Below are 53,734 nucleotides of genomic sequence, written 5' to 3'. Positions count from 1 at the left end.
CTCCGGTGGTCCTTCGTCTTGCCATCCGCATGTTCATGCGCCCGACCTTCGGGGGGAGAGAGGCCTGCGGTCCATGGACTGACGCGGAGAATGGTTGGACGAATGATCGGAGGTCAGGCCCGAAAAGAATCAGGCGACTTCGGAGGCGGCGGTCGGGCCACGGAAGGTGTGGCGGTAGGCATTCGGAGTGTTTCCCAGGGACTTGACGAACTGATGGCGCAGCGCCGCATTTCCGAAACCGGTACGTCCGGCGATCGTGTCCATTGTTTCATCGGAGGTCTCCAGGAGGTGCTGTGCCAGCAGGACCCGTTGGCGCAGCAACCAGCGGTACGGGGTGGTGCCCGTCTCCTGCTGGAAGCGGCGCCGAACTCCCGGCGGCGGTGCCCGCCGACGTGATGATCTGTCCCTCGTCCACATACAGCACGCCCGGCTCGACGACGGCCCGCGGGAAACGGCGCGCCAGTGCGGCCGTGTTGCGCCAGTGGGTGGTGCAGCGCCGCCCCGCATCGACCGTCGGCTGCGCGAGGCGGAACGGGATCGACGGGCCGCACCGCCGGAAACCGCGGACGCCGCACAGCCGGGGAAGGCTGTGCGGCGTACGGACCTCCGGATCGGGGTGCGAGCCTAGTGCCCCTCCCGGCAAGCTTTGCCCCGTCGCGCCGCCCAGCACGCCCGCTCGCCGCGTTGGCCATAAGCCCTGGTAGCTCTGCTACAAGGACTTCCGGCCGCCTTGCGACCGCACGCACTGGACGACGCTCCTCACGGGGCAAACATTGCCGGTCACGGCACTAGAAGTCGTCGTCGAAGGCGACCGAGCCCTCCACCGCCACCTGGTACGCGGACGGCCGGCGCTCGAAGAAGTTCGTGAGCTCCTGGACACCCTGCAGCTCCATGAACGAGAACGGGTTCTCGGAGCCGTACACGGCCGGGAAGCCGAGCCGGGTGAGCCGCTGGTCGGCGACGCACTGCAGGTACTCGCGCATCGACTCGGTGTTCATGCCCGGCAGACCGTCGCCGCACAGGTCGCGGCCGAACTGCAGTTCCGCGTCGACGGCCTCCTTCAGCATGTCGGTGACCTGCTGCTGGAGGGCGTCGTCGAAGAGCTCGGGCTCCTCCTTGCGAACGGTGTCCACGACCTCGAACGCGAAGTTCATATGCATCGTTTCGTCACGGAAGACCCAGTTGGTTCCCGTGGCGAGGCCGTGCAGCAGACCGCGCGAGCGGAACCAGTAGACGTACGCGAACGCGCCGTAGAAGAAGAGCCCTTCGATGCACGCCGCGAAGCAGATCAGGTTCAGCAGGAAGCGACGGCGGTCGGCCTGCGTCTCCAGCCGCTCGATCTTCTCGACCGAGTCCATCCACTTGAAGCAGAACTGCGCCTTCTCGCGGATGGAGGGGATCTCCTCGACCGCGTCGAACGCGGCCGCACGGTCGTCAGGGTCGGGCAGATAGGTGTCGAGCAACGTCAGATAGAACTGGACGTGCACGGCCTCCTCGAAGAGCTGACGCGACAGGTACAGCCGCGCTTCCGGGGAGTTGATGTGCTTGTACAGGGTCAGCACGAGGTTGTTGGAGACGATCGAGTCACCGGTCGCGAAGAACGCGACGAGCCGGCCGATCATGTGCTGCTCGGCGGGTGTCAGCTTGGCGAGATCGGCGACGTCGGAGTGGAGGTCGACCTCCTCGACCGTCCAGGTGTTCTTGATCGCGTCGCGGTAGCGCTCGTAGAAGTCCGGGTAGCGCATGGGCCGCAGGGTCAGTTCGAAGCCCGGGTCGAGCAGGTTCTTGTCGGTCGAGCTCATTACTGGCAGGCCTCGCAGGACTCGGGGTTTTCGAGGGAGCAGGCGATCGCGTCCGCGTCGGGAGCCGAAGCCTGCTGTACGGGAAGGGCGGCCGCGGCCTGGCCGGATGCAGCCCGGGCGATCCGGGTGGCCGGGCGTGAGCGCAGGTAGTACGTCGTCTTCAGCCCCTGCTTCCAGGCGTACGCGTACATCGAGGAGAGCTTGCCGATCGTCGGCGTCTCCAGGAACAGGTTCAGCGACTGACTCTGGTCCAGGAACGGCGTACGCGCCGCCGCCATGTCGATCAGACCGCGCTGCGGGATCTCCCACGCCGTGCGGTAGAGCGCCCGTACGTCCTCCGGGATCCAGGCGAAGCCCTGTACCGAGCCGCTCGCCTCGCGCAGCGCCTCGCGGGTCCGCGCGTCCCACACGCCAAGCTGCTTCAGCTCGTTCACCAGATAGGCGTTGACCTGGAGGAACTCACCGCTGAGCGTTTCGCGCTTGAAGAGGTTGGAGACCTGCGGCTCGATGCACTCGTACACCCCGGCGATCGAGGCGATCGTGGCGGTCGGAGCGATGGCGAGCAGCAGCGAGTTGCGCATGCCGGTCTTCGCGATCCGGGCGCGCAGCGCGTCCCAGCGCTCCGGCCAGCTCAGCTCGGTGTCGTAGTGGTCGGGGTGCAGCACGCCGCGGGCGGCGCGTGTCTCGGACCAGGCGGGCAGCGGCCCGGACCGCTCGGCGAGGTCGCAGGACGCCTCGTACGCGGCGAGCATGATCCGCTCGGAGATCTTCGTGGAGAGCGCGCGGGCCTCGGGGGAGTCGAACGGCAGCCGCAGCCGGAAGAAGACGTCCTGGAGCCCCATCGCGCCCAGCCCCACCGGACGCCAGCGGGCGTTGGAGCGGCCGGCCTGCTCGGTCGGGTAGAAGTTGATGTCGACGACCCGGTCGAGGAACGTCACGGCGGTACGGACGGTGGAGTCCAGCCGCTCCCAGTCGATGCCGCCGTCGGCCACGAACGAACCGAGGTTGACCGAACCGAGGTTGCAGACGGCGGTCTCGCCGTCGTCGGTGACTTCGAGGATCTCGGTGCACAGGTTCGACGAGTGGACGACGCGGCCCGGCTCGGCGGTCTGGTTGGCCGTCCGGTTGGAGGCGTCCTTGAACGTCATCCAGCCCTGGCCGGTCTGGGCGAGCGTCCGCATCATCCGGCCGTACAGCTCACGCGCGGGCATCGACTTGCGGGCCAGGCCCTTGGCCTCGGCGGCCCGGTAGGCGGCGTCGAACTCGTCGCCCCACAGATCGACCAGCTCCGGCACGTCGGCGGGGGAGAACAGCGACCAGTCGCCGTCCGCGTCGACCCGGCGCATGAACTCGTCCGGGATCCAGTGCGCCAGGTTGAGGTTGTGCGTACGCCGCTGATCCTCGCCCGTGTTGTCGCGCAGCTCCAGGAATTCCTCGATGTCGGCGTGCCACGTCTCCAGGTAGACGGCGGCGGCACCCTTGCGGCGGCCGCCCTGGTTCACTGCGGCGACCGAAGCGTCGAGCGTCTTCAGGAACGGCACGATGCCGTTGGAGTGCCCGTTGGTGCCGCGGATCAGCGAACCGCGGGCGCGGATCCGGGAGTACGAGAGGCCGATGCCGCCCGCGTGCTTGGAGAGCCGCGCCACCTGGTGGTAGCGGTCGTAGATGGAGTCGAGCTCGTCCAGCGGTGAGTCCAGCAGATAGCAGGAGGACATCTGCGGGTGCCGGGTGCCGGAGTTGAAGAGTGTGGGGGAGGAGGGGAGGTAGTCGAGGCGGCTCATCAGACCGTACAGCGCGGCGACCTCGTCCAGTGCGCGCACCGACTCGTCCTCGGCGAGGCCGGCGGCGACACGCAGCATGAAGTGCTGCGGCGTCTCGATGACCTGGCGGGTGAGCGGGTGGCGCAGCAGATAGCGGCTGTGCAGTGTCCGCAGCCCGAAGTAGCCGAACCGGTCGTCGGCGCCGTCGGCGAGGGACTGCTCGACCAGCGCGTCGAGCCGGGCCGCGTGGAGCGCCACGAACGCGGCCGTACGGTCCGCGATCAGACCCTCGCGGTGGCCGACGGCGACCGAGGCGGAGAACGACAGCGCGCCCTGACCGGCTGCCTCGTCCGCGATGGTGCGGGTCAGGAGGCGGGCGGCGAGCCGGGAGTACGCGGGGTCCTCGGCGATCAGACCCGCGGCGGCCTCGGTGGCCAGCGTGCGCAACTCCGACTCGTCCGACGCGGCGTTGCGTCCGCGCAGCGCGGCGGCGGCGACGCGGCCGGGGTCGGTGTCGGGCAGATCGGCAGTGAGGTCGGTCAGGGTCCGCAGCAGTGCGGTCCCAGGTCCGTCGTTCGTGGTTCCCGCGGACTCGGCGACTGAAGCCGGATCGGCTGGCGCGATGGTCACGTGGTGCTCTCCCTCGCTCGGCTCGGGGCCGGCGGGTGAGCGGGGCAGCCACACGGAGGCATGCCCGAAGAAGGAGGGCAGCACTGCGTGCGGCGTCCACCGGCCCATCCGCGAGGCCCGGACGTCTGGGCGTCCGGATCGGTCGAGCCGGACGCGCTGTCGGCAGGTCCTCGGACTTTCAGGGTGCGCAAAAGGGACCCGAATATACCGTTGCGGGACAGTTCCGGATTCGCACCGGATTTCCCTGCAGCGACAGCGAGCATGAGCATACATGTGGGGGCCGCCCGATGAGGCGGCCCCCACATGTTGTGTCGTACGGGTTCAGCATGATCGTACAAGGAGCCCCGATGCTTGGGCCCGGGAGGAATTGTTTCCCGTGGCTCGTAGGTGCGGAGTGCTGGAACAGTTTCGAAGGTCAGGTGGGTCGTTTCTGTTGCTCGATGTACTCCTTGATGAGGGACAGGGGTGCCCCGCCGCAGGACGGGGCGAAGCGGGACGGTGACCAGACAGAAGTGCTGGCCCCACAGGTGCTTGTGGGTGGGGTCGGGCGAGTCCTGTCGGAGGTGGCGATTGGAGGCGTCCTTGAGGCAGCCGGCGAGTTCGGAGAGCGCGACTTTGGGCGGGTAGTGGACCAGGAGATGAACGTGCTTGGTCCTGTTTGCCGTTGAACTCGACCAGCGTGGTACCGAAGTCCGCTTACGTCCCCCCATGACCTGCGCGCAGCGCATCAGGATCTCGTCGGTGAACACGCCCCGCCATATGTGGGGATGAAGACCAAGTGGGCGTGCAGGGTGTGAATGATCATTCTTCCTCCGTGTATATCGGTGTGTAGTGCCTAATCTCAGGACGTGGGTCAATCTTGGGCGTTAGTCTGGCCGGGTGAAGCTGGTGGTGCAGGTCAAGCTCTTACCGACGTCCGTGCAGGCGGCGGCACTTGAGGCGACCCTGCGTGCCTGCAACGAGGCAGCCTCGTGGGCGAGTGAGGTTGCGTTCGAGAGGGCAACGTTCCGGAACTTCGCGCTGCGCGAGCACACCTACGCCGAGGTGAAGGAGCGGTGGGGGCTGGGAGCGCAGGCCGCCCAGCACGTGATCAAGAAGACCTGCGACGCGTACACCACGCTGCAGGCGAACCTGCGGGCGGGGAACCTCGGCAGGCCCGGCACGAAGCGCCACCGCCAGACCACCGGCAAGCCGGTCTCCTTCCGGTCTCATGCGGCCCAGCCCTATGACGACCGGATGCTGTCCTGGCAGATGGACACGCGCACCGTCTCGATCTGGACGACTGCCGGGCGGGTCAAGGGAGTCGCGTTCACCGGCAGTACGGAGCAGCTGGCCACCCTCGCCCGCTATCGCAAGGGTGAGTCGGATCTGGTGTGCCGGGACGGCTGCTGGTACCTGGTCGCGACCTGCGAGGTGCCCGAAGCGGAACTGAATACCGATCCGGTGGATTTCCTTGGGGTTGATCTGGGGATCGTGAACATCGCCACCACTTCGGACGGCCGCATCATGGCCGGACGGCAGTTAAACCGCATGCGGCTCCGCGACCGGAAGCTGCGCACCAAGCTGCAGAAGAAGAACACCAAGTCCGCCATGCGCCGCGCCGTACGGCGGCGCCGCAAGGACGCGCGGCGGGCCCGGGACATCAACCACAAGATCGCGAAACATATCGTGGCCGAGGCTGAACGCACCTCGCGCGGAATCGCCCTGGAAGACCTCACGGGCATCCGGGCGAGGGTACGGCTTCGCAAGCCCCAACGGGCCACGCTCCACACCGGGGCCTTCGCCCAGCTGGGAGAGTTCATCGTGTACAAGGCCCGCCGGGCAGGAGTGCCGGTGGTGTACGTCGACCCGGCGTACACCTCCCGCACCTGCGCCCAGTGCGGGCACATCGACAAGGCGAACCGGGTCTCCCAGGCCCGGTTCGTGTGCCGGTCGTGCGGATTCGTTGATCACGCCGACCGGAACGGCTCCCGCAACATCCGCGCCCGCGCGTGGACGTTGTGGCGACGCGGGGCCCCGTCAACGGCCCCTGCCGTCCCGCCTCCACGGCGGACGGCTGAACGCGGACAACGCATCACCGCCAGTGATGTCGCGTAACGCAAGCCCATCGCCTCAGCGACGGGTAGTTGACAGGCTCAGGCTGTACGTGAGCAGCGGGAGACCTGGAATGGGATCCCAGTCGCGCTCCGGAGTCCGTACGAAGCCCAGGCGGCGGTAGCCCCGGTGGGCCGCGAGCATGGCCGGCGTCGTCGACAGGACGAGCCGCGCGATGCCTTCCGTGCCGGGAGCCCGGTCGATACGGGCCTGTACGAGCGCCTCGCCGGCGCCAAGGCCGCGCGTCTCCCGTGCGACGGCGAGCATTGCTGGAGCGGCTCACCGACTTCGACCCCCGACGCGTGCTCTTCGCACACGACTGCTCGGTCTGGGAGCCGCCCCGTCGGAGCGGCTGAGAACATCCACCCCAGGCGATACCCGGTTACCCAGGACAGGACTGGACCCTTCGACAAGATTTTCAGCAGTCTTCTAGCCGGCGGATGGGCTCGCGTCGGGTGACGGGCTCGACTCGGGCCTGGCCGAGGGGAGTTCCACCTGGACGCCCGGGTCGCCCGCGTCCGCCGTGTAGTCCGCCGGGGAGGTCTCGTCGACGCCCGCCGGGGCCTTCACTGCGTTCAGGACGAAGGTCAGTACCAGGGTCACCACACCGTTCAGCACGAACGCCGTCAGACCGATGTAGCCGATCTCGCCGATCCCCGGGATTTCCTTCGAGGAGCCGCCGAAGTGCGCCTGGGTCGGGATCGCCACTCCGTACGCGGCGAGCGTGCCGTACGCCATGCCGACCGCCCAGCCCGCGAGCAGCGCCCAGCGGTGGAACCACCGGGTGAACAGGCCGCCGACCAGCGCCGGGAACGTCTGCAGGATCCAGATCCCGCCGAGCAGCTGGAAATTGATCGCGACCGTCTTGTCCATGGTGAGGACGAAGGCGAGCGCGCCGACCTTCACCAGCAGCGACACCAGCTTGGAGACCTTGGTCTCCTGCTCCGGGGTCGCGTCGGGCTTCAGGAAGTCCTTGTAGATGTTCCGGGTGAAGAGGTTCGCCGCGGCGATCGACATGATCGCGGCGGGCACCAGCGCGCCGATGCCGATGGCGGCGAACGCGACACCCGCGAACCAGTCCGGGAACATGTTCTCGAACAGCTGCGGGATGGCCAACTGGCCGTTATCGACCTGGATCCCGGCGGCGATCGCCATGAAGCCGAGCAGCGCCAGCAGGCCCAGCATCAGCGAGTACAGCGGCAGGATCGTGGTGTTGCGCCGGATCACATTGCGGCTGCGGCTGGAGAGCGTCGCCGTGATCGAGTGCGGATACATGAACAGTGCCAGCGCCGAGCCCAACGCCAGAGTGGCGTAGGTCCATTGTTTGGCCTCGGCGGGAGCCAGCGCGCCGGTCGGTTTCCCTCCGGGCGGGCCCGCGAACTTCTCCTGCGCGGCGGCGAAGATGTCGTGGAATCCGCCCAGCTTGATCGGGATGTAGATGATCGCCACAGCGATGACCAGGTAGATCAGCCCGTCCTTGACGAACGCGATCAGCGCGGGGGCGCGCAGCCCGGAGGAGTACGTGTAGGCGGCGAGCACCGCGAACGCGATCAGCAACGGCAGGTCCTTGACGAACCAGTTGGTGTTCTCGCCGCCGCCGACGCCCATCACGTCCAGCACCGCCTGGATGCCGACGAGCTGGAGCGCGATGTACGGCATCGTGGCGAGGATGCCGGTGACGGCGACCGCCAGCGACAGACCCTTCGATCCGAAGCGACCTCGGACGAAGTCCGAGGTGGTGACGTACCCGTGCCGGTGCGAGACCGACCACAGGCGCGGCAGGAAGGTGAAGATCAGCGGGTACACCAGGATGGTGTACGGGACCGCGAAGAAGCCGGCCGCTCCTGTTGCGTAGACCGCGGCGGGTACGGCGACGAAGGTGTACGCGGTGTAGAGGTCGCCGCCGAGGAGGAACCAGGTGACCCAGGTGCCGAACGACCTGCCGCCCAGGCCCCATTCGTCCAGGCTGGCCTCGTTCTCGGCCTTGCGCCAGCGCGCGGCCATGAAGCCGATGACCGTGACGGCCAGGAAGAAGAAGATGAAGACGCCGAGCGCGACGCCGTTCACGCCGTCCTTCATGCCGACGCACCCCCCTTGCGGGCGCGCTGGTCACGCTGCCAGAGCTTGTACGCGACCATCGTGAGCGCCGTGGAGATCAGCACCCAGACCAACTGGTACCAGTAGAAGAACGGGATGCCGATGAAGGTGGGGTCCACCTTCGCGTACGAACCCACCCAGAGCATCGCCACGAACGGGGCGGCGAGACAGAGGGCGATGAGCACTCTCACCGGTGTGACTGTCGGTGGCTTCGCGTCTGTTTCCTCGGGCATGTGGTGCCTCCGTCCCCTCGCTGATCACCTGTCGTCATGCGCAGGAAATCTAGGGGAGTCCTCCGGTCACCGTCACCCCCCTGTCCAGCAAAAGGGTGACGGAGCCGCTGGAGGGGATTCTGCCCGGCGGACCGACTCCTGATGCTCTGTCCGGGGCCGACAGTTGTCCGGTCAGGAGCTGGTCCGCGGTCCTGGACCGACCGGCACATGGGAGGCGGCGTCGCCATGTGCCGGTCGGTCTCAGTCGGTCGGCCGCTTCAGACGCGCCACGAACTTGTAACGGTCGCCGCGGTACACAGACCGCACCCACTCGACCGGTTCGCCGCGTCCGTCCAGGGAGTGACGGGACAGCATGAGCATCGGCAGGCCCACGTCCGTACCGAGCAGGCCGGCTTCGCGCGGGGTGGCGAGCGAGGTCTCGATCGTCTCCTCGGCCTCGGCGAGCCGTACGTCGTACACCTCGGCCAGCGCCGTGTAGAGCGAGGCGTACTTCACCAGCGAACGACGCAACGCGGGAAAACGTTTGGCCGAAAGGTGCGTGGTCTCGATGGCCATCGGTTCACCGCTGGCCAGGCGGAGTCGCTCGATCCGCAGCACCCGGCCGCCGGTTGTGATGTCCAGCAGCCCGGCGAGGGTGTCGTCGGCCGTGACATATCCGATGTCCAGGAGTTGAGAGGTCGGTTCCAGACCCTGGGCGCGCATGTCCTCGGTGTACGAGGTGAGCTGCAGGGCCTGTGAGACCTTCGGCTTGGCCACGAATGTGCCCTTGCCCTGGATGCGCTCCAGCCGGCCCTCCACGACCAACTCCTGGAGCGCCTGGCGCACGGTGGTGCGCGAGGTGTCGAACTCGGCGGCCAGAGTCCGCTCCGGTGGCACCGGGGTGCCGGGCGGCATGGTGTCCGTCATGTCGAGGAGGTGGCGCTTCAGCCGGTAGTACTTCGGGACCCGCGCGGTGCGCGTGCCCGCGCCCGTCTCGTTCTCCGTACTGCCCCCGCCGGCACCCATGGCCCGCCTTCCCGACTGCTGCGTTGCTGCCGTCACCTGCTCCTCCGTCTGTTGCGGCTCACATGGTGGCACGGTCCGGTCACGGCTCGTCGCCCTCCCTCAGGTGTCGGTCCTATAACGGGCGCGATTGCACTTCTTATACACCCTTGACACCCCTAAAGGTCTAGGCCAAGCTCCGAGTGCTGGTCTAAACCATTAAAGACCAGGTCCCAGCCCCACGGGCAGTACCCGTCGCATGCAATTGTGCGACGGACGGCGATCTCGGGTGGTGGGGGGAATTCTCTTGCATCCCTGAGGAGGGTGTCGTGAAGCGCGGACTCATCGCGGCCATCGGTGTGGTGGCTCTCTTGGCCGGTGCCACTGCCTGTGGCTCGGACGACAAGACCGACAGCAGCAAGAAGTCCGGGCCCGACAGCTACAAGGGGCAGACGCTGACCGTCTGGGCCATGGACGGCTCCACGCCTCCCGGCTGGACCAAGGACCTCACCGCCGCCTTCAAGAAGAAGACCGGCGCCACGCTGAAGTTCCAGACCCAGAAGTGGGACGGCATTCAGCAGAAGATCACGACGGCTCTCTCCGAGTCGACCCCGCCGGACGTCATCGAGGTCGGCAACACCCAGACCCCGGCCTACGCGGCCACCGGTGGCCTCGCCGACCTGAGCGACCTCAAGCAGGAGATCGGCGGCGACTGGGTCGACGCGCTCAACAAGTCCTCCGTCTTCGACGGCAAGCAGTACGCCGCCCCGTGGTACTTCGCCAACCGCGTCGTCATCTACAACAAGAAGGTCTGGGCCGACGCCGGCATCACGGACACCCCGAAGACGCGCGACGAGTTCTTCAAGGACCTCGACGCCATCAAGGAGAAGGGCAAGGCCGAGCCGATCTACATGCCCGGCCAGAACTGGTACTTCTTCGACGGCCTGACCATCGGCCAGGGCGCGGACCTAGTGAAGAAGGAAGGCGACACGTACGTCTCCAACCTCTCCGACCCCAAGGTCGCCGCGGCCATGGAGCTCTACAAGAAGTACCAGTCCTACTCCAAGGCCCCCAAGGACAAGGACGAGGCCACCCCGCAGCAGGCCGAGGTCTTCGCCAAGGGCAAGGTCGGTGCCTTCATCGGCATGGGCTGGGAGGCCGGCACGGCCATCGCGGCCAACAAGAAGATCGAGAGCGACATCGGCTACTTCACCATCCCGGGTGAGACCGCCGACAAGCCCGAGGGCGTCTTCCTCGGTGGCTCCAACTTCGCGGTAGCCGCGGGCAGCAAGAAGCAGGACCTCGCCAAGGAGTTCCTGAAGCTCGCCCTGTCCGACCAGTTCGAGGGCCAGCTGGCCAAGGAGAACGGCGTCATCCCGAACAAGGAGTCGCTCAACTCCAACCTGACCGGCAACGGCGCCGCCGAGGCCGCGGCCCCGGCCGCCGCCGGCGGTGGCACCACCCCGCTCATCCCCGAATGGGCCGCTGTCGAGAACGCGCCGAACCCGATCAAGAGCTACATGACCGCGGTCCTGAACGGTAAGTCCCCGGCCGACGCCGCCAAGGCGGTCGAGGCGGAGATCAACAAGCGTCTCTCGCAGAAGAGCTGACCGCGCGCGCCGGGGGGCGGGCACCTGCCGCCCCCCGGCGCTCCCGCGTGACTCGACCGTACGGCCCAAGAAGAGATGGCGAGCATGTCAGTGCAGACCGAAACAGTGGACTCGGTCCCGGCAGCCGGCGTCCGCAAGGATGACGCCCCTCCGGGCGGCCCTGCCGCATCGAGCACGGAGCGGGCCGGCGGATCCGCCCCCTACCTCCTCCTCCTGCCCGCACTGCTCGCCACAGTGGTGCTCCTGGGCTACCCGCTGGTCAAGAACGGCATGCTGTCGTTCCAGAACCTCAACCCGCGCCAGCTGATCCTCCACCTGACCGAGTGGAACGGCGTCGACAACTACAAGGAAATCCTCGGCAGCTCGGACTTCTGGAAGGTCGTCGAGCGGTCGGTCCTCTTCACCGCGGCCAACGTCGTCCTGATCATGCTGCTGGGGACGCTGGTCGGCCTGCTGCTCGCGCGGCTGGGCAAGAAGATGCGACTGCTGCTCATGCTGGGCCTGGTGCTCGCCTGGGCCATGCCGATGATCGCGGCGACCACGGTCTACCAGTGGCTGTTCGCCCAGCGGTTCGGTGTCGTCAACTACGTCCTCGACAGTCTCGGCTGGCACTCGATGGCCGACTTCAACTGGACGAGCAGTCAGTTCTCCACCTTCTCGCTGGTCACCCTGGTGATCGTCTGGCAGTCCATCCCGTTCGTGGCGATCAACCTGTACGCCGCGTCGACGACGATCCCCAAGGAGCTGTACGAGGCCGCCTCGCTCGACGGCGCCGGATCGTGGAAGAGCTTCACCTCGGTGACGCTCCCGTTCCTCAAGCCGTTCCTGCTGGCCACGACGTTCCTCGAAGTCATCTGGGTCTTCAAGTCCTTCGCCCAGCTCTTCGCGATCAACGGCGGCGGCCCGGACCGGCTCACCGAGACCCTGCCCGTCTACGCGTTCGTCGAAGGCGTCGGCAACCAGCACTTCGGCATGGGCGCGGCCATCTCGTTCCTGACGATCATCGTTCTGCTGGCGATGACCGGTTACTACCTGCGCACCGTACTCAAGCAAGAGGAGGACGAGCTGTGAGGCGCTCACTGTTCGGCCGGATCTGGCCCAACCTGACGGCTGTCGTCCTCTTCATAGGCTTCGCCTTCCCCGTCTACTGGATGTTCAGCACGGCGTTCAAGCCGACCGGCGACATCATCACCGACACCCCGGTGTGGTTCCCCACCGACATCACCCTCGGGCACTTCAAGAAGGCCGTCGAGGCCGACCACTTCTGGACCCTGGTCGGCAACTCGTTCACGGTGACGATCCTCTCCGTGGCCGCCTCGCTGGTGATCGCGCTGCTGGCGTCCTTCGCGATGGCGCGCATGCGCTTCAAGGGACGTCGTGGCATCCTGCTGACGTTCATGATCGCGCAGATGGCGCCGTGGGAGGTCATGGTCATCGCGATCTACATGCTGGTCCGCGACGCCGACATGCTGAACAGCCTGGTCCCGCTGACGGTCTTCTACATGATGATGGTCCTGCCCTTCGCCGTCCTGACCCTGCGCGGCTATGTCGCCGCGGTGCCCAAAGAGCTGGAGGAGTCCGCCATGGTCGACGGCTGTACCCGCCCGCAGGCGTTCAGGAAGGTGATCCTGCCGCTGCTCGGCCCCGGTCTGATGGCGACCTCGCTCTTCGGATTCATCACTGCCTGGAACGAGTTCCCGCTCGTCCTCATCCTCAACAAGGACATCGAGTCCCAGACCCTGCCGCTCTGGCTCTCGCAGTTCCAGACGGCGTTCGGTGACGACTGGGGGGCGACCATGGCTGCCTCCTCGCTCTTCGCGATCCCGATCCTGATCCTCTTCATCTACTTGCAGCGCAAGGCCGTCAGCGGTCTTACCGACGGCGCCGTGAAGGGATAACGCCGCTCCATGACCACACTCACCTCCACCACGGACACCGTCACGCGCGACGCCCTCGCCGTCCTGCAGCCGGGGTTCGCCGGGACCACCGCGCCGGACTGGCTGCTGCGCCGAGTCGGCGAGGGACTCTCCTCCGTCGGTCTGTTCGGCCGCAACATCGAGACGCCGGAGCAGCTCTCCGCACTCACCGCCCAACTCCGGGCCGAGCGGGACGACGTACTCGTCGCGATCGACGAGGAGGGCGGTGACGTCACCCGGCTCGAGGTGCGTCAGGGCTCGTCCTTCCCCGGCAACCTCGCGCTCGGCGCCGTCGACGACCTGGGGCTGACCCGTGCGGTCGCCCAGGAGCTCGGCCGCCGGCTCGCCGAGTGCGGCGTCAACCTCAACTGGGCGCCGTCCGCCGACGTCAACTCGAACCCGGGCAACCCGGTCATCGGCGTTCGGTCCTTCGGAGCCGACCCGCACCTGGTCGCCCGGCACACCGCCGCGTACGTCGAGGGACTCCAGGCCGCCGGGGTCGCTGCCTGCACCAAGCACTTCCCGGGGCACGGCGACACCGCGGTCGACTCGCACCACGCGCTGCCCCGCATCGATGTGGACCTCGACACCCTGCACGCCCGTGAGCTGGTGCCTTTCCGGGCGGCGATCGCAGCGGGTTCCAAATCCGTGATGAGCGCGCATATTCTGCTTCCCGCGCTCGACCCCGACCGCCCGGCGACGCTGAGCCCGCAGATCCTCACCGGTCTGCTGCGCGAGGAACTGGGTTACGACGGGTTGATCGTCACCGACGGCATGGAGATGCAGGCCATCTCCTCGACGTACGGGATCGAGCGCGGTTCCGTCCTCGCGATCGCCGCGGGCGCCGACGCGATCTGTGTCGGCGGCGGGCTGGACGACGAGGCCACCGTGCTGCGGCTGCGTGACGCGCTGGTCGCGGCGGTACGGACCGGCGAACTGCCCGAGGAGCGGCTGGCCGACGCGGCGGCACGGGTACGTGCCCTCGCGTCCTGGACGCAGCGGGCGCGGGGGGCCGTCCCGGCGCCGGACGCGGCGACGCAGGAGGGGACCGCGCCCAACACCGGTGTCGCCTCCGACATCGGCCTGGTGGCCGCCCGCCGTGCGGTGCGGGTGACCGGCACGGCCGAACCGCTGACCGAGCCGGCGTACGTCGCCGCGTTCACCCCGGTCGCGAACATCGCGGTCGGCGACGAGACCCCGTGGGGCATCGCGGCCGAACTGGCCCGGATCCTGCCGGGCACCGGCACCGACACCTGCAACAGTGAGACCGAGGCGCCCGTGACAGCGGTCCTGGGCGCCGCGGGGGACCGCCGCATTGTCGCGGTCGTCCGCGATGCCCACCGCCACCCGTGGATGACGGACGCCGTGGACGCGCTGATTGCCGAGCGTCCCGACACGGTGGTGGTCGAAATGGGCGTTCCCCAGGAGTCCCCGAGAGGCGCCCTGTACGTAGCCACCCACGGCGCAGCCCGAGTCTGCGGCCAGGCAGCCGCAGAGGCCATCACGGGATCGTCCGGCCCGTCCGGAGCCTGACCCGGGAACGGTCCACACGCCGTCAGGGGTTCCGACTCCGGTCCGGCGTTCGAGGACGACGCGCAAGCCGGTCGTGCATCCGGCACACTCCGGCAGACGAAAGGGCCGGGACACCCCGCACGGTGCCCCGGCCCTTTCGGAACCTGCCCTGGATCCCCTAGATCCCCTGCCACCGCGGCTTCGCCGCATACGTGGCCCGGAAGTAGTCCGCCAGCTTCAGCTTCGACGCCGCGGCCTCGTCCACGACCACCGTCGCGTGCGGATGCAGCTGCAGGGCCGACGCCGGTACGAACGACGCCACCGGCCCCTCCACCGTCAGAGCCACCGCCTCGGCCTTGCCCTCGCCCGTCGCCAGCAGGATCGGGTGGCGGGACTCCAGGATCGTGCCGATGCCCTGCGTGATGACGTGGTGCGGCACCTGGCTGATGTCGTTGTCGAAGAAGCGCGCGTTGTCGACCCGGGTCTGCTCGGTCAGCGTCTTGATCCGGGTACGGGACGCCAGCGAGGAGCACGGCTCGTTGAAGCCGATGTGCCCGTCCGTGCCGATCCCGAGCAACTGGAGGTCCACTCCGCCCGCCTCGGCGAGCGCCTTGTCGTAGGCCTCGCAGGCGGCCTGGACGTCCTCGGCGGAGCCGTCCGGGCCCATGAAGGACTCCTCGGACAGTCCGAGCGGCTCGACGACCTCGCGCAGCACCACCGAACGGTACGACTCGGGGTGGCCCGACGGCAGACCGACGTACTCGTCGAGCTGGCAGATGCGCGCACGCGAGGCGTCCACCTCGCCGGAGCGCACCTTGGCCGCCAGGGCCTGGTAGATGGGCAGCGGGGTCGAGCCGGTGGCAACGCCGAGAAGAGCGTCGGGCTTGCGGCTCAGCAGGGCGCCGATGGCTCCCGCGATGAGTTCGCCGCCTGCCTTGGCGTCCGGGACGATGACAACTTCCACGCGGGGCCTGCCGATCTGAAGAGTCTCTATGTGGTATAGACCAATCTAAGGCTAATCTAGCAGAACCTGGCAACCCGAAGGCGACCTCCGGGTTCCCTTCGCGCGCCGGAGGATCTCCTGTACCCCGTGGTCGGACGGAGACGACCTCCATCGCCGCTCTCTCCTGCTCCGGCGCCGATCTGCTGCACGGTCCGCTCGTCATGGTCGACAACATCTCCCCGGCGATCGCCGTCGTCACGGACGGCCGCGGCGCAGACCCCCTGATGACCGGCCCCCAGGCCCAGGTGGAAGCGGCATCCGCGGGATTCGTCCTGCCGGCGGCCGGGGGCGCCGAGGAGGTCCAGTCGATCGTGGAGATCCTGCCGCTGCGGCTGCCGGCGTACGAGGTGACGGTCGCCCGCGACCAGGACCCGGGCGCGCCCCGCGCCCTGGCCGCGGTCACCGAGACCCGCTGACCGTGCCGGTCTCCGGCGGGAGGCCCGCAGAAACACCCGCGGGCCGCGGCGCCAGTACGGGACCCTCAGCCCGTCCGGCACCGCAGCCCGGAGTTGCTCGGCCGGCGGTGTGCGGTGCCCCCGGCCGGGGGAGGTACCGGCGCAGTCAGGGCAGAGAGCGCGGGTACCTCGATCCACTCTCCTGTGCGGGGAGAGCGGAAGCTCTGACTTGAGCATTGTGGACTAGACCATTCTCGTCTGTCCATCCATCGGAGCACGCCAATTTCCGGCCCCTCTCCTCCTGCACGCACGAGCAGGTCGTTCGGTTCGGAACCATCGCGTATCCACAGGTACGCTCGCACACGTGCCCTCCATGAACGACCTCGTCCGCCAGCACACAGCCCTCGGCGACACCGACCTCGAGTGGCTGCATCTGCTGGTCTCGGAGTGGCAGCTGCTCTCCGACCTGTCCTTCGCCGACCTTGTCCTGTGGGTGCCCACCCGTGACGGGACCCGCTACGTGTCCGTCGCCCAGATGCGGCCCAACACGGGACCCACCTCGTACCAGGACGACATGGTCGGCCATCTGGTGCCGCGCGGTCGCCGTCCGCTGCTGGACGCGGCGCTCGACGAGGGCCGGATCGTGCGCGAGGGTGACCCGGAGTGGCGCGAGGAGGTGCCGGTTCGGGTCGAGTCGATCCCCGTACGCCGTGAGGGCCGGGTTCTGGCCGTCATCGCCCGCAACACGAACCTCCTGACCGTCCGCACGCCTTCCCGGCTGGAGCTCACCTATCTGCAGTCGGCCTCCGACCTGGCCCAGATGATCGCCGCCGGGGCCTTCCCGTTCCCGGGTCAGCAGGTCGACATGGATGCCTCGCCGCGCGTCGGTGACGGTCTGATCAGGCTCGATGCCGACGGCGTCGTCCAGTACGCCAGCCCCAACGGCCTGTCCGCGTACCACCGCCTCGGTCTCGCCTCCGACCTCGTCGGACACCACCTCGGCCGGACCACTGCCGAACTCGCCCCCTCCCGCGGCCCGGTGGACGAAGCCCTGGTCAAACTGGCGAGCGGTTACGCGCCCCGTGAGTTCGAGGTCGAATGCGCGGGCGGCGTGATCCAGCTCCGGACGATCCCGCTCAAGCCCAAGGGAGTCCGGATCGGCTCCCTGGTCCTCCTCCGTGACGTCACCGAACTGCGTCGCCGCGAACGTGAGTTGATCACGAAGGACGCCACCATCCGGGAGATCCATCACCGGGTGAAGAACAACCTCCAGACGGTGGCTGCCCTGTTGCGTCTGCAGGCCCGGCGGATGGGGTCCACGCAGGGCCGTGAAGCGCTCAACGAGGCGGTACGGCGCGTCGGTTCGATCGCCATCGTCCATGAGACGCTGTCCCAGAATCTGGACGAGCGGGTCGAGTTCGACGAGATCGCCGACCGGGTCATCGCGATGGTCTCCGAGATCTCCCCGGGCAGGGTCGTCTGCCGGCGTAATGGGCGCTTCGGCATCCTCGATGCGGAAGTGGCCACTCCGCTCGCCATGGTGCTCACCGAGGTGCTGCAGAACGCCCTGGAGCACGCGTTCACCGTCGGCCAGACCGGCACGGTCGAGGTCTCGGCGGTGCGCGGCGGCTTGTCGACCGAGGCGCGATTGCTGATCACCGTCCAGGACGACGGGTGTGGGCTGCCCGAGGGGTTCGACCCGCAGCAGGCCGGCAACCTGGGGCTGCAGATCGTGCGGACGCTGGTGGAGGGCGAGTTGAGCGGATCGTTCGGCATGGTCCCGGCCCCCGAGCGCGGCACCCGGGTGGTCCTCGACATTCCGGTCCGCGCGGAGAAGTGACCGGCCGCCGCCGGGACGCACCCGGCGGACGGCGCGAACGGGAATGCGCAAAGCAGTGGGCCCGGACCGTTGATCACGGTCCGGGCCCACTGCTTCATGCATGCGCTTTTGGGGTGCTGCGCGCTGCGACTCGGGGGGCGGGTTCGTGCGTACGCTCTGTACGCGCCGCCTGACTGAGGCTCGTAGCGGTGGCGTCGAATCAGGCGCTGGCGTTACGCGCCCGGTTGCGAGCGGCGCGGCGCTTCATTGCGCGGCGCTCGTCCTCGCTGAGGCCACCCCAGACGCCGGAGTCCTGGCCGGACTCGAGCGCCCACTGCAGGCACTGCTCCATGACGGGGCAGCGACGGCAGACGGCCTTGGCTTCCTCGATCTGCAGCAGCGCAGGACCGGTGTTGCCGATGGGGAAGAACAGCTCGGGGTCTTCCTCACGACAAACGGCGTTGTGACGCCAGTCCATGGCTGCTACCTCTCCTTGGTATTACACGTTGCTTGTGAATGTGAACGCTTTCACGAATCCCCCCGCAGATGATGGGCCGACGCCCAGATGAACTGGTTGTGGTCCTGTGCAAGTGAGGAGGGGTTCTGGCTCTCAGTGGAGGCCGTTGTTGCGGGCCGTCCCGATCGCCATGTAGAGATTCGCAAACCTCGGCGGCGGATACAACCCCTTCTGGAAACTTTTTTTTGATTCCTCGGTGTCGGCTAGGTCACAGCCGTACTTCCATGGGGTGGAAGCCAGTCCAAACGTTCGAGTTAAAGGACTTTGGGTCCTTCCGCTCACACAATCACACGCAGTGCACGGCGTACGCCTGTGAACGTCACACTCGTACGCAGCCCCAGGTGGTCACCGTCCATCTGGAAGGGCAGCCGGGCCTTTGAATGCAAGGTGAAGTCCGTGAGGTCATGGAGTGAAACCGCGTGCTTGCCGTGCGGGCCCTTCTCGGGGGTCGAGGTGAGCAGCTGGGTGCCGTAGCGGGCGACTGCCGGAGTGGAGAGGCGCTTCAGCCCGAGGACGTCCAGAGCGGTGTCGAACGACGCCTTCGGGGATGCGTACATCGGGCGATTCCCCAGGTAGGTCCAGGGGGCGGTGTTCGAAATTATGGAAAGCGCGAGATCGGTGACCGGGTCGCGGCCGGGGATGTCCAGCGTGATCACCCCGTGCCGCCGGTGCGGCTCCTCCAGGAACTGCCGGACCACCTGGCGCACGTACAGCGCATGCGTGGACCGCTTCCCGAGTTCACGCTTCTGTTCGACGCGGCCGACCACGCCTGCGTCGAATCCGAGACCGGCACAGAATGTGAACCAGCGTTCGGGGACCGACTCGTCCTCGGTGCCCGGCGTGCCGGCCGCAAGTCCCAGGCCGACCGTGCGTTCGGTCCGGTTGGCGAGCGCGTCCAGGATGGCGCCGGTCGCCTCCACCGCGTCGTTCGGCAGGCCGAGGGCGCGCGCGAAGACATTGGTGGAGCCGCCGGGAACCACGGCCAGGCTCGGCAGGCTGTCTATATCGGGACCGCGGTGCAGCAGACCGTTCACGACCTCGTTGACCGTGCCGTCGCCGCCGAGGGCGACGACGAGATCGATGTCGTCCGAGTCCGCGGCCCGCCGTCCCAGGTCGCGGGCGTGCCCTCGGTACTCCGTGGTCACCGCCTCCAGCTTCATCTCGCTGGCGAGCGCGTGAATGAGCACGTCACGGGTGCGCGCACTGGTGGTGGTAGCAGCTGGATTGACCACGAGGAGTGCACGCATGACCGCCAGACTACCTACCGTGCGGTACCGGTCTGAAGCCCCGCCCCCTGCCCTTCACATTCGGTGACGGCCCGGCTGCGAGGGGCTCGGGCACGGCACCCCGGCCCCGACCCCGGCTTCGCTTTCACCGGGACGGGATGTCAACCTGCAAGGGTGAGTACTCAGCAGAACACGCCGTCCTCGTCGCCCATGGCCGAGCCGACGAAGCCGGCCAGGATCACCCTCGTGGCCGGGCTCAACGTCCTCGAAGGGGCGGCGCTCGCCCTCGGCGGGATCTACATGCTGGTCATGGGGCTGCTCGGCCACCCCGAGAGCCCGCAGCAGGCGGAGACGGGCGGGCTCACCCTGATCGCCCTGGGTCTGATCCCGCTGATCGCGGCCCGCGGGCTGATGCGGCGGCGCAGCTGGAGCCGCGGCCCGGCGCTCATCACACAGATCATCGCGCTGCCGGTGGCCTGGACGCTGCTGCGGTCGCACGGCGCGCTGATCCCGGCCGGGATCGTCCTCGCCGCGGTTTCGCTGACGGCGCTTTTCCAGCTGGCCAGGCCGACGACCCGGGAAGCGCTCGGCATCCGGGGACCGGGCGCGACGCTCTGAGGGCTGTCCCGTAAATCCTGGCGGGCGCACGACGACGGCTATGGCACCTCGCCGCGTTGTCGGAACGCCCGAATGCACCCGTATGAGGACGCCCCTCCGCCTTGTGGTGCACCACATCTGACACCGCGCGATCTGACGCCGTGTGCTGATCCACCAGGGATGACGGGACAGCCCTGGGGCGCGGAGGCGCACCGTGCGGCTGCTGAACCACAGTGCCCGCAGCCCGTCCGGCTACTCCTCGACGAGCAGCCGTTCGCGCAGCTGCGCCAACGTGCGTGCCAGCAGACGCGAGACATGCATCTGCGAGATGCCGACCTCCTGCGCGATCTGCGACTGGGTCATGTTGCCGAAGAACCGGAGCAGCAGGATGCGCTTCTCCCGGGGCGGCAGATCCTCCAGGAGCGGCTTCAGTGACTCCCGGTACTCGACGCCCTCCAGCGCCTCGTCCTCCGAGCCCAGCGTGTCCGCCACCGCCGGGGACTCGTCGTCCGTGTCCGGTACGTCGAGCGACAGCGTGCTGTACGCATTGGCCGATTCCAGGCCCTCCAGGACCTCTTCCTCGGAGATGCCCAGCCGCTCCGCCAGCTCGTGCACCGTGGGCGACCGGCCGTGCTGCTGGGAGAGCTCGGCGGTGGCCGTGGTGAGCGAGAGGCGCAGCTCCTGCAGCCGGCGCGGCACCCGGACCGCCCAGCCCTTGTCGCGGAAGTGGCGCTTGATCTCGCCGACGACGGTCGGCGTGGCGTATGTCGAGAACTCGACGCCCCGGTCCGGGTCGAACCGGTCCACCGACTTGATCAGGCCGATGGTGGCGACCTGGGTCAGATCGTCGAGCGGCTCGCCGCGGTTGCGGAACCGGCGGGCCAGATGCTCCACGAGCGGCAGATGCATCCGCACCAGCCGGTTGCGCAGCTCGGCCTTCTCCGGCGAGCCGTCGGGGAGTTCCCGGAGCTCGTAGAAGAGCGCCCGCGCCCCGCTGCGGTCATGTGGATCGTGGTGCCCGTGCTCGCTCATCTGGCCTGCCCGCTCCGCCTGCGACTGCTCCACCGCGACCGTACGGACCACAGGCCCGTCCGCCCCGTCCACCGGATGGGGCAGGGCCTGCTGCTCCGGGATGCCTGCTGCTCGCACCACCCCTGGTCGGATCGTCTCGTCCCGCACCGGACCGTCCCCGTTCCCGTTGCTCACGCCGGCCCGGGTCCCGCGCCGCGCTGTTTGTACAGGCTGATGCTGACTGTGCGGTCATCGGCGACCGTGGAGTCGACCTTGCCGGCCAGCGCGGAGAGCACCGTCCAGGCGAAGGTGTCGCGCTCCGGGGCCCGGCCGTCCGTCGTCGGGGCGGCCACGGTCACCTCAAGGGAGTCGTCGACGAGCCGGAACACGCAGCTGAGGACAGAGCCCGGCACGGCCTGCTGAAGCAGGATCGCGCAGGCTTCGTCGACCGCGATGCGAAGATCCTCGATCTCGTCGAGAGTGAAGTCCAAGCGCGCTGCGAGACCGGCCGTGGCCGTACGCAGCACCGACAGGTAGGCACCCGCAGCGGGCAGTCGGACTTCCACGAAGTCCTGATTCCCGGGCTCGCCTGCGATCTGGGACACCCTCACCTCCAAGGTGGCACAAACTCATTCGAGGTTCCGGGAGAGCGCCCCGGAGCCATGCGGTACGTCTTCGGTTCTTGGTCCGGCGACGCTATCGCGATCCATGATGCCGTGTCGCCGGGACCCCATCCCAACGACTGTCACTCATGGTAAACCTATGAGCACATACAGTGGCTAGAGGTCTGTGGCAGTCAATTGCGAAGAACCGGCGCCGGTTTGACGTACCCAGGCGTCAGACGATCGAACCGTCCTCGAAGCACCAGCGCCAGTTCTCTCCCGCCTCGAAGCTCCGCATGACCGGATGGCCGGTCTCCTTGAAGTGTCCCGTCGCGTGCTGCAGGGGCGACGAGTCGCAGCAGCCGACATGGCCACAGACCAGGCAGAGCCGCAGTTGCACGGGGTGGGTGCCTGCGGCGAGACATTCGGGACATGTGGCATCGAGTGGGACGGGCTCGGGGCTCGGCAGTTCGAGAACGTGCAGGCACTCACTCATGATTGTCAGGTTACGACGGATGCGAGGACCGTGAGATGGACGCATTGCCGCTGGTGGCACTGGTCGCGGCCAGTGCCGCGATCGCGGGCGCGGCGAGGCGCACCCCGGTACCGGCCCCGTTGCTGCTGGTGACCGCGGGGCTGCTCGCGTCCTACCTGCCCGGGGTGCCGACGTACACCCTGGACGCGCACATCGTGCTGCCGCTGCTGCTGCCGCCGCTGCTCTACACGGCTGCGGTCGACAGCTCGTATCTCGATCTGCGGGCCAACATCAGGCCGATCGCCCTGCTCTCCGTCGGCTACGTCCTCTTTGCGACCTTCGCGGTCGGCTGGCTGGCGTACTGGCTCGTGCCCGACCTGCCGCTGACCGCTGCGCTGGTGCTGGGCGCCGTCATCGCGCCGCCGGATGCCGTCACGGCCGCCGCCATCGCCCGTCGGGTCGGGCTGCCCGCCCGGGTCACGACGATCCTGCAGGGCGAGTCCCTGGTGAACGACGCGACCGCGATCACCGCCTTCAAAGTGGTGCTGGCCGCAGCCGTCGGCGAGGGCATGAGCTGGGGAGCCGGGATCGGCGAGTTCTTCCTGGCGGCGGTCGGCGGTGTCGGGGTCGGCCTGGTGCTGATGGTGCCGCTGCACTGGCTCCGTACCCATCTCGGGGAACCCCTGCTGCAGAACACCCTGTCGCTGCTGATCCCCTTCGTGGCGTACGCGGCGGCGGAACGGGTGCATGCCTCCGGAGTGCTCGCCGTGGTGGTCGTCGCGCTCTACCTGGGGCACCGCTCCTGGCAGGTCGACTTCGCGACCCGGCTCCAGGAGGCGGCCGTGTGGAAGATGGTCGCCTTCATCCTGGAGTCGGCGGTTTTCGCGCTGATCGGACTGCAGCTGCCCTTCGTGCTGAAGGGGCTCGGTACGTATGCCGTCGCGGAGGCGCTCTGGTATGCGGTTGCCGTGTTCCTCGCCGTCGTTGTGGTCCGCTTCGTCTGGGTGTACCCGGCCACGTACCTGCCCCGCTGGCTCTCGCGCCGGATCAGGGAACGCGAACCTGGGACCAACTGGACATCGCCCCTGATCGTCGGCTGGGCCGGTATGCGCGGCGTCGTCTCGCTCGCCATCGCCTTCTCCATTCCGGTGCTGACGACCGCAGGGGCCCCCTTCCCGGCCCGCAACCTGGTGCTCTTCCTGACCTTCACGACCGTCATCGGCACGCTGGTCATCCAGGGGCTCACCCTGCCGCTCCTGGTGCGCGTCCTGAAGCTCCCCGGGCGCGACGCGCAGGCCGAGACCCTCGCCGAGGCGCAGGCGCAGAGCGAGGCGTCCGCGGCCGCCGAGGCGCGCCTGGAAGAGCTCCTCCAGGACCCGCGCAACTGCCTGCCCGGACCGCTCACCGACCGGCTCCGCACCGTCCTGGAGCGCCGCCGCAACGCCGTGTGGGAGAGGCTCGGCGCCGCCAATCCGCTGACCGGGGAGTCGGCGGACGACACCTACCGGAGGCTGGCCGGCGAAATGATCGAGGCCGAGCGCACCGTCTTCGTCCGGCTGCGGGACGAACGCCGGATCGACGACGAGATGCTGCGGAACCTGCTGCGGCGGCTGGACCTGGAGGAGGCGGCGGCCTACCGGGAGGAGTCCGACGCCCCCCAGGGCTGACCCGTGACGACAGCGGCGACCGTGGTGCCCGGAGCGAACGCGCCCTCCTGGGCGAGTGTCGTCAGTCCATAGAGCAATTTAGCGACATAGAGACGCTCGACGGGCAGCCCGTGCCGGTCCTCGAAGTCGTCGGCGAAGGCGTGCAGCTCCGGTGTCGTCCGGGCATAGCCGCCGAAGGTGAAGCGTTCGTCCAGCGACCACGCCCCGGCCGGGCCGCTGAACGCCTCCCGCTGCAGCTCCCGTACCGCGTCCCCCAGGAAGCCGCCGCGCAGCACCGGGATACCGAGTGCATGCTGACCGGGTGCGAGGCCCGCGGCGAGACCGGCGAGGGTGCCACCGGTGCCGCACGCCACCGCGACCACATCGGCCCGGCCGCGCAGTTCCTTCCCCAGCTCTGTGCAGCCCTGTGCCGCCAGAGCGTTGCTGCCGCCCTCCGGGACGACCACGCAGTCCTCGCAGTCGCTCAGCAGCCCCGCCAGGACCGCTGGATCGCTCTTCGCGCGGTACGTCGCACGGTCCACGAAGCGCAGACGCATGCCGTCCGCCGCGCACTGCGCCAGCGATGGGTTGAGCGGGCGGCCGGCCAGCTCGTCGCCGCGCACGACGCCGACGGTCGGGAAGCCGAGCAGCCGGCCTGCGGCAGCGGTGGCGCGCAGATGGTTGGAGTACGCACCGCCGAAGGTCAGCACGGTGCGCCCGGCGGCGGCCGCCAGGTTGGGAGAGAGTTTGCGCCACTTGTTGCCCGGCAGATCGGGGTGGATCAGATCGTCGCGTTTGAGCAGGAGCCGGACGCCGTGCCGGGCGAAGCGCTCGTCCTCGGCCGGTTGCAGGGGCGACGGGAGCACCGGCCGCAGCCGGGAGAGGGCGGGCGGATCGGAGGGCATGGGCCCATTGTCGCCCGGCACCCCGGTGACCTCGGGCGGGGGCGTACGGCTACGCCAGCCGGTCATGGATCCGGGCGCGCAGGCAGTCCGTCGTGAAGCCGCGCGGATCGGCCTTGCCGGGCTGCCTTGGCGATCACGCCGTGACAGAGGGGGCCGGGAAGCTCCGGGTGGCCGTCACAGCAGATGCGGACGGTGGCCTCGGTGCCCCTGGTGGCGGTGTGATGGATCATCACGCCGTTGACGGGTCCCCAGGGGCCCTTGTGGTTGCGGTTGTGCGTACGCCAGTCGCCGGCCCGGACGACGGCGAGTCCTTCGTGCATCAGGACTTCGAGGAAGGTGCTCGCGGACCTGGGTGAGGACATGGCCGACTCCTTGTGCGCGTGGGGAGCGAATCCTTGCAGCGCTTGTACCGGAGTGCCGGACTCCGGGCCGTTCCCGGGCCCCCTGTTCGGGCGGCGTGCGAGCCGATCCGGTCAAGTCCGCGAGCACCCAAGGCGGTTCAGTCCTGGGCGAGCCACAGGTCGGGGCCGAACACCTCGTAGTGGATGTCGGACGCCGGGACACCCTTGGCCAGCAGCTGGGTGCGCACGGCCCGCATGAAGGGCAGCGGACCGCAGAGGTATGCGTGCGTGCCGGGCAGGACCGGGATGCTGCCCAGGTCGACCAGGCCGGTGCGGTCGGCCGGGTGGCCGGGCTCCGGGTTCTCGTACCAGAAGTGTGCTGCGGCGTCCGGCAGCTTGGCGGTGAGCTGCGCATGGTCGGCGCGCAGGGCGTGGTCGGCGGGGGAGCGGTCGCCGTGCACGACGGTGACCGGGGCCCGGTGGCCGGTCGCCGCGAGGTGCTCCAGCATCGACAGTATCGGGGTGGAGCCGATGCCCGCGGAGGCGAGCAGCAGCGGGGCGTCGACGGCGTCGATGACCAGATCGCCGTACGGGGCGGAGACGCGCAGCCGGTCACCGGCGCGGGTGGTGGTGTGCAGGTGCGCCGAGACCTCGCCGTCGGGCGAACCGCCGCCGTGCACCCGCTTGACGGTGATCGAGTGCAGCTGGGACCCGGGAGCGCAGGTGAGGCTGTACTGCCGGATCTGCCGGGCTCCGTCGGGCAGTTCCACCTGCACGGAGACGTACTGACCGGGCCGGAAGGCGGGGGCGGGCGCGTCGTCGGCCGGGCGAAGCTGGAAGGTGGCGACGTCGTCGTTCTCCTCGATCCTCGCGACCACCTCCCATTCACGCCAGACGTCACCGGCGACGAGGCCCTGCTGGGCGTAGAGCCGGTCCTCGATGGCGATCAGGGCGTTGGCCATCAGCCAGTAGACCTCGTCCCAGGCGGCCGCGACCTCCGGCGTGACCGCGTCACCGAGCACCTCGGCGATGGCGGCGAAGAGATGGGTGTGCACCACGTCGTACTGTGCGGCGGTCACGCCGAGCGAGGCGTGCTTGTGGGCGATGCGGCTGAGCATCACGTCGGGACGGGTGTCCGGGTTCTCGACCAGCTGGGTCGCGAACGCGGCGATGGACCCGGCGAGGGCCTGGCGCTGGGCGCCGGAGGCCTGGTGACCGCGGTTGAAGAGGTCGCGCAGCAGCTCGGGGTGGGCGTCGAAGAGTTTCTGGTAGAAGAGATCGGCGATGTCCCCGATGGCTGCGCCGACGGCGGGGAGGGTGGCACGGACGGTGGCGGTCGACGACTCGGAGAGCATCGGGCGGACTCCTCGGGGTGCTGAATTGGTATTTTGGATTCTTATTTTTGGGCAGACGTGAGCCCGGGCTGTGCCGGGCGGGGGATTCAGTCGGCGGGACGGCTGCGGCTGATGCCGATCAGCAGGGGGCCGGTGGGGGAGGTGACGAGTTCGGTGACGGTGATCGGGTCGAGCGAGGCGTAGAAGGCCTCCTCCGCCAGGCGCAGGGCGCCGCGCAGCCGGCAGGCCGAGCGCAGCGGGCAGGGGGTGCTGCCCTCGCAATCGACCACATCGCCGGGCCCTTCGAGCTGGCGGACGAGTCCGCCGATCGATGCGGACCGGCCGGCTTCGGTGAGGCTGAGCCCGCCGCCGCGGCCGCGTCGCGCCTCGATCAGGCCGAGGTGCTGGAGCCGGGCGACCACCTTCGCGGTGTGGGTGTACGGCACCTGCATGGTCGCCGCCACCTCCCGGGTGGTCGGCGGTTCCTCGTTCTCCACGACGGCGAGGCGCATCAGTACGCGCAGCGCCACGTCTGTGAATCTCGTCAGCCGCATGACCGTCACGTTAGATAACTTGCATCCAGGATGCAAGTTATTGGCGCCCGGAGGCATCGCGGAGCGTCGTGCCCAGCCCAAAGCCCGATTAGTCACACTCTTTTGTGTAATGGCGTGCCCAGTCCCCATCCTGAAAGGCTTTTCACGCAGGTCAGCCGATGATCGAGAGGACGTCAGATGTCCGTTGGTGAAGAGGTTCAGAACGCGCAGGTATCGCCGCAGCAGAGTCTGGGCACGGCGGCCGCGCGGAACCTCGCGACGACCACCAAGTCCGCTCCGCAGATGCAGGAGATCACCTCGCGGTGGCTGCTGCGCATGCTCCCCTGGGTGCAGGTGCAGGGCGGCACATACCGGGTGAACCGCCGGCTGAGCTACTCGGTCGGAGACGGCAGGGTGACCTTCGTGCAGACCGGCGACCGGGTCACGGTGATCCCCGCGGAACTCGGCGAGCTGCCCGCCCTGCGGGACTTCGCCGATGAGGAGGTGCTCGCCGAGCTGGCCCGCCGGTGCGAACAGCGCGAGATCGCCGCAGGTCAGGTGATCGCCGCGGCCGGGGAGTCGGCGGACCGAGTCTTCCTGCTGGCGCACGGCAAGGTCGAGAAGGTAGGCACCGGCCCGTACGGCGACGAGACCGTGCTCGGGGTGCACGCCGACGGGGCGTACTTCGGCGACCACTCGCTGATCGAGGGCGACGCCGTCTGGGAGTACACCGCACGTGCCGTCACGGCGTGCACGGTGCTCACGCTGAGGCGGGCGGACGTGCTCAACCTCGCCGAGCGGGCGGAGCCGCTCCGCGCACATCTCACCGGGCTGCTCAACATCCCCCGCCAGCGCACCAACAAGTACGGCGAGGCGGAGATCGACCTCTCCGCGGGCCATGTCGGCGAGGCCGTCGTGCCGCACACGTTCGTGGACTACGAATCCGCCCCTCGTGAGTACGAGTTGAGCGTCGCCCAGACCGTGCTGAAGGTCCACAGCCGGGTCGCCGACCTCTACAACCAGCCGATGAACCAGACCGAGCAGCAGTTGCGGCTCACGGTCGAGGCGCTCCGCGAGCGCCAGGAGCACGAGCTGATCAACAACCGCGAGTTCGGGCTGCTCAACAATTGCGACTACGGGCAGCGCCTCCAGCCGCACGACGGGGTGCCCAGCCCCGACGACATGGACGAGCTGCTCTCGCGCCGCCGCGGATCGAAGCTCTTCCTCGCGCATCCGCGGGCCATCGCCGCCTTCGGCCGCGAGTGCAGCAAGCGTGGACTGGTGCCGGAGAGTGTGGAGATCGGTGGACACCATGTGCCCGCCTGGCGCGGGGTGCCCATCCTCCCGTGCAACAAGATCCCGGTCACCGACGCCCGCACCACGTCGATCATCTGCATGCGAACGGGCGAGGCAGAGCAGGGGGTCATCGGGCTGCAGCAGACCGGCATCCCGGACGAGATCGAGCCGAGCCTCTCGGTCCGGTTCATGGGTATCGACGAGCAGGCGATCATCTCGTACCTGGTGACGGCGTACTACTCGGCGGCCGTCCTGGTGCCGGACGCCCTGGGCGTCCTGGAGAACGTCGAGGTCAGCCGCTGGCGCTGACGGTCAGAGGGCCCGGACCGGACGGCCAGGATCCGGGTCCCGGCCCGTGACGGCCTCGGCCCGGGGTGCGCCTGCGGGCGGACGACGTCACCTGCGAAAGACGCCCCAGGGTGCCCCACCGCAATGACCGCGTGGACACCACCCACTCACCGAGTCCATCCATGCCCCGGGTCCGGGTTGCTCCGGACCCGGGTGCTCACCGAAACCACCCGTACCCCCGGTCCGGAGGTGCGCCTGGCCGGGGTGCCCCGAGCCGGCGTACCCCGGTCAGGGGATGCCCCAGGGGGAGCCTGTGACCATGATTAGTACGGACGCCGCCACCGAGGGCAACGAGGCTGCGGCGCTCCTGGAATGTGCCCGGAACCTCGTGGACCCACAACTGCGGTCCGCGGTCGAATCGTTGCCCGGATCCGTCCGGCGCGTGGCGATGTACCACTTCGGCTGGGAGCGCGCCGACGGCTCCGCGGCCGGCGGGCAGGCCGGCAAGGCGATCAGACCCGCGCTCGTCCTCGCCGCGGCCAGGGCATTGGGCGGCGACCCCGAGTTGTCGGTGCGGGCAGCCGTGGCCGTGGAACTGGTCCACAACTTCAGCCTCCTGCACGACGATGTCATCGACGAGGACCGGACCCGCAGGCACCGTCCCACGGCCTGGACGGTCTTCGGTATCCCGGCCGCCGTCATCACGGGCGACGCCATGCTCGCCCTCGCGCACCGGCTGCTCGCCGAGGACTCCCGCCCGGTGTCGGCGCGCGCCTCGGCCCGGCTCGCCGGCTGCGTCATCGAACTGTGTGCAGGTCAGCAGGCAGACTGCTCCTTCGAGAAACGCGGCCCCGACGAGGTCTCGCTGGACGAGTGCCTTGCCATGGCCACAGCCAAGACCGGCGCCCTGCTCGGCTGCGCCTGCGCGCTCGGCGCGCTGTACGCGGGGGTGGGGGAACGGGCGGTCGGCGCGATGGACGGCTTCGGACGGGAGGCAGGCCTCGCCTTCCAGCTCATCGACGACCTGATCGGCATCTGGGGAGACCCGATGCAGACAGGGAAGCCGGTCGGGGCGGATCTCGCCGCCCGCAAGAAGTCTCTGCCGGTGGTCGCCGCACTGACCTCCCACACCCCGGCCGCGGCCGAACTCGCCGGGCTCTACCGGGGCTCCATGAGCACGCCGGGCGAGGTGAGCCGCGCCGCCGATGCCGTCGACCGCGCCGGCGGCCGGGACTGGGCACAGGCCTGTGCGGGGGACCGAATGGCCCGCGCCGTCCACCATCTGTCCCGGGCGGTTCCCGACCTGACCGCGGCGGGTGACCTGCTGGCCCTGGCGGAGTTCGTCACCCGTCGGACGCACTGACCGGAGAGAGGAGGGAAGCGGGGACCGGCCGGGCTCCCGCCGGACCCGTACGGCTTCAACTTTAAGATTCTGTAGGCAGGTTGAGGTCGCGCGAGTTCATGGGCGAGTGAGGGCGGGAGCCGGGCATGGGTGTACGGATACGGCAGGCGCACGCGGCGGACCGGGAGCAGGTCGTGCGGCTCCTCGACGAGTCGTTCCACGACGACCCGGTCAGCAGCTGGGTCTTCCCGGACGAGGCGCACCGCCGGGCCGTTCATGGAAAGTTCCTCGGCGTCTTCGTCGACGTCACACTCGCCGAAGGCCGTATCGATTTATTGGAGGACGGAACGGCCGTCGCGTTGTGGCTGCCGGTGCCCGCTGGTGCGCCCACGGAAGAGGACCCCACCCCTGCGCTGATGCGGGCGACCGCGGACCCCGACAACGAGCGGACCGAGCTGGTCGGGAAGCTGACGGGTGCGATCCACCCCCACGACCGGGCCCATGAGTACCTGCTCATGATCGGGGTGTCCCCGGAGCGCCAGGGAGAGGGGATCGGGGCGGCCCTGATCGCCGAGGTGCTGGAGCGCTGCGACCGCGACGGTGTTCCCGCCTATCTGGAGGCGAGCAGCGCGCGCAGCCGCCGGCTCTACGAACGGCTCGGGTTCACCTTCATGGGCACGACCGTGGATCTTCCGGACGGGCCGGCGATGTGGCCCATGTGGCGGGAACCGCAGGCGGGCTGAGTCCCCGCGGCACGCAAGCGGAGGGCGGCAGGGGGACGCCGGCGGGCACGGGCTACAGTCCGTGCTCATGACAGACGAGTCATGGGCAGGCTGGTACCGGGACCGCCAGGGTTCCGACGCCATCATCCTCACCACCGACGGACAGCAACTCCGCATCCGGATCCGGGGCGTCGATTTCGAGGGCGAGAGCTTCGACGACCTCGGACCGGCCCCCGGAATGCAGCCGGAGAGCGGCATGTTCGCCCTGGCGGACGGCGCGCTCACCGACTGCGTGCTGGAGTGGGACCTGCCGCTGCCGGTGATCTCGGACGGAATGGTCCATCAGGCCACCCTCAGCTGCCTGCTGTCGCTGCGCCGCCCCGACGCCGATCTCCATCTGGAGCTGCACTTCGGCGGCGCGGTCTACAGTTCGCGCCGGGCCGAGTGCGACTTCGCCACCGCTCTCGCCACGATCCAGCGCATCCTGCCGCCCGGAGTCCGTCTGCAGACCTGCATCGCCTGCGCGTTCTCGGACTACTTCCCGGCGCCCGGCCGTGGACTGTCCGGTGGCCTCGCCTGTTTCCGGGGTGCCAAGGACGCGTACCGGGGGGCGGCGGGCGAGGACGATGTTATCGGTCTGTGGGACCGGCGGACCGGATTCGTCCAGGAGATCTGGAGCTGCCGTGAGTTCGAGGCGCGCCCGGCGGAGGGTTCGGGCACCGGACACCGCGGCGCGTTCCCCCTCGAACACGCCTGACCACATTCTCGCCCGACGGCATGTCGGCCGACGCGCTGTGCCCTGTACCGGATGAACCTTCCCGGTGCGGGGCACAGCGCTTTACCGGCACCCCATTGTTCTACTAGCATGCGAACAAGGAGGTTTTCGTGAACCGTAAGAATGCCGGCTGCGCGATCCTGGTCGCCCTGCCGTTCCTGCTCGCGCTCATCGTCGACCTGGCCCTCTTGGCCGTGTTCCGCGACCGGCTGCCCGGACAGTTGGCCAGCCACTTCGAGGCCGGCGGGCAGGCGAACGGCCATGCGGGCCGGACGTCGTACGTCCTCGTCACCGTCGCCCTGTTCGTGGGGACCGGCGCCTTGTGGGCCACCATGACGGCGAAGGGGAATTTCTCCGGCCGGGCCTACCGTCTGCTGGCCGCCGGGGGATACGCCTTCGCCGGATTCTTCGGCTATCTGATGGCCGCTGTGCTGATCGTGAACCTGGACGCAGGTGAAGGCGCGCCGGGTGTGTCGTTCCCGATGTGGCAGCTGGCCGCCGCCCTCGGCGCCGGCGCGCTCGCCGCCGGTCTCGGATTCGTGCTGGCCGCGCTGGGCCCCGTACCGGAGCAGCCGGTCCGCTCCGCGGAGGCCATGGACGGAGAACGCATCGTGCTCGCCGACGGGGAGGTCGCCGGATGGGCACGCAGCGCCGACAGCTGGTGGCTGCCGCTCGTCGCGCTCGGACTCCTCGTCCTCGGAGTCGTCCTCTTCTTCGTCGGCAACTGGCCGGCCGCTGTTCTGCTGCTGATCGTCGGCATGGTGCCGGCCAGCTTCGCCCGGCCGTACGTGAGCGTGGACCGGCGGGGCATCGTCGTCTCGGGGATGTTGCCCTGGCCGCGCATCCGGGTGCCGCTCGAGCGGATCGAGGTGGCGACCAGCCGGGACATCAACGCCCTTGCGGAGTACGGCGGCTGGGGCTACCGCATCCGGCCTGGACGGACTGGGGTCATGATCCGCTCAGGCGAGGGGATTGTGGCGAGGCTGGTGAACGGGCGGGAATTCGCGGTGACCGTCGACGACTCCGCGACCGGTGCCGCGCTCCTCAACACCCTGATCGACCGGCGCCGGGCGGGGCACTGACCATGCTCTTTCGGGTCGATCCCACCTCCACCGTGCCGCTCGGCGACCAGATCGCGGCCTGCGTCCGCCGGGCCGTCGCCGACGGGGCAGCGGTCCCGGGCGAGCGGCTCCCCGCCGCCCGGGTCCTTGCCGAGTCCCTCGGCGTCAACGTCCATACGGTGCTCCGCGGCTACCAGCAGCTCCGCGAGGAAGGGCTGCTCGAACTGCGCCGGGGCCGGGGTGCGGTCGTCACCGGTGGCGCCTCGCCGCACCGCGCCCGGCTGCTGGAACACGTACGCAGGGTGGTCGCGGACGCACGCGAGCTGGGCATGACGGAGGACGAACTGCTGGCCCTGATCCGTACCGAACTCGACCGCACATAAAGGACGTTGTGGGCCGGGGTCAGCGCAGGCCGTCCCACCCCCAGCGCGGCGTCGGCCCGGGATCGCCGAGGTCTTCGCCGGCCGGGGACGCCGAGACATCGCGTGCGATCTTCGTGCCCCAGTCGAAGTACTCGACGACGCGGCGGCGCAGCAGCTCGTCGTCCGGCAGTTCCTTGTCGACCGCCGCCGTCATCAGCTCCATCCAGCGCAGCCGCTGCGGCTCGGTGATCGACAGTCCGAGGTGGGTGCGCAACAGTGCCTGGTGGCCGCCGAGCCTCGCCGTGTAGTCGGCGGGACCGTCGAAGATCTCGGCCAGCCACACGGCGACATGCTCGATGTGCGTCGGGGTGAAGCCCGCGAAGACAGGAGCGAGCAGCGGGTCGGCCAGCGCCTCGTCGTAGAAGGTGTTGCTCAGCCGGCGCAGCACGTCGATACCGCCGACGGCCTTGTACAGCGTTTCCGGACGCTCGCTCACGCGGATACCTCCATGGGTGGGCCCGGCCCTCGCGGACCGCTGGGCCCAGCATCCGTCAGGGGGCTCGGCCCCGCCGGGACCGTTCGCTGTCGGCGCATCAAGCGGGAGGACTCGTTCACCCGTTCCGTCCCCCCGCGGCACCGCCCTGCGCGGCGACTGCCTCACCGCTGCCTCCCTGCCGTCCTCGGCGAGGCGGTCGCGCCCTGAATCCGGTGTACGGGTAACGGGAAGCGGCCTGGCGGGAGGCGGCGCAGCGGGTGACCGGGTGCCGCCAGTGACTGGTGTGCCACCGCAGCACGCTCGCGCGGCTGCCCTGACGCCCCGCCCGGACCCCGCCGATTCCGCCCAGAGCGAGGAGCTGTTCCCAACTGCCCCGGCTGCGGGCAGAGTCGGCCCCATGAGGCTCTTGATCCTGGGCGGTACGGAATTCGTCGGGCGCGCCGTCACCGAGGCGGCGCTCGCACGGGCCTGGCAGGTCACCGTGTTCCATCGCGGCCGTCACGCACCCCCGGCGGGCGTCACAGAGCTGTTCGGCGACCGCACCGGCGCCGACGGACTCGTGGCGCTCGCCGCGGGTGCGGGGGAGCGCGAGGGAGGGGCGCACACCTGGGACCTGGTCGTCGACACCTGGAGCGGCGCCCCCTCGGCCGTACGGGACGCCGCCCGGCTGCTCGCCGGCCGTGCCGGGCAGTACGTCTATGTCTCCAGCCGTTCGGTGTACGAGTACCCCGCGCCGGCCGGACTCCCCGAGGACGGCCCGCTGGTGGCCGGGGCCTCGCCGGACGCCGGGGCGGGTGTCCCGTACCCGCAGGCCAAACGCGGCGGCGAACTGGCCGCCCTCGACGCGTTCGGCGACCGTGCCCTGCTGGCCAGGGCGGGGCTGATCCTCGGGCCGTGGGAGAACATCGGCAGGCTGCCGTGGTGGCTGCGGCGGATCGCCCGCGGCGGATCGGTACTGGCCCCGGGGGCACCGGACACCCCGCTCCAGTACATCGACGCCCGCGACCTCGCCAACTGGCTGCTGGACGCGGCGGAACGCGGACTGCACGGACCGTACAACGTGGTCAGCCGCCCGGGGCACACGACCATGGGTGAGCTGCTGGACGCCTGTGTCCGCGCCACCGGCTCCGGCGCCGAACTGCGCTGGACGGCCGCCGAGAAGATCCTTGCGGCGGGCGTCGAGCCATGGAGCGAGCTGCCGATCTGGCTGCCGCCGGGCGAGCTGTACGACACCATGCACCAGGGCGACGTCAGCCGGGCGCACACGGCCGGGCTGCGCTGCCGGCCGGTCGGGGAGACGGTCACGGACACCTGGGACTGGCTGTGCGGGCTGGGCGGCGTGGCGCCGCAGCGGCCGGACCGGCCCGCGGTGGGACTGGACCCGGAGACCGAGGCGAAGCTGCTGACGGACTGAGCCGCCGCCGGCACGACCGGGCGGATCGCGACGGCGCTGCTCGGCCGGTTCACTGGCCACGCCGATGGCCCGGAGGATGCGTCGACGCGGCTAGTTTGGCCCCATGGCCGAACTCCTGTTGCACCTCACCGAAGGCCCTCTGTGGGAGGCGGCCCGCGGGATCGGGACGTACGAGATGTCCACCCGCGGCCGCACCCTGCACGAAGAGGGCTTCATCCATTGCTCGCTGCCCCACCAGCTCCCCGGCGTGGCCGACATGCTGTACGGCGCCGGGGCCCCGGCCGATGCCGAGACCCCGGCCGACCTGGTGGTGCTCGTCATCGACCCCGCGCGGCTCTCCGTGCCCGTGCGGTACGAGTCGTTCGAGCCCGGCGGCGAGGAGTTTCCGCACATCTACGGCCCCGTCCCGGTGGACGCGGTCGTGGAGGTACGTCCCTGGCCGCGCAAGGACGGCAGCCCCGCATGAACACCACACCCCCCACCGTCGCCCCGATCACCGCGGTCACCGGGGCGAGCGGCGCGGTCGGCGGCCGCGTCGCGCAGCGGCTCGTGCGCGCCGGCGTCCCCGTGCGGCTGCTGGGCCGTGACCCGTCCCGGCTGCCCGACCTGCCCGGCGCGGTCGCCGCTCCACCCGCCTCCTACGGCGACGGGGCGGCCATGCGCCGGGCGCTCGCCGGGGCGCACACCCTGTTCCTCGTCTCCGCGCACGAGAGCCCCGGCCGGGTACTCGAACACACCACCGCGGTGGACGCGGCGGTAGCCGCCGGTGTCGAACGCATCGTGTACGTGTCCTTCCTCGGCGCCGCACCCGACGCCACGTTCACCTTCGGCCGCGACCACTGGCACACCGAGGCGCACATCCGGGTCTCCGAGGTGCGCTACACCTTCCTCCGTGACAGCTGGTACCTCGCCGGGATCCCGGCGATGACCGGGTCGGACGGAGTGCTGCGCGGCCCGGGCGGCGACGGCCGGGTCGCGGCGGTGGCGCACGAGGACATCGCGGACGCGGCGACGGCCGTCCTCCTGGCCGGCACCGGGAGTGCGGACAGCCGCCACGACGGGGCGACGTACGACCTCACCGGACCGGAGGCATTCACCCTCGCCGAGGCCGCGGAGGAACTGAGCCGGGCCACCGGACGGACCATCACCTACCACCCGGAGACCCGGGAGGAGGCATACGCGTCACGGGCGCAGTACGGCGCGGCGGACTGGGAGGTCGCGGGCTGGGTGACGTCGTACGAGGCGATCGCGGCCGGCGAGATGGCCACCGTCTCGGACGCCGTACCGCGTCTGACCGGCCGTCCGGCGCAGAACCTGGCCACGTACCTCCGGGAGCATCCGGACAGCTACCGGCACCTGCTCGGAACCGGCTGAACTCCCGGCGGTCCGGCCGGGACGCCGGCCGGACCGGACCGGTCCGATGGCACATGCGCACAGAAACGCCCTGGGGCTCGTGGGACCCCGCCCCGCGGTCCGAGGTCGCCCGCCGCTTCTCCCTACGGTGAGTGGGCGACTGCTGCGCCGCAGTTGTGGCGGACACCGCGCCGATGGCTGGGCCGCGGTTCCCGCGGACACCGGGCGCTCCCGCCCGGCGCGCACCGCGTCACCTCACGTACACGCCCGCCCGCGCCGCGGCTGCCGCGGCCTCGGCGGCGAGATCGGCGGCCGCCGCGTCGAGGGGCGCGCCGCTGGCCAGTAGCCGGTAGTAGAGCGGGGCCGAGACCGCGCGGATCACCTCGTCGGGGTCCGTGCCCGCGGGCAGCTCGCCGCGTTCCAGGGCCGCGGTGACGCAGCCCGCCCACTCCTCGACGCGGATCGCGTAGAAGCGGTGCAGGGACTCGGCGGTGCGCGGGTCGCACGTCGCAGCGGCGATCACCGACGTGAAGAGCGGGCCCTGGCGCGGGTCGGTCAGGGTCTTCACCACGAGCAGCGCATTGGCCCTGAGGTCCTCGATCAGTGAACCCGTGTCCGTCCGGGGAGAGGACTGCTCGGCCATGTCGTCGAGCAGATCGGCGATGAGACCGGTGGGGGTGGACCAGCGCCGGTAGACGGTGGTCTTGCCGACCCCCGCACGGCGGGCGACATCGGCGAGGTCGAGGCCGTCGAAGCCGTGCTCGACCAGTGCGTCGCCCGCCGCCCGCAGGACGGATTCCCGGACCCGGGCGGTCCGTCCACCGGGCCGGACGGTGCCTGGCTCCACGCCCTCAGAAGTCATAACGGGTCTCCAGTTCCATTAGACAGGCTTCTCCTGCTACGGTGATCCCACCTTAACGGAACCACGGAACCGTTAAAACTCCTGCCTGAGAAAGGCACTCATGTCCGCACCCAGCGCAACCCCGTCACCAACGGTCGAAGCCGCCGCCGCACAGCCCGGGATCCGCATGACCGGGCGGCAGAAGCTCGTCCTCACCCTTCTTCTCGGCGCCCAGTTCATGATCGCCGTGGACTTCTCGATCCTGAACGTCGCACTGCCGGTCGTCGGCAAGGGGCTCGGCTTCTCCCTCGCCGGCCTCCAGTGGATCGCGACCGCCTTCGCACTCGCCGCGGCCGGCTTCACGCTCCTCTTCGGGCGCGTCGCTGACATCGTCGGGCGCAAGCGGCTGTTCCTCGGCGGGATGGCCGTCCTCGGCGCCTCCTCCCTCCTCGGCGGACTCGCCGCCTCGCCCGAAGTCCTGCTCTCCGCGCGCGTGCTGCAGGGTCTGGCCACCGCGGCCGTCACTCCGGCCGGGCTCGCCCTGCTGACTACGGCCTTCAAGGAGGGCCCGCTGCGCGAACGCGCCCTCGGTCTCAACGGCGCCCTGATGTCGGCCGGGTTCACCGCGGGAGCCATTCTCGGCGGACTCCTCACCGACCTGCTCTCCTGGCGCTGGGCGTTCTTCATCAACGCCCCCGTCGCCCTGGTCGTCCTCGTTCTCGCTCCGTCCGTCATCACCGACTCCCGGCCCACCGAGCGGCCCAGGCTCGACATCCCCGGCGCCGTGACCGTCACCGGCGGACTCCTCGCCCTCGTCTACGGACTCACCCAGGCCGGTGAGACCGGCTGGACCACCCCCGCCACCCTGGCCGCACTCCTCGCAGGTGCCGCTCTTCTCGTCACCTTCTGGTTCGTCGAGAAGCGGGCCGCGACGCCCCTCGTACCGGTACGGATCCTGACGCGACGCAGCGTCATCTGGGGCAACGCGGCGGGACTGATCGCCTTCGCCACCGAGACCTCCCTCGTCTTCCTCCTCACCCTCTACCTGCAGGAAGTCCTCGGCTACTCGCCCCTCACCACCGGATTCGCCTTCGGGGTCCTGGGTCTGGGCACCGTCATCGGCGGCACCCTCGGCGGCCGCGCCGTCGGCCGCCACGGGGCCCGGACCACCATCGTCGGCGGCGGCATCGTCCAGGCCGCCGCCACGCTCACCCTGGTCGCCCTCGGCACCTCCGGCGCCTGGATCTGGCTCCTCCTCGCCGCTACCTTCATCGGTGGCATCGGCAACATGCTGATGATCGTCGGCTTCATGGTCACCGCCACCTCCGGCCTCCCCGACACCGAACAGGGCCTGGCCACCGGCCTCGCCACGATGACCCAGCAGGTCGGCATCACCATGGGCATCCCGGTGATGAGCGCCGTCGTCGCCGCCCGGATGGCCTCGCTCGGCGACACCGGACCCACCGGCGTCCTGTCCGGAGTCGCGGTCGCGATCCTGGTCAACTCCGCGCTGGCGCTGATGGGTTCGCTGCTGGCCGGTGCGTTCCTGGGAACCAGGCGGCGCGCGGGAGTCGCTGGCCGGTGACCACCCGTGCGGACCCGCCGAACCAGGGAGCTGCCGGGCCGTCCGCCCGGCAACTCCCTGTCCCGTTCAGCGACATCGTGGTCGCTGCCCGCTTTGTGGGGACCCACTGGAAGACTGCGATCCTCAACAGGTTCCGTAGGAATCCGAGCGGGGGCGTTCTCACCGCGTCCGGTCGTTCGCTTGGTAGGGCTGGGGAAGATGTCCGAAGTTGAAGTGACGACCGCGGAGCTGGCCGAGGTCAGCCCCGCTGGGAGGGCGGTCATCGCGTCGCTCGCCCTGCACAGGGTCTCGCTGTTCCCGATGGAGGGCGAATTCTCCGATCTTTTTCCCGGTTCGGAGGCATTCCTCCAGCGGGCCGTGGCCGTCTCCAGGACCCTGGCCTCGGGAGAGCCGGCCACGGATGAACTCGCGGAAGTTCTGGAGGTGTACAACGAGCTCGTCGAGCCCGACGGCGAGCACATCGACGAACCGGACGGCCCGGGTGCCTGGGGAATGGACGTCCTGGACATCGCAGGCTACGTCCTCGAAGCGTGGGGCGATCCGGATTCCAGCGCTGAAACGGTCGCGGACGCCCTGGATGCGATGCATTCCTTCGCGGACGCCCTGGAAGAGATGATCCCCGTGGTGAGGGACGGCGACGATCCTGCGGACCTCCGCGAACTGGAGATCCAGCGCCAGGTCGCCGATGTCCGCGCGGTCACCGCCCGGGGCGGCATGGACGCAGCGGCCATCGACCGCCTCTATGCGGCATCGCTACCGCTCGCGCATGCCTATCGGGAGCGGATCGGCCTGCTTCCGTAGCGTGAGCGGTGAACTGAGGCGGGCCGTGGCGTCATGACGCTCCGCGATGTCCACACAGGACGAGTGGCGCATGATGGCTCACTGCCCGCCGGGCGAAGAAGACCGCACCCGGTCCGTGAAGGACACCGTTCTTGGCGGCCTGCGGACCGGGTGCGGACAGGTAGACCAAGCGACCAAAGGAATCGCAGGTCAACTGGCACGATCGAAGATCAGGCCTTCTTGGTCTCCCAGAAGATCTTGTCGATCTCGGCGATGTAGTCCAGCGCCTTCTGGCCCGTCGCCGGGTCCGTGGAGGCCTTCGCGGCCGACAGCGCCTTGAGGGCGTCGTTGACCAGCTGGTGCAGCTCCGGGTACTTCTCGAAGTGCGGGGGCTTGAAGTAGTCGCTCCACAGCACCGAGATGTGGTGCTTCGCAAGCTCGGCGCGCTGCTCCTTGATGACCACCGCACGGGCCCGGAAGTGCGGGTCCTCGTTGGCCTGGTACTTCTCCTGGACGGCCTTGACGGACTCCGCCTCGATGCGGGCCTGGGCCGGGTCGTACACGCCGCAGGGCAGGTCGCAGTGGGCGCTGACCTTCACCTTGGGGGCAAACAGGCGGGAAAGCATTGAGCTGTCCTTCCTCGTGATCGTCTTCTCAGGTGGGACATTACTCCGTGAGGGACGTGTTTTCGTGGGTGCCCCCATGGGCTTAGGCCAAAAGTCCAAGGTGAGTATGGGGCCAGTGGTCGAATGCACGGAACGGACCGGGGAGGTACCGGAGATGCCGGAGGTACCGGAGTTGGCGCAGGGGCCCGTGCGGGGCATGGCGGGGCGGCTGCGGTTCCAGGTGGTGGAGGTGACAGGGCCGTCGATGGTGCCCACGCTCTATCACGGGGACTGGCTGCTCGTGCAGTACGGGGCGCCGGTGCGCCCCGGTGACGTGGTCGTCCTGCGCCACCCTTTCCAACAGGACCTGTTGGTCGTCAAGCGGGCCACCGAGCGCCGCGCGGGCGGCTGGTGGGTGCTGGCCGACAACACGTTCGCGGGCGGGGACAGCACGGACTACGGGACGGTGCCCGAAGAGCTGGTGCTGGCCCGGGTCCGGGCCCGCTACCGGCCGCTGAGGAAGGATCAGCGTTCGGTCCGCACGGTGCTGGCCTGGGCGGTCTCCGCGCTGCGGCCGGTGTCGGCGGCGCGCTCCGTCTCCAGGCGCTTGCGGGCCCGGTAGGCGGCCACATTGGCGCGGGTCGCGCAGCGGTCCGAGCAGTAGCGACGCGACCGGTTGGTCGAGGTGTCGAGGTACGCGTTGCGGCAGGGCGCGGCCTCGCAGAGCCCGAGCCGGTCCACCCCGTACGACGTGAGGTGGAAGGCGAGACCCATCGCCGCGATGGCGGCGTAGCCGGCCGTCGCGTTCGAGGGGTGGTCGGCAAGGTGCATGTGCCAGTCCGGTTTTCCGTCCGCGTCACGGGTGTCGTGGCCGGAGATCTGCGGGCTGACCGGGAACTCCAGCAGCAGCGAGTTCAACAGGTCGACGGCGAGCGTCTCGTCGCCGATGTCGGCCGCCTCGAAAACGGCGCGCAGCCGGGCCCGTACCGACCGGAAGCGGGTCACGTCCGCGTCGGTGGCGCGCCTCGCCGCCTGCCCGTTGGCGCCGAACAGATCGCGGACCGCCTCGACGGAGGTGAGGACGTCGTTGTTGCGGGCCGGCTCCTCGGTGTTGACCAGGTGCACCGCATAGTCCGAGTAATAGGCCAGTTCCACTTGTAGTCCTTACAGGGTCGGTCTAAGGTCTGGATACGGTGACCGGTGTAACGGTCGTTTCTGCTTCGAGGGTATTACGTAGTGGAGGGGTTCGGGTGACGGAGACATCGACGGGCACTGACTGGCAGGCCTGGCAGCAGAGCTGGGACCGGCAGCAGGAGTGGTACATGCCCGACCGCGAGGAACGGTTCCGGGTGATGCTGGACATGGTCGAGGCCTTCGTCGGGCCCCGGCCGAGGGTGCTCGACCTCGCGTGCGGTACGGGAAGTATTACGGATCGGCTCCTCAAGCGGTTCCCCGAGGCGACCAGTACCGGCGTCGACCTCGACCCGGCGCTGCTCGCCATCGCCCGCGGTTCCTTCGCCGGCGACGAGCGCGTCACCTTCGTCACGGCCGACCTCAAGGACCGCGCCTGGGTCGACCGGCTGCCGTACGACACCTACGACGCCGTCCTCACCGCCACCGCCCTGCACTGGCTGCACAGCGAACCGCTCGCCACGCTCTACGGGCAGCTCAGCGGACTCGTCAGTGACGGCGGGGTGTTCATGAACGCCGATCACATGATCGACACCGACACCCCCCGTATCAACGCGGCCGAACGCGCCCACCGTCACGCCGGGATGGACCGGGCCAAGGCCGCAGGAGCCCTCGACTGGGCGGACTGGTGGGCCCTCGCGGCCAAGGACCCGGTCCTGGCCGGACCGACCGCCGAGCGGTACGAGATCTACGGCGAGCACTCGGACGGCGACATGCCGTCCGTGCGGTGGCACGCGGACACCCTGCGCGCCGCGGGCTTCGGCGAGGCACGGGCCGTCTGGGCCTCCCCGTCGGACGCCCTGGTGCTCGCCGTGAAGTAAGGGCTGCACCATGCGTCACATGGGGCGGTACGGACTCCGGTCCGTACCGCCCCGAACTTTTCCGCCCCTGCTGCAACCCGCCGCGCACCCTGGCGCACTGGAAGGGTGAGACGGTCCGCACCCGCGGACCCGGGAAGGGGCGCCGACGATGCGGATCGATGACGAAGCCGCGCTGCACGCCTTCGTCGAGGGCAGACGTACGGCACTGTTCCGCAGCGCCTATCTGCTCTGTGGTGACCGGCACGAGGCCGAGGACCTGGTCCAGTCGACCCTCGTGAAGGTCGTGCTCGGCGGGCGGCGGCACGGGCGGCTGGACAACATCGAGGCGTACGCGCGCAAGACGCTGGTCAACACCTTCATCGCCGCCCGCCGCCGGTTCTGGCGGCGCGAGGAGGCGTACGGCGAACTGCCCGACCGCGCGGGCCGGTCGCCCGACCCGGACACCGGCCTTGCGATACGGGCGGCCCTCGCCCGGCTCACGGCCAAGCAGCGGGCCGTTCTGGTGCTGCGGTACTGGGAGGACCTGAGCGTCGAGGCCACGGCCGACATGCTCGGGATGCGGGAGAACACGGTCAAGAGCCACGCGGCTCGGGGGTTGGCGGCGCTGCGCGCCGAGATGGCGGAGGAATACGTATGAGCGACGTCAGGGAGCTGCTGGGGCGGGCTGCCGAGCATGCGGGGCAGCCGGTCATCAGCACCGAAGGGGTGTACGCGAAGGCCGCCCGGGTGCGGTGGCGGCGCCGGGCCACGGTCGCGGCGGCCGCGTTCGCCGTGGTCACGGCCGGAGCGGTCGCGGTCCCGGGGCTGACCGCGCAGCCGAAGGAGGAGCAGGCCTCGGTGGCTGCGTCCGCCGAACCGGCCGGCAGCAGCGGCCGGGCGAAGAAGCTCGTCGAGCTGTTGCCCAAGGGGGTGGGCTCGGTCGAGCAGGTCTCACTCGCCGTGATCATCAAGCACGCGACCCCGCAGCAGGCCAAGGAGCACCCGGTGGGGCCGCTGGACGGGCAGTACGCCGTCCGCAGGGACGGGGGCGTCGGCTACCTCGTCATCCGTGCCATGAGCGGCGAGCAGGTCCGCAAGAAGTTCGGCGGATTCGCTCCCGCCGACGACCTCTGCAAGCCGGCCACCGGGCCGCGCCCGACCGGCTGCGTACGCGAGGAACTGCCGGACGGCCGGGTGTTGACCATCTGGAGCGACTCGATGGACTACGGCGACGGTACGCCGAAGTGGGGCTTCGAACTCGTCGGCCGGCTCACGTTGAAGGACGGCGGGGTGCTGGCCGTCCGGGACAGCACCGGCTTCCGGGCCGACACCTCGCAGGGGCCGCTGCTCAAGAACACCCCGCTGACGCGCGCCCAGCTGCGCTCGCTGATGCTGAGCCCGGAGCTGCTGCCGAATCAGTAGCCCGGCGGGGGATACGGGGACACGAGAGAGGGCGGTACGGACCGGAGTCCGTACCGCCCTCGTGACATTCCCGCGCCGGTCGGGCTAAAGCACCTTCGACAGGAACGACTTCGTCCGGTCGTGCTGCGGGTTCGTCAGTACGTCGCGAGGGTGGCCCGACTCGACCACCACGCCGTCGTCCATGAAGACCAGCGCATCGCCGACCTCCCGGGCGAAGCCCATCTCATGGGTCACGACGACCATCGTCATGCCGTCCTCCGCGAGCCCGCGCATGACGTCCAGGACGTCGCCCACCAGCTCCGGGTCGAGCGCCGATGTCGGCTCGTCGAAGAGCATCAGCTTCGGCTCCATGGCCAGGGCGCGGGCGATCGCCACCCGCTGCTGCTGACCGCCGGAGAGCTGCGACGGGTAGTTCTTCGCCTTGTCGGCCAGGCCGACCCGGTCCAGCAACTGCTCCGCGCGGGCCCGGGCAACGGCCTTCGCCTCGCCCTTGACCTGTACCGGGGCCTCCATGACGTTCTCGATGGCCGTCATGTGCGGGAAGAGGTTGAACCGCTGGAACACCATGCCGATGTCCCGGCGCTTCAGGGCGACCTCGGCGTCCTTGAGCTCGTAGAGCTTGTCGCCCTTCTGGCGGTAGCCCACCAGATCGCCGTCGACGTAGAGCCGGCCGGCGTTGATCTGCTCCAGGTGGTTGATGCACCGCAGGAACGTCGACTTGCCGGAACCGGACGGGCCGATCAGGCAGAAGACCTCCCGCGGGGCGACCTCCAGGTCGATGCCCTTGAGGATGTGTGCGGCGCCGAAGGACTTGTGGACGCCTTCGGCCTTCACCATGGCGGTCATGCCATACCTCCCGAGGGACGGCCCAGGGACAGCAGGTTGGCCCGGATCTTCTGTATGGGGGTCGGCGGCAGGCTGCGGCTCGACCCGCGCGCGTAGTACCGCTCCAGGTAGAACTGGCCCACGGTCAGCACCGACGTCATGATCAGGTACCAGGCCGCGGCGAGGAAGTACATCTCCACCGGGGCTCCGGACGACGATCCGATGTCCTGGGCGTACCGGAACAGTTCGGTGAACTGCACCGCGGACACGAGCGACGTCGTCTTCAGCATGTTGATGACTTCGTTGCCCGTCGGCGGCACGATCACCCGCATCGCCTGCGGGATCACGATGCGCCGCAGCGTCTTGCCGTGGCTCATGCCCAGCGCGTGCGACGCCTCCGTCTGGCCCTCGTCGACCGAGAGCAGACCGGCACGGCAGATCTCCGCCATGTAGGCGGCCTCGTTGAGGCCCAGGCCGAGCAGCGCCGTCAGCAGCGGCGTCATGAAGCTCGACCAGTAGTCCTTGTAGATCGGCCCGAGGTTGATGTACTCGAAGACCAGACCCAGGTTGAACCAGACGAACAGCTGGACGAGGACCGGGGTGCCGCGGAAGAACCAGATGTAGAACCACGCGATGGACGAGGTCACCGGGTTCTTGGAGAGCCGCATCACCGCGAGCAGGATGCCCCCGACGATTCCGATGACCATCGACAGTGCGGTCAGCAGCAGGGTCTGGCCGACACCCCTGATGATCCGGTCGTCGAAGAAGTAGTCGGGGACGGCGCCCCAGTTGATCTTGCCCTGCGAGAAGGCGTAGATGATCGCGACGAGCGCGGCGATGGCGATGACCGCCGAGACGTACCGGCCGTAGTGCCGGACCGGGATGGCCTTGATGGCCTCCGGACCGGCCGCCGGAGAGGGGGGGACGGGCGGCCCGTCGGCCGGACCCGTCTTCTCGATGTCAGTCACAGGTGAGCCTTTCAGTGCAGGGCCCGGTCAGGATCCGCCGTTGATCTTGGCCTCGGTGACCGCTCCGGCCTCCACGCCCCACTTCGCGATGATCTTTCCGTACTCGCCGTTCTTGATCAGCGCGTCCAGGGCCGCCTGGACGGCCTTGGTGAGCTGGTCGTTGCCCTTGGCGATGGCGATGCCGTACGGAGCGGCTTCGACCTGCTCGCCGACGATCTGGAAGTCCTTGCCGCCACCCGAGGTCTTCACCGCGTACGCGGCCACCGGGAAGTCGGAGGAGACGGCGTCGACGCCACCGCTGCGCAGCCGGGTCTGGGCCTCCAGGTCCGTGTCGTACGACTCGATCGAGATCGTCTTGCCGCCCGCGCACTTCTTGGCCTCGGCCTTGGCGAGGTCGTGCGAGACGGTGCCGCGCTGCACGGCGATCTTCTTGCCGCAGAGGTCGGACCAGGTCTTGATGCCCTTGTCGTCACCCTTCTTGGTGTAGATCGAGACACCGGCGGAGAAGTAGTCGACGAAGTCGACGCCCTCGCCGACCTTCTTCTTCGTCGTGGAGTCGATGCCTTCCTGGCGGTCCTTGGTGTCGGTCATGGCCGACATCGCCAGCTGGTAGCGCTTGGCGCGCAGGCCCGAGATCAGCGTGTCGAACGTGCCGTTCTCGAACTCGAACTTCACGCCGAGCTCCTTGCCCAGCGCGGCGCCGAGGTCGGGGTCGATGCCGACGACGTTGCCGGACTTGTCCTTGAATTCGACCGGCGGGTACGCGATGTCCGAGCCGACCTTGATGACGCCCTTGGCCTTGATGTCCTGCGGCAGGAGGTCGGCGGGAGAGGAGGCCCCGGAGGTGCTCTTCGTCGGCTCGGACGCCTGCGTTCCGCTCTTGGTCTGGTCGCCGCAGGCGGTCAGCAGCATGGTGCCGGCGACCGCGATGGCGCAGACCGCTGCAATCCGGGACTTCGCGGTCGTACGACGGGTGGTGCGTGCGGTCATGATCGGGTTCCTCCGGCGGGTGAGGGTGGAGTTGCCAGGCGGTATGGCACACATAGTCGGATGTCGCCGCCTCGTATGGTTACGGCATCTTGCCATTCGGACTAGCCCAAACAGGGGGCCAGTCATGTCAAAATCGGGTAACGGGCGATCCCCGAACCTCAGCGGGCCGGTACATCAAGGCCGGACCTTCTACGAGGTTTTTTCTTCCGGCCGGAAAATTTTCGGCGCGTCTCGACTGGTGGACGGATAACTGGTTGATTAGTCGACTTGTCCAGATATTCGACTATGAGGCATGTCACCGCGTCGATTTGAACTCGTCCGGGATGCGGTCTGTCCGGTAAGAAAGACCTTTACACCCCTCATCCGGGGCTCAGGGCGCGTGTGCGGCGCGCCCGCGCGTACGTACCTCCCCCTGTCGGAGCGGGCCAACCGCTCAGCGCAGGGAACGGACGCGGTGCCCGCCCACCCCTCCTCAACCAGGAGTGGCCACCCTCAGACAAAGAAGACTTAAGGGGTCATCACCATGGCAGCGGAGATCGTCAATCCTCGCAGCGACAGCACGACTGACAGCAATACCGGGAGCGCCACCGATGAGCCGTTCGACGCGGCCTTCGCGCTCCACCGCGGCGGGAAGATGGCCGTGCAGGCCACCGTCCCGCTGCGTGACAAGGATGATTTGTCCCTCGCGTACACACCGGGCGTCGCCAAGGTGTGCAGCGCCATCGCGGAGAATCCCGAGCTGGTTCACGACTACACCTGGAAGTCGCAGGTCGTCGCCGTCGTGACGGACGGCACCGCGGTGCTCGGGCTGGGGGACATCGGACCGGAGGCGTCCTTGCCCGTGATGGAAGGCAAGGCGATCCTCTTCAAGCAGTTCGGCGGGGTCGACGCGGTGCCGATCGCGCTCGCGACGACCGATGTGGACGAGATCGTGGAGACGGTCGTCCGGCTCGCACCGTCGTTCGGAGGGGTGAATCTGGAAGACATCTCGGCGCCCCGCTGCTTCGAGATCGAGCGCAGGCTGCAGGAGCGGCTCGACATTCCGGTCTTCCACGACGACCAGCACGGTACGGCCGTGGTGACCCTGGCAGCGCTGCGCAATGCCGCGAAGCTGTCCGGGCGGACCCTCGGTGACCTGCGCGGCGTCATCTCCGGCGCGGGGGCGGCAGGGGTGGCCATCGCCAAGTTCCTGCTGGAGGCGGGGCTCGGTGACGTCGCCGTGGCCGACCGCAAGGGGATCGTCAGCCGGGACCGCGAGGACCTGACCGACGTCAAGCGTGAGCTCGCGGAGATCACCAACAAGGCAGGCATCTCCGGCTCGCTGGAGACGGCACTGGTCGGCGCTGACCTCTTCATCGGCGTCTCCGGCGGTACGGTGCCGGAGTCGGCGGTCGCGTCGATGGCGCCCGGTGCGTTCGTCTTCGCCATGGCCAACCCGGACCCGGAGGTCCACCCCGACATCGCGCACAAGTACGCGGCGGTCGTGGCGACGGGCCGGTCGGACTACCCGAACCAGATCAACAACGTGCTGGCCTTCCCCGGCATCTTCGCCGGTGCGCTGCAGGTGCGGGCGTCCCGCATCACCGAGGGCATGAAGATCGCCGCGGCGACTGCGCTGGCGGATGTGGTGGGGGACGAACTGGCGGCGGACTACGTGATTCCCTCGCCGTTCGACGAGCGGGTTGCTCCCGCGGTGACGGCCGCGGTTGCCGCGGCGGCACGCGCGGAGGGTGTGGCGCGCCGCTGAGGTGAGCCCGGGGCGGGGCGGGGCGGACCCGCGTCCCGCCCCTTCCCGAACCGGGGCCCGGCCCCGGGCCCCGCGTCTCGAATGCCGGCGAGGCTGAACGATGCCCGCGCCCGCCGGGTACGGCCACGCGGGCCACGTCACACCCCTTGCCGGTTCCGCCGCATCCGCCTCGCGCCTAGTGTCGGGGCCATGTTCGCCGCCTACGCAGCCCGTATCGACCGCGACCACCCCCTCACCGGCCTCGAGCTGGGCGAGCGCCCGGCCCCCGAGGCGCGCCCCGGCTGGACCACCGTCAATGTCCGGGCCGCTTCTCTCAACCATCACGACCTCTGGTCGCTCCGTGGCGTCGGTCTCGCCGAGGACAAGCTGCCGATGATCCTCGGCTGCGACGCGGCCGGGATCGACGAGGACGGCAACGAGGTCGTCCTGCACTCCGTCATCGGCCAGACCGGACACGGTGTCGGCCCGGACGAGCCCCGGTCCATCCTCACCGAGCGCTACCAGGGCACCTTCGCCGAGCAGGTCACCGTGCCCAGCTGGAATGTGCTGCCCAAGCCGAAGGAGCTCACCTTCGAGCAGGCCGCCTGTCTGCCGACCGCCTGGCTCACCGCGTACCGGATGCTCTTCACCAATGCGGGAGTGCGGCCCGGTGACTCCGTCCTCGTCCAGGGCGCGGGCGGTGGTGTCGCGACCGCCGCGATCGTCCTCGGCAAGGCTGCCGGGCTGCGGATCCATGCCACCAGCCGCGACGAGGCCAAGCGCAAGAGGGCCGTCGAGCTCGGTGCGATCGAGGCGTACGAGCCCGGCGCGCGGCTGCCGCAGCGCGTCGATGCCGTCATCGAGACGGTCGGCGCGGCCACCTGGTCCCACTCGGTGAAGTCGCTGCGCCCCGGTGGCACCCTGGTCATCTCCGGCGCGACCAGCGGCGACCGGCCCTCGCACGCCGAGCTGACCCGGATCTTCTTCCTGGAGCTGAAGGTCGTCGGTTCGACGATGGGGTCCAAGGACGAGCTGGAGGACCTGCTGGCGTTCTGTGCGACGACCGGAGTGCGGCCCGTCATCGACGAGGTTCTGCCGTTGGACCGCGCCCGCGAGGGGTTCGAGCGGCTTGCCTCGGGCGATCAGTTCGGAAAGATCGTACTCACCACATCCTGAAGTTCCGCTCTCTGACGCCGAGATGATGATGTGTCAGTCCTGCTGATGAGATCTGCCGCCATGCGTGCCGTAGGGGCCGCATGGCGGCAGTTGTCGTTTCGCCGACGCGTGCAGGCCGGCCCGCAGCAGGTCATCGCCGAAGGCCTCGCTCGATCCGTGCGCGCCCCGCCCTTTTGCCGGCGGCGCGCGGTGCGGATCGTGTCAACCCTGGTTGACATGGCGACCGTGTCAATGTAAGTTGACATCATGACCGAAGCAACGGATCTCGCCGCACGCGCCGGCGACCGCGACCCGCGCGTCGGATTGCGAGCCGTCGCCGCCCTGCGGCGGCTGCTGGAGCAGCTCGAAGCCGTACAAGTCAGAAGCGCTCGCGTCCAGGGCTGGTCGTGGCAGGAGATCGCCGCCGAACTGGGCGTCAGCCGACAGGCCGTCCATAAGAAGTACGGGAGGCATTGATGTTCGAGCGATTCGCCAGTGGTGCCCGCGCCGTCGTGACCGGTGCCGTGGACCAGGCCAAGAAGACCGGCTCCGACTCCGTCTCCGAGGAGCACATGCTGCTCGCCCTGCTCGATCAGCAGGGCAGCCGGGCCGCCTTCGCCGTCGCAGCCCTCGGACTGGCCGACCGCCGCGCCTCGGTGGTGACGGCGCTTGCCGAGGCCCGTCGGCGGGGCGGGCTGACCAAGGCCGACACGGACGCACTCGCCGGCATCGGCATCGATGTGACGGAGATCGTCACCCGGATCGAGGACGCCCACGGTGAGGGCGCCCTGGCCGCGGACCGGAAGGGCCGCCGCGGGCGGTCCGGGCGGCCCCCCTTTGCCCGGGGCGCAAAGACGATTCTGGAGAAGTCCCTGCGGGTCGCGGTGGGGCGCGGTGACCGGTTCATCGGCGAGGAACACATCCTGCTGGCGTTCACCGTCACACCCGGTGTGGTCGCCGATGTGCTGGCGGAGCACGGGGCGACGCACGAGGCGGTCACCCGCGCGCTGTACGGGGAGGGTGCCGGGGGAGCCGAGGGGCAGGAGAAGGCGGGGTAGGGATGCGGTGGCCGGGCCGGGGGCATGCCCCCGGCCCCGGCTCACTCCTCGGCGCCGGCGCCCTTCCGTAGGAGCGCGCCGATGCGGGCCGCCGCCGTCGACAGATGGCGGCGGGCCTCCACCAGCTGGTCCTCGGTGACGCCCCGGTCGCGGGCCGCGTCGCGGATGTCGTCCCGGAAGCGGTCGAGCAGGCGGTCCAGGTCGCGGGCCGGGTCGCCCGTCGTGCCCGTCTCCTTGCCCCATTCGGGGTCGGCGGCCGCCGGTTCGGGCTTGGTGTACGAGGGCCGGCCGGTCGTCCCGGTGTATCCGGCCAGGCGGCCGGTGATCTCGGCCAGCCCCTCCCGTACGCCGGTGGGCCAGTCACCCCGGGCGAAGTGCTCCTGGACCTGCCGGGCCGCGTTCTGCATCTGCTCGCGCGCCTTCTCCTGGGCCTCCTTGGCCTGGCGACGCGCCTGCTGGGCGTCCTCGCGGGCCCGGCGGGACTCGTCCTTCGCCCGGCGGGCCTGCTCCTTCCACTCCTGCTTGGCCTTGCGCAGCTCCTCCTTGGCGGTGCGCCAGGCCTCGCTGTCGCCGAAGTCCGTGAAGTCGCCGAACGGGGAGCCCCGGTCGCTCTTCGCGCCGGTCCCGGTGCCGGAGGTGTGCCGGGTCTCGCCGGCTGCCGCGCGCATCTCGCTGCGCAGCTTCCCCGCCGCGCCCCGCACGTCGTCCCGCATCTCGGCGGCCAGTTCGGAGACCGACTCGCGGATCTCCAGCTCCAGATCGGCCAGTTCGCCGCCGCGGTCCGCCAGTTCCGCGCGGCCCGCATCGGTGATCGAGTAGACCTTGCGGCCGCCCTCGGTGGCATGCGTGACGAGACCCTCGGCCTCCAGCTTGGCCAGGCGCGGATAGACGGTGCCCGCCGACGGTGCGTACAGGCCGTGGAAACGTTCCTCCAGGATCCGGATCACCTCGTAGCCGTGACGGGGTGCCTCGTCCAGGAGTTTCAGCAGGTAGAGGCGGAGCCGCCCATGGGCGAATACGGAGGGCATGTCAGAGCACCTTTCCGGTCGACTCGGCGTCGTACGGATCGTCCTCGGCCGGTGGGCGGCGCAGCAGGGCTATCGACCCCGACACGGTCGTGGCCCTCAGCGTTCCGGTTCCTGCGCCGAGCGTCCCGGTGATGCGCTTCGCACCCCACTGGCCGCCGACCCGTAGATCTTCGAAGCTGTTGGAGACGGCGCCGCTGGCCGTGTTGGCCTCGACCGTCGCGTCCGCCGGGTGCGGCAGCCGGATGGCGACCTCGCCGGAGACCGTGGTCAGCCGGATGTCCGTGGGCTTCCCGGTCGGGTCCAGGTCCAGCACCATGTTGCCGCTGACAGATTCGGCCCGTACCGCCGCCCCGGCGCCCTCGACGACCGTCAGATCGCCGGAGACCGACTTGAAGCGGAGCTCCCCGGTGACGGACTGGGCCTCCACATTGCCGGAGACCGTGTCCGCGCGGACCGTGCCGCCGAGGCCGACGAGCGTGGCGTCGCCGGTGATGCCGCGCACGTCCGTACGTCCCCGGATGCCCGAGACCAGTGCTCCGGCACCGACCGTGCCGAGCTCCACGGTCGACCCGGCCGGCACGGCGAGCGAGACCACCGCGCTGCGGTGCCGCCCCTTGTGGTCGAACCACTTCAGGAAGCCGTGCCAGGGCAGGTCCTCGTAGGCGACCGTGAGGATGCCGTCCTTCTGCGTCACATTGAGCGGCGGGCCCTCGATCGCGGAGACCTCCAGCCGCGCGGTCGGCTCCTCGGTGCCGACGACGTTGACGGTGCCGTTGACGATGCGCACGCTCAGTGCCGTCACCGGGTCGTCGAAGGTGAGCTTCTGGGGCTCGGCGATGGCCCACGTCGACACAGGCATGGATCTGACCTCCCGGGAGGGCGCCATGACGCAACATATCGCGTCTCTTGAAGAACACGATATATCGCGGATCGAGAAAGTCAAGGGTGGGTGGGCCGGCCTGGGTCGATCAAATGGCCCTGAATGTGGGCAAATTGCCCTACGGTGTAGGGCATGAACGCGACATCACCCGTGGGTGCGCTCCTGCTCTGCCGGGCCGAACCCGACTCCGTACGGCCGGTGGCCCATCTGCTGCGCGAACGCATGCTGCTCGCGCCCGCGGGTGACGGGTGGAGCGTCCTCGTGCCGGAGGGAAAGCCCTGGCAGGACGGGGAAGAAGGGGATCAGCCGGTCGACAGTGTGGTGGGCGGCTGGGCCACCGCGCTCGCGGTCGGCTCCGCCTGGCCGGTTCTCGCACTGTGGTGGGACGGAGACCGGGCCGGCTGCACGCTCGCGTCCGACTTCCGACGGCCCGTCGGATACGTCTGGCTGGCGGACGGGACTCCGGCGGGTGAGGACGAGGCGATGCGTACGTTTGCCGCGCGGCTCGGGCTCGACCCCGTCCTGGACATTCAGCGGCTCGAAACGCTGACCCGCCCGGATCCCGACGCGGACGCCCGCACCCGGCTGCGCGGTCTTCTCGCCGTACTCACCCGAATCGGACTGACCCTCCCGGCCGGCCTCGATCCCGGCGAACCCGCCGATCGGCTGCACGCCTCGGCCGGCAGCAGGCCCGGATCCGAGCGGATCGCCTGGGCGGGCTGGCGAGACGCCGTGAAGATCGAACTCCACGCGGTCGAGAGCGGCAGACTCGGCCCGTGGCTCCGAGGCCCCAAGGCGCGTGCGCTCGCCACCGCCCAGCTCGCCGCGGGAGTACCGCTCGTCGCCTGGGGGATCGGGCGCCGCAGCGGAGGGTGGGCGTTCGCGGGAGCGCTGCTGATCGTGCACGGGGCACTCGGTCTTGCGTACGACCGGATCCGGGCCGACGGTTGCTGATCCGGGAGGAGGGGGCTGATCCGGGCCGACGGGGCCCGGCGGACGCCCCTGGGCGTCGCCCTATTCCTCGTCCTCGTCGTCCAGCCGGGCCAGCCAGGTGGCGAGGCGCTCGACGGGCACCTCGAAATCGGGATTGAGGTCGACGAACGTACGCAGCTGCTCGGCGAGCCACTCGAAAGTGACCTCCTCCTCGCCGCGCCGCTTCTCCAGCTCCTCGATGCCACGGTCGGTGAAGTACATGGCCGCAAGTTTAATGCCTGGTGACAGCCCCCAGGGGGCTGGGAGCGCGAGCGCCGGGACCCTCGGCGGGGGCGACGGAATCCGGCCGGGAAACACCCGAGAACCGGCGCGCCCGGCCCCGGCGTCCTGACGGATGTGCATCGCATCGATCGCGTACTGCCGTTAACCTGCGGGGAGTTCGGGGAACGGGGGTGTCATGAGTGACAGCGGACGGAGTCCGCGGCGGCCCTGATGGAATCGGTCATCGCGCGTGCCATCGAGGCACTCGGCCGTACTCATCCGCTCAGCCTGTCCGCCCGGATCGCGTACGCGGCGGATCTGCGCGGCACCCGGGACCGGCAGCGGGCCGACAAGGTGGAGAGCGAAGCGCTGGGCGACCTGGTCTCGGCGCTGGGGGCACAGCACGTGCACACGGTCTCGGCGCGTTCGCGCAACCGGCCCTTCTGGGATTTCGAGCCGCAGCCGATCTGACGTCCTGCCGGAGGCCGCCGCACCCCGTACAGGCCGGAGGGCCCGGCCCCGCGATCACTCGCGGGGC

At 69.5% G+C, this 53,734-nt stretch carries 53 protein-coding genes, 7 pseudogenes and 1 riboswitch (1 of these 61 cut by a window edge); of the genes and pseudogenes, 31 read left to right on the top strand and 29 right to left on the bottom strand.

From position 1 onward, the window contains the following. From ACNPQM_RS27430 to tnpA, 5 genes and pseudogenes are all read right to left on the bottom strand, one after another. Positions 1-31, bottom strand: the beginning of a protein-coding gene (locus ACNPQM_RS27430; protein WP_418086095.1) for a family 20 glycosylhydrolase. Its footprint begins 1,880 nt before the window's first position; only the first 31 of its 1,911 coding nucleotides appear in the window; its start codon is at positions 29-31; its stop codon lies beyond the left edge, outside the window. Between the two features lie 98 nt (positions 32-129). After that, positions 130-502 (bottom strand): annotated as a pseudogene (locus ACNPQM_RS27425) (helix-turn-helix domain-containing protein); the annotation flags it as partial. A gap of 286 nt (positions 503-788) precedes the next feature. Continuing rightward, on the bottom strand, positions 789-1,802 hold the full coding sequence (locus tag ACNPQM_RS27420) for a ribonucleotide-diphosphate reductase subunit beta (protein WP_358859732.1): 1,014 nt from the start codon (positions 1,800-1,802) through the stop codon (positions 789-791). Then, positions 1,802-4,192: a ribonucleoside-diphosphate reductase subunit alpha gene (locus ACNPQM_RS27415; RefSeq protein ID WP_358859733.1), complete on the bottom strand. Its 2,391-nt coding sequence runs from the start codon at positions 4,190-4,192 to the stop codon at positions 1,802-1,804. Before ACNPQM_RS27415 ends, ACNPQM_RS27420 begins: the two co-directional genes overlap by 1 nt. A 143-nt stretch (positions 4,193-4,335) precedes the next feature. After that, positions 4,336-4,468, bottom strand: a riboswitch (cobalamin riboswitch). 139 nt (positions 4,469-4,607) lie between these two features. Next, positions 4,608-4,997: pseudogene (gene tnpA, locus ACNPQM_RS27410) on the bottom strand (IS200/IS605 family transposase). 74 nt (positions 4,998-5,071) lie between these two features. Here tnpA and ACNPQM_RS27405 point away from each other — a divergent pair. Further along, entirely contained in the window at positions 5,072-6,289 is a 1,218-nt protein-coding gene (locus tag ACNPQM_RS27405) for an RNA-guided endonuclease InsQ/TnpB family protein (protein ID WP_418086081.1), read from the top strand. A 15-nt stretch (positions 6,290-6,304) separates the two neighbouring features. Here ACNPQM_RS27405 and ACNPQM_RS27400 read toward each other — a convergent pair. After that, a pseudogene (locus ACNPQM_RS27400) lies at positions 6,305-6,553 on the bottom strand (GNAT family N-acetyltransferase); the annotation flags it as partial. Between the two features lie 2 nt (positions 6,554-6,555). Here ACNPQM_RS27400 and ACNPQM_RS27395 point away from each other — a divergent pair. Next, a pseudogene (locus ACNPQM_RS27395) lies at positions 6,556-6,642 on the top strand (N-acyl homoserine lactonase family protein); the annotation flags it as partial. Between the two features lie 73 nt (positions 6,643-6,715). Here ACNPQM_RS27395 and mctP read toward each other — a convergent pair. From mctP to ACNPQM_RS27380, 3 genes are all read right to left on the bottom strand, one after another. Further along, positions 6,716-8,365: a monocarboxylate uptake permease MctP gene (mctP, locus tag ACNPQM_RS27390; protein ID WP_418086080.1), complete on the bottom strand. Its 1,650-nt coding sequence runs from the start codon at positions 8,363-8,365 to the stop codon at positions 6,716-6,718. Next, entirely contained in the window at positions 8,362-8,616 is a 255-nt protein-coding gene (locus ACNPQM_RS27385; protein ID WP_358859736.1) for a DUF3311 domain-containing protein, read from the bottom strand. Before ACNPQM_RS27385 ends, mctP begins: the two co-directional genes overlap by 4 nt. Before the next feature lie 240 nt (positions 8,617-8,856). Next, complete coding sequence (locus ACNPQM_RS27380) at positions 8,857-9,621, bottom strand: GntR family transcriptional regulator (RefSeq protein ID WP_358859773.1); 765 nt, start codon at positions 9,619-9,621, stop codon at positions 8,857-8,859. Between the two features lie 305 nt (positions 9,622-9,926). Here ACNPQM_RS27380 and ACNPQM_RS27375 point away from each other — a divergent pair, with 305 nt between their 5' ends. From ACNPQM_RS27375 to ACNPQM_RS27360, 4 genes are all read left to right on the top strand, one after another. After that, on the top strand, positions 9,927-11,207 hold the full coding sequence (locus ACNPQM_RS27375; protein WP_358859737.1) for an extracellular solute-binding protein: 1,281 nt from the start codon (positions 9,927-9,929) through the stop codon (positions 11,205-11,207). 84 nt (positions 11,208-11,291) lie between these two features. Next, positions 11,292-12,278, top strand: coding sequence for a carbohydrate ABC transporter permease (locus ACNPQM_RS27370; RefSeq protein ID WP_418086079.1), 987 nt, complete (start codon positions 11,292-11,294; stop codon positions 12,276-12,278). After that, positions 12,275-13,105: a carbohydrate ABC transporter permease gene (locus ACNPQM_RS27365; RefSeq protein ID WP_358859739.1), complete on the top strand. Its 831-nt coding sequence runs from the start codon at positions 12,275-12,277 to the stop codon at positions 13,103-13,105. Before ACNPQM_RS27370 ends, ACNPQM_RS27365 begins: the two co-directional genes overlap by 4 nt. Positions 13,106-13,114: 9 nt before the next feature. Continuing rightward, positions 13,115-14,656 carry a glycoside hydrolase family 3 protein gene (locus tag ACNPQM_RS27360; RefSeq protein WP_358859740.1) on the top strand — a complete coding sequence of 514 codons (1,542 nt, stop codon included), beginning with the start codon at positions 13,115-13,117 and terminating at the stop codon, positions 14,654-14,656. 157 nt (positions 14,657-14,813) lie between these two features. On the opposite strand, the gene nagB is transcribed toward ACNPQM_RS27360, so the two are convergent. Next, on the bottom strand, positions 14,814-15,599 hold the full coding sequence (gene nagB, locus ACNPQM_RS27355; RefSeq protein WP_358859741.1) for a glucosamine-6-phosphate deaminase: 786 nt from the start codon (positions 15,597-15,599) through the stop codon (positions 14,814-14,816). A 137-nt stretch (positions 15,600-15,736) separates the two neighbouring features. On the opposite strand from nagB, the pseudogene ACNPQM_RS27350 reads away from it, so the two are divergent. Together ACNPQM_RS27350 and ACNPQM_RS27345 are read left to right on the top strand one after the other, a co-directional pair. Next, positions 15,737-16,054: pseudogene (locus ACNPQM_RS27350) on the top strand (glucosamine-6-phosphate deaminase); the annotation flags it as partial. A 352-nt stretch (positions 16,055-16,406) separates the two neighbouring features. Next, entirely contained in the window at positions 16,407-17,873 is a 1,467-nt protein-coding gene (locus tag ACNPQM_RS27345) for a PAS domain-containing sensor histidine kinase (RefSeq protein ID WP_418086094.1), read from the top strand. 199 nt (positions 17,874-18,072) lie between these two features. Here ACNPQM_RS27345 and ACNPQM_RS27340 read toward each other — a convergent pair whose 3' ends face one another. Both ACNPQM_RS27340 and ACNPQM_RS27335 read right to left on the bottom strand, forming a co-directional pair. Then, on the bottom strand, positions 18,073-18,330 hold the full coding sequence (locus tag ACNPQM_RS27340) for a WhiB family transcriptional regulator (protein ID WP_003953983.1): 258 nt from the start codon (positions 18,328-18,330) through the stop codon (positions 18,073-18,075). 317 nt (positions 18,331-18,647) lie between these two features. After that, positions 18,648-19,616, bottom strand: a complete 969-nt coding sequence (locus ACNPQM_RS27335; protein ID WP_358859742.1) for a diacylglycerol/lipid kinase family protein — start codon at positions 19,614-19,616, stop codon at positions 18,648-18,650. A gap of 225 nt (positions 19,617-19,841) precedes the next feature. Between ACNPQM_RS27335 and ACNPQM_RS27330 the strand changes: the two genes are divergently transcribed. Then, on the top strand, positions 19,842-20,213 hold the full coding sequence (locus ACNPQM_RS27330) for a hypothetical protein (protein WP_418086093.1): 372 nt from the start codon (positions 19,842-19,844) through the stop codon (positions 20,211-20,213). Between the two features lie 231 nt (positions 20,214-20,444). On the opposite strand, the gene ACNPQM_RS27325 is transcribed toward ACNPQM_RS27330, so the two are convergent. The 3 genes from ACNPQM_RS27325 to ACNPQM_RS27315 all read right to left on the bottom strand — a co-directional run bounded on the left by ACNPQM_RS27325 (position 20,445) and on the right by ACNPQM_RS27315 (position 22,301). Continuing rightward, complete coding sequence (locus tag ACNPQM_RS27325; protein WP_398954625.1) at positions 20,445-21,398, bottom strand: RNA polymerase sigma factor SigF; 954 nt, start codon at positions 21,396-21,398, stop codon at positions 20,445-20,447. Continuing rightward, positions 21,395-21,808, bottom strand: coding sequence for an anti-sigma regulatory factor (locus ACNPQM_RS27320; RefSeq protein WP_030915678.1), 414 nt, complete (start codon positions 21,806-21,808; stop codon positions 21,395-21,397). The genes ACNPQM_RS27325 and ACNPQM_RS27320 overlap by 4 nt, the downstream gene beginning before the upstream one ends. A gap of 232 nt (positions 21,809-22,040) precedes the next feature. Next, positions 22,041-22,301 (bottom strand): UBP-type zinc finger domain-containing protein, encoded by a 261-nt coding sequence (locus ACNPQM_RS27315; protein ID WP_358859744.1) that lies wholly within the window; start codon positions 22,299-22,301, stop codon positions 22,041-22,043. Between the two features lie 35 nt (positions 22,302-22,336). Here ACNPQM_RS27315 and ACNPQM_RS27310 point away from each other — a divergent pair, with 35 nt between their 5' ends. Then, the gene (locus ACNPQM_RS27310) at positions 22,337-23,947 is read left to right on the top strand and encodes a Na+/H+ antiporter (protein WP_418086078.1); all 1,611 of its coding nucleotides are present in this window, start codon (positions 22,337-22,339) and stop codon (positions 23,945-23,947) included. Here the strand turns inward: ACNPQM_RS27310 and ACNPQM_RS27305 are convergent. The 4 genes and pseudogenes from ACNPQM_RS27305 to ACNPQM_RS27290 form a co-directional block, all read right to left on the bottom strand. Beyond that, positions 23,914-24,831 (bottom strand): 1-aminocyclopropane-1-carboxylate deaminase/D-cysteine desulfhydrase, encoded by a 918-nt coding sequence (locus ACNPQM_RS27305; protein ID WP_358859746.1) that lies wholly within the window; start codon positions 24,829-24,831, stop codon positions 23,914-23,916. The two genes, ACNPQM_RS27310 and ACNPQM_RS27305, sit on opposite strands and share 34 nt — an antisense overlap. Positions 24,832-24,947: 116 nt before the next feature. Beyond that, positions 24,948-25,193 (bottom strand): annotated as a pseudogene (locus tag ACNPQM_RS27300) (N-acetylmuramoyl-L-alanine amidase); the annotation flags it as partial. Positions 25,194-25,330: 137 nt separating this feature from the next. Then, positions 25,331-26,527, bottom strand: coding sequence for a globin domain-containing protein (locus ACNPQM_RS27295; protein WP_418086077.1), 1,197 nt, complete (start codon positions 26,525-26,527; stop codon positions 25,331-25,333). 86 nt (positions 26,528-26,613) lie between these two features. Then, positions 26,614-27,060, bottom strand: a complete 447-nt coding sequence (locus tag ACNPQM_RS27290; RefSeq protein ID WP_358859748.1) for an RrF2 family transcriptional regulator — start codon at positions 27,058-27,060, stop codon at positions 26,614-26,616. 177 nt (positions 27,061-27,237) lie between these two features. Between ACNPQM_RS27290 and ACNPQM_RS27285 the strand changes: the two genes are divergently transcribed. From ACNPQM_RS27285 to ACNPQM_RS27260, 6 genes are all read left to right on the top strand, one after another. Beyond that, a complete protein-coding gene (locus ACNPQM_RS27285) occupies positions 27,238-28,644 on the top strand; it encodes a family 2B encapsulin nanocompartment shell protein (RefSeq protein ID WP_418086076.1) in 1,407 nt (468 codons plus the stop codon). 298 nt (positions 28,645-28,942) lie between these two features. Then, positions 28,943-29,986, top strand: a complete 1,044-nt coding sequence (locus tag ACNPQM_RS27280; protein WP_418086075.1) for a family 2 encapsulin nanocompartment cargo protein polyprenyl transferase — start codon at positions 28,943-28,945, stop codon at positions 29,984-29,986. Positions 29,987-30,111: 125 nt separating this feature from the next. Next, positions 30,112-30,708: a GNAT family N-acetyltransferase gene (locus tag ACNPQM_RS27275; protein ID WP_358859751.1), complete on the top strand. Its 597-nt coding sequence runs from the start codon at positions 30,112-30,114 to the stop codon at positions 30,706-30,708. A gap of 67 nt (positions 30,709-30,775) precedes the next feature. Next, on the top strand, positions 30,776-31,444 hold the full coding sequence (locus tag ACNPQM_RS27270) for a DUF6304 family protein (protein ID WP_418086074.1): 669 nt from the start codon (positions 30,776-30,778) through the stop codon (positions 31,442-31,444). Between the two features lie 128 nt (positions 31,445-31,572). Beyond that, positions 31,573-32,544 (top strand): DUF1648 domain-containing protein, encoded by a 972-nt coding sequence (locus ACNPQM_RS27265; RefSeq protein ID WP_418086073.1) that lies wholly within the window; start codon positions 31,573-31,575, stop codon positions 32,542-32,544. 2 nt (positions 32,545-32,546) lie between these two features. Next, positions 32,547-32,906: a GntR family transcriptional regulator gene (locus ACNPQM_RS27260; protein ID WP_418086072.1), complete on the top strand. Its 360-nt coding sequence runs from the start codon at positions 32,547-32,549 to the stop codon at positions 32,904-32,906. A 19-nt stretch (positions 32,907-32,925) separates the two neighbouring features. Here ACNPQM_RS27260 and ACNPQM_RS27255 read toward each other — a convergent pair whose 3' ends face one another. Beyond that, positions 32,926-33,381, bottom strand: a complete 456-nt coding sequence (locus ACNPQM_RS27255; protein ID WP_358859755.1) for a group II truncated hemoglobin — start codon at positions 33,379-33,381, stop codon at positions 32,926-32,928. Positions 33,382-33,790: 409 nt separating this feature from the next. Between ACNPQM_RS27255 and ACNPQM_RS27250 the strand changes: the two genes are divergently transcribed. The 3 genes from ACNPQM_RS27250 (at position 33,791) to ACNPQM_RS27240 (ending at position 36,169) form a co-directional block, all read left to right on the top strand. After that, positions 33,791-34,795 carry an NAD-dependent epimerase/dehydratase family protein gene (locus tag ACNPQM_RS27250; protein ID WP_418086092.1) on the top strand — a complete coding sequence of 335 codons (1,005 nt, stop codon included), beginning with the start codon at positions 33,791-33,793 and terminating at the stop codon, positions 34,793-34,795. 103 nt (positions 34,796-34,898) lie between these two features. Next, entirely contained in the window at positions 34,899-35,261 is a 363-nt protein-coding gene (locus ACNPQM_RS27245) for a DUF952 domain-containing protein (protein WP_418086071.1), read from the top strand. After that, positions 35,258-36,169 (top strand): NAD(P)H-binding protein, encoded by a 912-nt coding sequence (locus ACNPQM_RS27240; protein ID WP_418086070.1) that lies wholly within the window; start codon positions 35,258-35,260, stop codon positions 36,167-36,169. The genes ACNPQM_RS27245 and ACNPQM_RS27240 overlap by 4 nt, the downstream gene beginning before the upstream one ends. A gap of 229 nt (positions 36,170-36,398) precedes the next feature. Here ACNPQM_RS27240 and ACNPQM_RS27235 read toward each other — a convergent pair whose 3' ends face one another. Continuing rightward, a complete protein-coding gene (locus tag ACNPQM_RS27235; RefSeq protein ID WP_358859758.1) occupies positions 36,399-37,010 on the bottom strand; it encodes a TetR/AcrR family transcriptional regulator in 612 nt (203 codons plus the stop codon). A gap of 100 nt (positions 37,011-37,110) precedes the next feature. Between ACNPQM_RS27235 and ACNPQM_RS27230 the strand changes: the two genes are divergently transcribed. Then, complete coding sequence (locus ACNPQM_RS27230) at positions 37,111-38,574, top strand: MFS transporter (protein ID WP_418086069.1); 1,464 nt, start codon at positions 37,111-37,113, stop codon at positions 38,572-38,574. A gap of 198 nt (positions 38,575-38,772) precedes the next feature. Continuing rightward, entirely contained in the window at positions 38,773-39,375 is a 603-nt protein-coding gene (locus tag ACNPQM_RS27225) for a hypothetical protein (RefSeq protein WP_418086068.1), read from the top strand. A 209-nt stretch (positions 39,376-39,584) separates the two neighbouring features. Here the strand turns inward: ACNPQM_RS27225 and sodN are convergent, their stop codons facing one another. Next, positions 39,585-39,980: a superoxide dismutase, Ni gene (sodN, locus tag ACNPQM_RS27220; RefSeq protein WP_266981604.1), complete on the bottom strand. Its 396-nt coding sequence runs from the start codon at positions 39,978-39,980 to the stop codon at positions 39,585-39,587. Positions 39,981-40,134: 154 nt separating this feature from the next. Here sodN and sodX point away from each other — a divergent pair, with 154 nt between their 5' ends. After that, positions 40,135-40,581 (top strand): nickel-type superoxide dismutase maturation protease, encoded by a 447-nt coding sequence (sodX, locus tag ACNPQM_RS27215; protein ID WP_418086067.1) that lies wholly within the window; start codon positions 40,135-40,137, stop codon positions 40,579-40,581. Here sodX and ACNPQM_RS27210 read toward each other — a convergent pair. Then, positions 40,485-41,114 carry a CGNR zinc finger domain-containing protein gene (locus ACNPQM_RS27210; protein WP_418086066.1) on the bottom strand — a complete coding sequence of 210 codons (630 nt, stop codon included), beginning with the start codon at positions 41,112-41,114 and terminating at the stop codon, positions 40,485-40,487. The genes sodX and ACNPQM_RS27210 overlap by 97 nt on opposite strands. A 95-nt stretch (positions 41,115-41,209) precedes the next feature. Here ACNPQM_RS27210 and ACNPQM_RS27205 point away from each other — a divergent pair, with 95 nt between their 5' ends. The 3 genes from ACNPQM_RS27205 (at position 41,210) to ACNPQM_RS27195 (ending at position 43,372) form a co-directional block, all read left to right on the top strand. Continuing rightward, positions 41,210-41,971, top strand: coding sequence for a class I SAM-dependent methyltransferase (locus ACNPQM_RS27205; protein ID WP_418086065.1), 762 nt, complete (start codon positions 41,210-41,212; stop codon positions 41,969-41,971). A 148-nt stretch (positions 41,972-42,119) separates the two neighbouring features. Further along, positions 42,120-42,608, top strand: coding sequence for a SigE family RNA polymerase sigma factor (locus tag ACNPQM_RS27200; protein WP_358859764.1), 489 nt, complete (start codon positions 42,120-42,122; stop codon positions 42,606-42,608). Continuing rightward, a complete protein-coding gene (locus ACNPQM_RS27195) occupies positions 42,605-43,372 on the top strand; it encodes a hypothetical protein (protein ID WP_418086064.1) in 768 nt (255 codons plus the stop codon). The genes ACNPQM_RS27200 and ACNPQM_RS27195 overlap by 4 nt, the downstream gene beginning before the upstream one ends. An 84-nt stretch (positions 43,373-43,456) precedes the next feature. On the opposite strand, the gene ACNPQM_RS27190 is transcribed toward ACNPQM_RS27195, so the two are convergent. The 3 genes from ACNPQM_RS27190 to ACNPQM_RS27180 are packed head-to-tail and all read right to left on the bottom strand — an operon-like array spanning position 43,457 to position 46,155. Next, positions 43,457-44,218 carry an amino acid ABC transporter ATP-binding protein gene (locus ACNPQM_RS27190; RefSeq protein WP_358859766.1) on the bottom strand — a complete coding sequence of 254 codons (762 nt, stop codon included), beginning with the start codon at positions 44,216-44,218 and terminating at the stop codon, positions 43,457-43,459. After that, on the bottom strand, positions 44,215-45,165 hold the full coding sequence (locus tag ACNPQM_RS27185) for an amino acid ABC transporter permease (protein WP_418086063.1): 951 nt from the start codon (positions 45,163-45,165) through the stop codon (positions 44,215-44,217). Before ACNPQM_RS27185 ends, ACNPQM_RS27190 begins: the two co-directional genes overlap by 4 nt. Before the next feature lie 27 nt (positions 45,166-45,192). Continuing rightward, positions 45,193-46,155: an ABC transporter substrate-binding protein gene (locus ACNPQM_RS27180; protein ID WP_418086062.1), complete on the bottom strand. Its 963-nt coding sequence runs from the start codon at positions 46,153-46,155 to the stop codon at positions 45,193-45,195. Between the two features lie 523 nt (positions 46,156-46,678). Between ACNPQM_RS27180 and ACNPQM_RS27175 the strand changes: the two genes are divergently transcribed. The 4 genes from ACNPQM_RS27175 (at position 46,679) to ACNPQM_RS27160 (ending at position 50,094) form a co-directional block, all read left to right on the top strand. Next, positions 46,679-47,902: an NAD(P)-dependent malic enzyme gene (locus ACNPQM_RS27175; RefSeq protein ID WP_418086061.1), complete on the top strand. Its 1,224-nt coding sequence runs from the start codon at positions 46,679-46,681 to the stop codon at positions 47,900-47,902. A 189-nt stretch (positions 47,903-48,091) separates the two neighbouring features. Continuing rightward, the gene (locus ACNPQM_RS27170; RefSeq protein ID WP_358859770.1) at positions 48,092-49,057 is read left to right on the top strand and encodes a zinc-binding dehydrogenase; all 966 of its coding nucleotides are present in this window, start codon (positions 48,092-48,094) and stop codon (positions 49,055-49,057) included. Between the two features lie 246 nt (positions 49,058-49,303). Further along, entirely contained in the window at positions 49,304-49,513 is a 210-nt protein-coding gene (locus ACNPQM_RS27165) for a sigma factor-like helix-turn-helix DNA-binding protein (protein ID WP_014154112.1), read from the top strand. Further along, positions 49,513-50,094, top strand: a complete 582-nt coding sequence (locus tag ACNPQM_RS27160; protein WP_418086060.1) for a Clp protease N-terminal domain-containing protein — start codon at positions 49,513-49,515, stop codon at positions 50,092-50,094. The genes ACNPQM_RS27165 and ACNPQM_RS27160 overlap by 1 nt, the downstream gene beginning before the upstream one ends. 41 nt (positions 50,095-50,135) lie before the next feature. On the opposite strand, the gene ACNPQM_RS27155 is transcribed toward ACNPQM_RS27160, so the two are convergent. After that, entirely contained in the window at positions 50,136-51,122 is a 987-nt protein-coding gene (locus ACNPQM_RS27155) for a helix-turn-helix transcriptional regulator (RefSeq protein WP_418086059.1), read from the bottom strand. Position 51,123: 1 nt separating this feature from the next. Next, the gene (locus tag ACNPQM_RS27150; protein ID WP_358862661.1) at positions 51,124-51,981 is read right to left on the bottom strand and encodes a DUF4097 family beta strand repeat-containing protein; all 858 of its coding nucleotides are present in this window, start codon (positions 51,979-51,981) and stop codon (positions 51,124-51,126) included. 153 nt (positions 51,982-52,134) lie between these two features. Here ACNPQM_RS27150 and ACNPQM_RS27145 point away from each other — a divergent pair, with 153 nt between their 5' ends. Next, the gene (locus ACNPQM_RS27145) at positions 52,135-52,956 is read left to right on the top strand and encodes a hypothetical protein (RefSeq protein ID WP_418086058.1); all 822 of its coding nucleotides are present in this window, start codon (positions 52,135-52,137) and stop codon (positions 52,954-52,956) included. A 60-nt stretch (positions 52,957-53,016) separates the two neighbouring features. Here the strand turns inward: ACNPQM_RS27145 and ACNPQM_RS27140 are convergent, their stop codons facing one another. After that, positions 53,017-53,196, bottom strand: coding sequence for a DUF6104 family protein (locus ACNPQM_RS27140; RefSeq protein ID WP_023586593.1), 180 nt, complete (start codon positions 53,194-53,196; stop codon positions 53,017-53,019). 213 nt (positions 53,197-53,409) lie between these two features. Between ACNPQM_RS27140 and ACNPQM_RS27135 the strand changes: the two are divergent. Further along, a pseudogene (locus ACNPQM_RS27135) lies at positions 53,410-53,667 on the top strand (hypothetical protein); the annotation flags it as partial. Between the last annotated feature and the right edge of the window lie 67 nt (positions 53,668-53,734).

Origin of the sequence: Streptomyces sp. NPDC056231, assembly GCF_048270745.1 — a bacterium.
In the GTDB taxonomy this organism is placed as follows: Bacteria; Actinomycetota; Actinomycetes; order Streptomycetales; family Streptomycetaceae; genus Streptomyces.
The sequence above is the reverse complement of the archived record's forward strand: the minus strand, read 5'-3'. Positions and strand labels throughout refer to the sequence as shown.

What these genes read in the sequence shown, in the direction of transcription:
- sodX (WP_418086067.1), top strand. Translation starts at nt 40,135, where the DNA reads ATGCCGGAGGTACCGGAGTTGGCGCAGGGGCCCGTGCGGGGCATGGCG.
- ACNPQM_RS27380 (WP_358859773.1), bottom strand. Translation starts at nt 9,621, where the DNA reads ATGGGTGCCGGCGGGGGCAGTACGGAGAACGAGACGGGCGCGGGCACG.
- ACNPQM_RS27260 (WP_418086072.1), top strand. Translation starts at nt 32,547, where the DNA reads ATGCTCTTTCGGGTCGATCCCACCTCCACCGTGCCGCTCGGCGACCAG.
- ACNPQM_RS27305 (WP_358859746.1), bottom strand. Translation starts at nt 24,831, where the DNA reads ATGCCCTCCGATCCGCCCGCCCTCTCCCGGCTGCGGCCGGTGCTCCCG.
- ACNPQM_RS27385 (WP_358859736.1), bottom strand. Translation starts at nt 8,616, where the DNA reads ATGCCCGAGGAAACAGACGCGAAGCCACCGACAGTCACACCGGTGAGA.
- ACNPQM_RS27170 (WP_358859770.1), top strand. Translation starts at nt 48,092, where the DNA reads ATGTTCGCCGCCTACGCAGCCCGTATCGACCGCGACCACCCCCTCACC.
- ACNPQM_RS27190 (WP_358859766.1), bottom strand. Translation starts at nt 44,218, where the DNA reads ATGACCGCCATGGTGAAGGCCGAAGGCGTCCACAAGTCCTTCGGCGCC.
- ACNPQM_RS27150 (WP_358862661.1), bottom strand. Translation starts at nt 51,981, where the DNA reads ATGCCTGTGTCGACGTGGGCCATCGCCGAGCCCCAGAAGCTCACCTTC.
- ACNPQM_RS27335 (WP_358859742.1), bottom strand. Translation starts at nt 19,616, where the DNA reads ATGCGTGCACTCCTCGTGGTCAATCCAGCTGCTACCACCACCAGTGCG.
- ACNPQM_RS27140 (WP_023586593.1), bottom strand. Translation starts at nt 53,196, where the DNA reads ATGTACTTCACCGACCGTGGCATCGAGGAGCTGGAGAAGCGGCGCGGC.
- ACNPQM_RS27240 (WP_418086070.1), top strand. Translation starts at nt 35,258, where the DNA reads ATGAACACCACACCCCCCACCGTCGCCCCGATCACCGCGGTCACCGGG.
- ACNPQM_RS27340 (WP_003953983.1), bottom strand. Translation starts at nt 18,330, where the DNA reads ATGGACTGGCGTCACAACGCCGTTTGTCGTGAGGAAGACCCCGAGCTG.
- ACNPQM_RS27280 (WP_418086075.1), top strand. Translation starts at nt 28,943, where the DNA reads ATGATTAGTACGGACGCCGCCACCGAGGGCAACGAGGCTGCGGCGCTC.
- ACNPQM_RS27345 (WP_418086094.1), top strand. Translation starts at nt 16,407, where the DNA reads ATGAACGACCTCGTCCGCCAGCACACAGCCCTCGGCGACACCGACCTC.
- ACNPQM_RS27145 (WP_418086058.1), top strand. Translation starts at nt 52,135, where the DNA reads ATGAACGCGACATCACCCGTGGGTGCGCTCCTGCTCTGCCGGGCCGAA.
- sodN (WP_266981604.1), bottom strand. Translation starts at nt 39,980, where the DNA reads ATGCTTTCCCGCCTGTTTGCCCCCAAGGTGAAGGTCAGCGCCCACTGC.
- ACNPQM_RS27180 (WP_418086062.1), bottom strand. Translation starts at nt 46,155, where the DNA reads ATGACCGCACGCACCACCCGTCGTACGACCGCGAAGTCCCGGATTGCA.
- ACNPQM_RS27225 (WP_418086068.1), top strand. Translation starts at nt 38,773, where the DNA reads ATGTCCGAAGTTGAAGTGACGACCGCGGAGCTGGCCGAGGTCAGCCCC.
- ACNPQM_RS27175 (WP_418086061.1), top strand. Translation starts at nt 46,679, where the DNA reads ATGGCAGCGGAGATCGTCAATCCTCGCAGCGACAGCACGACTGACAGC.
- ACNPQM_RS27370 (WP_418086079.1), top strand. Translation starts at nt 11,292, where the DNA reads ATGTCAGTGCAGACCGAAACAGTGGACTCGGTCCCGGCAGCCGGCGTC.
- ACNPQM_RS27360 (WP_358859740.1), top strand. Translation starts at nt 13,115, where the DNA reads ATGACCACACTCACCTCCACCACGGACACCGTCACGCGCGACGCCCTC.
- ACNPQM_RS27160 (WP_418086060.1), top strand. Translation starts at nt 49,513, where the DNA reads ATGTTCGAGCGATTCGCCAGTGGTGCCCGCGCCGTCGTGACCGGTGCC.
- ACNPQM_RS27165 (WP_014154112.1), top strand. Translation starts at nt 49,304, where the DNA reads ATGACCGAAGCAACGGATCTCGCCGCACGCGCCGGCGACCGCGACCCG.
- ACNPQM_RS27230 (WP_418086069.1), top strand. Translation starts at nt 37,111, where the DNA reads ATGTCCGCACCCAGCGCAACCCCGTCACCAACGGTCGAAGCCGCCGCC.
- ACNPQM_RS27270 (WP_418086074.1), top strand. Translation starts at nt 30,776, where the DNA reads ATGACAGACGAGTCATGGGCAGGCTGGTACCGGGACCGCCAGGGTTCC.
- ACNPQM_RS27310 (WP_418086078.1), top strand. Translation starts at nt 22,337, where the DNA reads ATGGACGCATTGCCGCTGGTGGCACTGGTCGCGGCCAGTGCCGCGATC.
- ACNPQM_RS27200 (WP_358859764.1), top strand. Translation starts at nt 42,120, where the DNA reads ATGCGGATCGATGACGAAGCCGCGCTGCACGCCTTCGTCGAGGGCAGA.
- ACNPQM_RS27195 (WP_418086064.1), top strand. Translation starts at nt 42,605, where the DNA reads ATGAGCGACGTCAGGGAGCTGCTGGGGCGGGCTGCCGAGCATGCGGGG.
- ACNPQM_RS27290 (WP_358859748.1), bottom strand. Translation starts at nt 27,060, where the DNA reads ATGCGGCTGACGAGATTCACAGACGTGGCGCTGCGCGTACTGATGCGC.
- ACNPQM_RS27420 (WP_358859732.1), bottom strand. Translation starts at nt 1,802, where the DNA reads ATGAGCTCGACCGACAAGAACCTGCTCGACCCGGGCTTCGAACTGACC.
- ACNPQM_RS27155 (WP_418086059.1), bottom strand. Translation starts at nt 51,122, where the DNA reads ATGCCCTCCGTATTCGCCCATGGGCGGCTCCGCCTCTACCTGCTGAAA.
- ACNPQM_RS27245 (WP_418086071.1), top strand. Translation starts at nt 34,899, where the DNA reads ATGGCCGAACTCCTGTTGCACCTCACCGAAGGCCCTCTGTGGGAGGCG.
- mctP (WP_418086080.1), bottom strand. Translation starts at nt 8,365, where the DNA reads ATGAAGGACGGCGTGAACGGCGTCGCGCTCGGCGTCTTCATCTTCTTC.
- ACNPQM_RS27235 (WP_358859758.1), bottom strand. Translation starts at nt 37,010, where the DNA reads ATGACTTCTGAGGGCGTGGAGCCAGGCACCGTCCGGCCCGGTGGACGG.
- ACNPQM_RS27285 (WP_418086076.1), top strand. Translation starts at nt 27,238, where the DNA reads ATGTCCGTTGGTGAAGAGGTTCAGAACGCGCAGGTATCGCCGCAGCAG.
- ACNPQM_RS27315 (WP_358859744.1), bottom strand. Translation starts at nt 22,301, where the DNA reads ATGAGTGAGTGCCTGCACGTTCTCGAACTGCCGAGCCCCGAGCCCGTC.
- ACNPQM_RS27295 (WP_418086077.1), bottom strand. Translation starts at nt 26,527, where the DNA reads ATGCTCTCCGAGTCGTCGACCGCCACCGTCCGTGCCACCCTCCCCGCC.
- ACNPQM_RS27275 (WP_358859751.1), top strand. Translation starts at nt 30,112, where the DNA reads ATGGGTGTACGGATACGGCAGGCGCACGCGGCGGACCGGGAGCAGGTC.